Annotated in this window: 58 protein-coding genes (1 of these 58 only partly in view); 30 read left to right on the forward strand and 28 right to left on the reverse strand. The window is 35.9% G+C overall.

The genetic code is table 11. The features are described 5' to 3' along the window. The first annotated feature begins 219 nt into the window (after window positions 1-219). The 4 genes from ACFSQS_RS05115 (at window position 220) to ACFSQS_RS05130 (ending at window position 2237) form a co-directional block, all read left to right on the forward strand. Entirely contained in the window at window positions 220-453 is a 234-nt protein-coding gene (locus ACFSQS_RS05115; RefSeq protein WP_388015131.1) for a thioredoxin family protein, read from the forward strand. Window positions 454-595: 142 nt separating this feature from the next. Next, complete coding sequence (locus ACFSQS_RS05120; RefSeq protein WP_388015134.1) at window positions 596-1315, forward strand: hypothetical protein; 720 nt, start codon at window positions 596-598, stop codon at window positions 1313-1315. 2 nt (window positions 1316-1317) lie between these two features. Continuing rightward, window positions 1318-1581, forward strand: a complete 264-nt coding sequence (locus ACFSQS_RS05125; RefSeq protein WP_388015137.1) for a DUF2024 family protein — start codon at window positions 1318-1320, stop codon at window positions 1579-1581. 50 nt (window positions 1582-1631) lie between these two features. Next, a complete protein-coding gene (locus tag ACFSQS_RS05130; RefSeq protein ID WP_388015140.1) occupies window positions 1632-2237 on the forward strand; it encodes a MarR family winged helix-turn-helix transcriptional regulator in 606 nt (201 codons plus the stop codon). 257 nt (window positions 2238-2494) lie between these two features. Here the strand turns inward: ACFSQS_RS05130 and ACFSQS_RS05135 are convergent, their stop codons facing one another. Both ACFSQS_RS05135 and dnaE read right to left on the reverse strand, forming a co-directional pair. Further along, window positions 2495-2725 carry a GIY-YIG nuclease family protein gene (locus tag ACFSQS_RS05135; RefSeq protein WP_388015143.1) on the reverse strand — a complete coding sequence of 77 codons (231 nt, stop codon included), beginning with the start codon at window positions 2723-2725 and terminating at the stop codon, window positions 2495-2497. A 183-nt stretch (window positions 2726-2908) separates the two neighbouring features. Continuing rightward, window positions 2909-7297, reverse strand: coding sequence for a DNA polymerase III subunit alpha (gene dnaE, locus ACFSQS_RS05140; RefSeq protein ID WP_388015145.1), 4389 nt, complete (start codon window positions 7295-7297; stop codon window positions 2909-2911). 199 nt (window positions 7298-7496) lie between these two features. Between dnaE and ACFSQS_RS05145 the strand changes: the two genes are divergently transcribed. The 3 genes from ACFSQS_RS05145 (at window position 7497) to rimM (ending at window position 10027) form a co-directional block, all read left to right on the forward strand. After that, the gene (locus ACFSQS_RS05145) at window positions 7497-8558 is read left to right on the forward strand and encodes a lactonase family protein (protein WP_388015148.1); all 1062 of its coding nucleotides are present in this window, start codon (window positions 7497-7499) and stop codon (window positions 8556-8558) included. Window positions 8559-8774: 216 nt separating this feature from the next. After that, window positions 8775-9326: a 30S ribosomal protein S16 gene (locus tag ACFSQS_RS05150; RefSeq protein WP_388015151.1), complete on the forward strand. Its 552-nt coding sequence runs from the start codon at window positions 8775-8777 to the stop codon at window positions 9324-9326. 176 nt (window positions 9327-9502) lie between these two features. Further along, window positions 9503-10027, forward strand: a complete 525-nt coding sequence (gene rimM / locus ACFSQS_RS05155) for a ribosome maturation factor RimM (protein WP_388017192.1) — start codon at window positions 9503-9505, stop codon at window positions 10025-10027. Window positions 10028-10029: 2 nt separating this feature from the next. Here the strand turns inward: rimM and ACFSQS_RS05160 are convergent, their stop codons facing one another. Further along, the gene (locus ACFSQS_RS05160) at window positions 10030-10479 is read right to left on the reverse strand and encodes a DUF2383 domain-containing protein (RefSeq protein WP_388015154.1); all 450 of its coding nucleotides are present in this window, start codon (window positions 10477-10479) and stop codon (window positions 10030-10032) included. A 124-nt stretch (window positions 10480-10603) separates the two neighbouring features. On the opposite strand from ACFSQS_RS05160, the gene ACFSQS_RS05165 reads away from it, so the two are divergent. From ACFSQS_RS05165 to ACFSQS_RS05175, 3 genes are all read left to right on the forward strand, one after another. Continuing rightward, a complete protein-coding gene (locus tag ACFSQS_RS05165; RefSeq protein ID WP_388015157.1) occupies window positions 10604-11335 on the forward strand; it encodes a tRNA1(Val) (adenine(37)-N6)-methyltransferase in 732 nt (243 codons plus the stop codon). Window positions 11336-11451: 116 nt separating this feature from the next. Next, window positions 11452-12630 carry an acyl-CoA dehydrogenase family protein gene (locus ACFSQS_RS05170; protein ID WP_388015160.1) on the forward strand — a complete coding sequence of 393 codons (1179 nt, stop codon included), beginning with the start codon at window positions 11452-11454 and terminating at the stop codon, window positions 12628-12630. Between the two features lie 116 nt (window positions 12631-12746). Then, a complete protein-coding gene (locus ACFSQS_RS05175; RefSeq protein ID WP_388015163.1) occupies window positions 12747-13655 on the forward strand; it encodes a serine/threonine protein phosphatase in 909 nt (302 codons plus the stop codon). Between the two features lie 28 nt (window positions 13656-13683). On the opposite strand, the gene ACFSQS_RS05180 is transcribed toward ACFSQS_RS05175, so the two are convergent. From ACFSQS_RS05180 to ACFSQS_RS05190, 3 genes are all read right to left on the reverse strand, one after another. Next, window positions 13684-14016, reverse strand: coding sequence for a ferredoxin (locus ACFSQS_RS05180; RefSeq protein ID WP_388015166.1), 333 nt, complete (start codon window positions 14014-14016; stop codon window positions 13684-13686). Window positions 14017-14133: 117 nt separating this feature from the next. Beyond that, complete coding sequence (locus ACFSQS_RS05185) at window positions 14134-14379, reverse strand: NifU family protein (protein ID WP_388015169.1); 246 nt, start codon at window positions 14377-14379, stop codon at window positions 14134-14136. A 64-nt stretch (window positions 14380-14443) separates the two neighbouring features. Further along, window positions 14444-15583 carry an Mrp/NBP35 family ATP-binding protein gene (locus tag ACFSQS_RS05190; RefSeq protein WP_388015172.1) on the reverse strand — a complete coding sequence of 380 codons (1140 nt, stop codon included), beginning with the start codon at window positions 15581-15583 and terminating at the stop codon, window positions 14444-14446. 219 nt (window positions 15584-15802) lie between these two features. Between ACFSQS_RS05190 and ACFSQS_RS05195 the strand changes: the two genes are divergently transcribed. Then, complete coding sequence (locus tag ACFSQS_RS05195; RefSeq protein WP_388015175.1) at window positions 15803-17119, forward strand: Fic family protein; 1317 nt, start codon at window positions 15803-15805, stop codon at window positions 17117-17119. A 52-nt stretch (window positions 17120-17171) separates the two neighbouring features. On the opposite strand, the gene ACFSQS_RS05200 is transcribed toward ACFSQS_RS05195, so the two are convergent. Genes ACFSQS_RS05200 through trmB form a run of 3 tightly spaced genes read right to left on the reverse strand, consistent with a single transcriptional unit; the run spans window position 17172 to window position 18815 of the window. Beyond that, entirely contained in the window at window positions 17172-17501 is a 330-nt protein-coding gene (locus tag ACFSQS_RS05200) for an MGMT family protein (protein WP_388015178.1), read from the reverse strand. Window positions 17502-17503: 2 nt separating this feature from the next. Beyond that, window positions 17504-18133, reverse strand: a complete 630-nt coding sequence (locus ACFSQS_RS05205) for a LysE family transporter (RefSeq protein WP_388015182.1) — start codon at window positions 18131-18133, stop codon at window positions 17504-17506. A 7-nt stretch (window positions 18134-18140) separates the two neighbouring features. Continuing rightward, the gene (trmB, locus tag ACFSQS_RS05210; RefSeq protein ID WP_388015188.1) at window positions 18141-18815 is read right to left on the reverse strand and encodes a tRNA (guanosine(46)-N7)-methyltransferase TrmB; all 675 of its coding nucleotides are present in this window, start codon (window positions 18813-18815) and stop codon (window positions 18141-18143) included. 199 nt (window positions 18816-19014) lie between these two features. Here trmB and ACFSQS_RS05215 point away from each other — a divergent pair, with 199 nt between their 5' ends. Beyond that, complete coding sequence (locus tag ACFSQS_RS05215; protein WP_388015191.1) at window positions 19015-20070, forward strand: glycosyltransferase; 1056 nt, start codon at window positions 19015-19017, stop codon at window positions 20068-20070. On the opposite strand, the gene ACFSQS_RS05220 is transcribed toward ACFSQS_RS05215, so the two are convergent. Together ACFSQS_RS05220 and ACFSQS_RS05225 are read right to left on the reverse strand one after the other, a co-directional pair. Continuing rightward, a complete protein-coding gene (locus ACFSQS_RS05220) occupies window positions 20044-21081 on the reverse strand; it encodes a sensor histidine kinase (protein ID WP_388015194.1) in 1038 nt (345 codons plus the stop codon). The two genes, ACFSQS_RS05215 and ACFSQS_RS05220, sit on opposite strands and share 27 nt — an antisense overlap. An 80-nt stretch (window positions 21082-21161) precedes the next feature. Next, window positions 21162-21842, reverse strand: a complete 681-nt coding sequence (locus ACFSQS_RS05225) for a response regulator transcription factor (RefSeq protein WP_388015197.1) — start codon at window positions 21840-21842, stop codon at window positions 21162-21164. Window positions 21843-22049: 207 nt separating this feature from the next. Here ACFSQS_RS05225 and ACFSQS_RS05230 point away from each other — a divergent pair, with 207 nt between their 5' ends. The 6 genes from ACFSQS_RS05230 to ACFSQS_RS05255 all read left to right on the forward strand — a co-directional run bounded on the left by ACFSQS_RS05230 (window position 22050) and on the right by ACFSQS_RS05255 (window position 26679). Then, a complete protein-coding gene (locus ACFSQS_RS05230; protein ID WP_388015200.1) occupies window positions 22050-22391 on the forward strand; it encodes a T9SS type A sorting domain-containing protein in 342 nt (113 codons plus the stop codon). 110 nt (window positions 22392-22501) lie between these two features. Further along, window positions 22502-24226 (forward strand): T9SS type A sorting domain-containing protein, encoded by a 1725-nt coding sequence (locus ACFSQS_RS05235; RefSeq protein WP_388015203.1) that lies wholly within the window; start codon window positions 22502-22504, stop codon window positions 24224-24226. Between the two features lie 89 nt (window positions 24227-24315). Next, the gene (locus ACFSQS_RS05240) at window positions 24316-25296 is read left to right on the forward strand and encodes a LuxE/PaaK family acyltransferase (protein ID WP_388015206.1); all 981 of its coding nucleotides are present in this window, start codon (window positions 24316-24318) and stop codon (window positions 25294-25296) included. A 282-nt stretch (window positions 25297-25578) separates the two neighbouring features. After that, window positions 25579-26049: an Lrp/AsnC ligand binding domain-containing protein gene (locus ACFSQS_RS05245; RefSeq protein ID WP_388015209.1), complete on the forward strand. Its 471-nt coding sequence runs from the start codon at window positions 25579-25581 to the stop codon at window positions 26047-26049. A gap of 92 nt (window positions 26050-26141) precedes the next feature. After that, window positions 26142-26471: a hypothetical protein gene (locus tag ACFSQS_RS05250; protein ID WP_388015212.1), complete on the forward strand. Its 330-nt coding sequence runs from the start codon at window positions 26142-26144 to the stop codon at window positions 26469-26471. Continuing rightward, window positions 26455-26679, forward strand: coding sequence for a hypothetical protein (locus tag ACFSQS_RS05255; protein ID WP_388015215.1), 225 nt, complete (start codon window positions 26455-26457; stop codon window positions 26677-26679). Before ACFSQS_RS05250 ends, ACFSQS_RS05255 begins: the two co-directional genes overlap by 17 nt. Before the next feature lie 42 nt (window positions 26680-26721). Here ACFSQS_RS05255 and ACFSQS_RS05260 read toward each other — a convergent pair whose 3' ends face one another. The 3 genes from ACFSQS_RS05260 to ACFSQS_RS05270 form a co-directional block, all read right to left on the reverse strand. After that, a complete protein-coding gene (locus ACFSQS_RS05260; protein ID WP_388015218.1) occupies window positions 26722-28248 on the reverse strand; it encodes a CotH kinase family protein in 1527 nt (508 codons plus the stop codon). A gap of 93 nt (window positions 28249-28341) precedes the next feature. Further along, window positions 28342-29883 (reverse strand): glycine--tRNA ligase, encoded by a 1542-nt coding sequence (locus ACFSQS_RS05265; RefSeq protein WP_388015221.1) that lies wholly within the window; start codon window positions 29881-29883, stop codon window positions 28342-28344. Window positions 29884-30005: 122 nt separating this feature from the next. Beyond that, window positions 30006-31490 carry a tetratricopeptide repeat protein gene (locus ACFSQS_RS05270; protein WP_388015224.1) on the reverse strand — a complete coding sequence of 495 codons (1485 nt, stop codon included), beginning with the start codon at window positions 31488-31490 and terminating at the stop codon, window positions 30006-30008. Between the two features lie 131 nt (window positions 31491-31621). On the opposite strand from ACFSQS_RS05270, the gene ACFSQS_RS05275 reads away from it, so the two are divergent. Then, a complete protein-coding gene (locus tag ACFSQS_RS05275; protein WP_388015227.1) occupies window positions 31622-32299 on the forward strand; it encodes a ComF family protein in 678 nt (225 codons plus the stop codon). 129 nt (window positions 32300-32428) lie between these two features. Next, window positions 32429-34042 (forward strand): Ig-like domain-containing domain, encoded by a 1614-nt coding sequence (locus ACFSQS_RS05280; protein ID WP_388015230.1) that lies wholly within the window; start codon window positions 32429-32431, stop codon window positions 34040-34042. Here the strand turns inward: ACFSQS_RS05280 and ACFSQS_RS05285 are convergent. Further along, window positions 34029-34808 (reverse strand): amidohydrolase, encoded by a 780-nt coding sequence (locus ACFSQS_RS05285; RefSeq protein WP_388015233.1) that lies wholly within the window; start codon window positions 34806-34808, stop codon window positions 34029-34031. The genes ACFSQS_RS05280 and ACFSQS_RS05285 overlap by 14 nt on opposite strands. Window positions 34809-34895: 87 nt before the next feature. After that, window positions 34896-36038, reverse strand: coding sequence for a methionine aminotransferase (locus ACFSQS_RS05290; RefSeq protein ID WP_388015236.1), 1143 nt, complete (start codon window positions 36036-36038; stop codon window positions 34896-34898). 77 nt (window positions 36039-36115) lie between these two features. On the opposite strand from ACFSQS_RS05290, the gene ACFSQS_RS05295 reads away from it, so the two are divergent. After that, window positions 36116-38203: a S46 family peptidase gene (locus tag ACFSQS_RS05295; RefSeq protein WP_388015239.1), complete on the forward strand. Its 2088-nt coding sequence runs from the start codon at window positions 36116-36118 to the stop codon at window positions 38201-38203. A 115-nt stretch (window positions 38204-38318) separates the two neighbouring features. Here ACFSQS_RS05295 and ACFSQS_RS05300 read toward each other — a convergent pair whose 3' ends face one another. Continuing rightward, entirely contained in the window at window positions 38319-39014 is a 696-nt protein-coding gene (locus ACFSQS_RS05300) for a LytR/AlgR family response regulator transcription factor (RefSeq protein WP_388015242.1), read from the reverse strand. 44 nt (window positions 39015-39058) lie between these two features. Further along, a complete protein-coding gene (locus tag ACFSQS_RS05305) occupies window positions 39059-40030 on the reverse strand; it encodes a sensor histidine kinase (protein WP_388015245.1) in 972 nt (323 codons plus the stop codon). Between the two features lie 182 nt (window positions 40031-40212). Between ACFSQS_RS05305 and ACFSQS_RS05310 the strand changes: the two genes are divergently transcribed. Next, the gene (locus tag ACFSQS_RS05310) at window positions 40213-41106 is read left to right on the forward strand and encodes a thioredoxin domain-containing protein (protein WP_388015248.1); all 894 of its coding nucleotides are present in this window, start codon (window positions 40213-40215) and stop codon (window positions 41104-41106) included. Between the two features lie 73 nt (window positions 41107-41179). Here ACFSQS_RS05310 and ACFSQS_RS05315 read toward each other — a convergent pair whose 3' ends face one another. From ACFSQS_RS05315 to leuS, 4 genes are all read right to left on the reverse strand, one after another. Beyond that, a complete protein-coding gene (locus ACFSQS_RS05315; protein WP_388015251.1) occupies window positions 41180-42949 on the reverse strand; it encodes a MutS-related protein in 1770 nt (589 codons plus the stop codon). Between the two features lie 78 nt (window positions 42950-43027). Then, window positions 43028-43726, reverse strand: coding sequence for a zinc metallopeptidase (locus ACFSQS_RS05320; protein WP_388015254.1), 699 nt, complete (start codon window positions 43724-43726; stop codon window positions 43028-43030). An 88-nt stretch (window positions 43727-43814) separates the two neighbouring features. Next, entirely contained in the window at window positions 43815-44069 is a 255-nt protein-coding gene (locus ACFSQS_RS05325; RefSeq protein ID WP_388015257.1) for a SemiSWEET family sugar transporter, read from the reverse strand. Window positions 44070-44312: 243 nt separating this feature from the next. After that, window positions 44313-47228, reverse strand: a complete 2916-nt coding sequence (gene leuS / locus ACFSQS_RS05330) for a leucine--tRNA ligase (protein ID WP_388015260.1) — start codon at window positions 47226-47228, stop codon at window positions 44313-44315. Between the two features lie 125 nt (window positions 47229-47353). On the opposite strand from leuS, the gene ACFSQS_RS05335 reads away from it, so the two are divergent. From ACFSQS_RS05335 to ACFSQS_RS05365, 7 genes are all read left to right on the forward strand, one after another. Further along, window positions 47354-48268 (forward strand): DMT family transporter, encoded by a 915-nt coding sequence (locus tag ACFSQS_RS05335; RefSeq protein WP_388015263.1) that lies wholly within the window; start codon window positions 47354-47356, stop codon window positions 48266-48268. Window positions 48269-48352: 84 nt separating this feature from the next. Beyond that, complete coding sequence (locus ACFSQS_RS05340) at window positions 48353-49231, forward strand: cell division protein FtsX (RefSeq protein WP_388015266.1); 879 nt, start codon at window positions 48353-48355, stop codon at window positions 49229-49231. A gap of 74 nt (window positions 49232-49305) precedes the next feature. Further along, window positions 49306-49572 carry a DUF3098 domain-containing protein gene (locus tag ACFSQS_RS05345; RefSeq protein ID WP_388015269.1) on the forward strand — a complete coding sequence of 89 codons (267 nt, stop codon included), beginning with the start codon at window positions 49306-49308 and terminating at the stop codon, window positions 49570-49572. A gap of 58 nt (window positions 49573-49630) precedes the next feature. Beyond that, a complete protein-coding gene (locus tag ACFSQS_RS05350) occupies window positions 49631-50428 on the forward strand; it encodes an undecaprenyl-diphosphate phosphatase (RefSeq protein ID WP_388015272.1) in 798 nt (265 codons plus the stop codon). 1 nt (window position 50429) lies between these two features. Then, the gene (gene truB / locus ACFSQS_RS05355) at window positions 50430-51125 is read left to right on the forward strand and encodes a tRNA pseudouridine(55) synthase TruB (protein WP_388015275.1); all 696 of its coding nucleotides are present in this window, start codon (window positions 50430-50432) and stop codon (window positions 51123-51125) included. Window positions 51126-51162: 37 nt separating this feature from the next. Next, window positions 51163-51711 (forward strand): hypothetical protein, encoded by a 549-nt coding sequence (locus tag ACFSQS_RS05360; RefSeq protein ID WP_388015278.1) that lies wholly within the window; start codon window positions 51163-51165, stop codon window positions 51709-51711. Window positions 51712-51769: 58 nt separating this feature from the next. Next, window positions 51770-52486 carry an energy transducer TonB family protein gene (locus ACFSQS_RS05365; RefSeq protein WP_388015281.1) on the forward strand — a complete coding sequence of 239 codons (717 nt, stop codon included), beginning with the start codon at window positions 51770-51772 and terminating at the stop codon, window positions 52484-52486. Here the strand turns inward: ACFSQS_RS05365 and ACFSQS_RS05370 are convergent. Further along, complete coding sequence (locus ACFSQS_RS05370) at window positions 52470-53087, reverse strand: thioredoxin family protein (protein WP_388015284.1); 618 nt, start codon at window positions 53085-53087, stop codon at window positions 52470-52472. The genes ACFSQS_RS05365 and ACFSQS_RS05370 overlap by 17 nt on opposite strands. A 137-nt stretch (window positions 53088-53224) precedes the next feature. Between ACFSQS_RS05370 and ACFSQS_RS05375 the strand changes: the two genes are divergently transcribed. Continuing rightward, window positions 53225-53791, forward strand: coding sequence for a DNA-3-methyladenine glycosylase I (locus tag ACFSQS_RS05375; RefSeq protein ID WP_388015287.1), 567 nt, complete (start codon window positions 53225-53227; stop codon window positions 53789-53791). Here ACFSQS_RS05375 and ppk2 (ACFSQS_RS05380) read toward each other — a convergent pair. From ppk2 (ACFSQS_RS05380) to ACFSQS_RS05400, 5 genes are all read right to left on the reverse strand, one after another. After that, window positions 53788-54612 carry a polyphosphate kinase 2 gene (gene ppk2 / locus ACFSQS_RS05380; protein WP_388015290.1) on the reverse strand — a complete coding sequence of 275 codons (825 nt, stop codon included), beginning with the start codon at window positions 54610-54612 and terminating at the stop codon, window positions 53788-53790. The genes ACFSQS_RS05375 and ppk2 (ACFSQS_RS05380) overlap by 4 nt on opposite strands. Window positions 54613-54618: 6 nt before the next feature. Next, the gene (gene ppk2, locus ACFSQS_RS05385; RefSeq protein WP_388015293.1) at window positions 54619-55467 is read right to left on the reverse strand and encodes a polyphosphate kinase 2; all 849 of its coding nucleotides are present in this window, start codon (window positions 55465-55467) and stop codon (window positions 54619-54621) included. Between the two features lie 57 nt (window positions 55468-55524). Further along, window positions 55525-56151 (reverse strand): leucyl/phenylalanyl-tRNA--protein transferase, encoded by a 627-nt coding sequence (gene aat, locus ACFSQS_RS05390; RefSeq protein WP_388015296.1) that lies wholly within the window; start codon window positions 56149-56151, stop codon window positions 55525-55527. Window positions 56152-56251: 100 nt separating this feature from the next. Further along, complete coding sequence (locus ACFSQS_RS05395; RefSeq protein WP_388015299.1) at window positions 56252-56629, reverse strand: DUF3127 domain-containing protein; 378 nt, start codon at window positions 56627-56629, stop codon at window positions 56252-56254. A 48-nt stretch (window positions 56630-56677) separates the two neighbouring features. Then, window positions 56678-57384, reverse strand: partial view of a flavin reductase family protein gene (locus ACFSQS_RS05400; protein ID WP_388015302.1) — the 3' portion only. The gene runs 163 nt beyond the window's last position; 707 of the gene's 870 nt are visible here — the last part of the coding sequence; its start codon lies off the right edge, out of view; it ends in the stop codon at window positions 56678-56680.

The raw sequence follows: 57384 nt of genomic DNA on the forward strand, positions 1-57384 counted from the left end.
ATGCAATCGACAGCTCGCTTCATCTGTAAAATGAACTCCAAAACTAAATATATTCATAGATAACTCTTTTAATATCAATTAAATATACGAAATATATTTGACTTTAGGGCAGTTTACGGACATGCAATAAATTTTTTAATAAAATATTAAAAAATATTTTATTTAGTTAGTAATCCTAACTATATTTGTGGACTAATATTAATTTAAAACAACAACATTATGAGTAAATCCATTTTTTATCACGCAGGATGTCCAATTTGCGTAAGTGCAGAACACGACATTATTAATCTAATAGGTGCAGAAAATATAGACATCGTACATTTTGGCGAAGACAGTTCTAGAATTCCTGAAGCAGAAAAGGCTGGTGTAAAATCGGTCCCAGCTTTGGTAACGCCAAACGGCAATGTGCTCCATATTAACTTTGGTGCTTCAATGGAAGCGGTAAAAGGTTAATTTTTTTTAATTCAATTAGTTAGGAATCCTAATTTTTAAACCTATCAAATGTATAAAACATCCGTAACTAAAACTTGATAACCAAGGAAATGATTAAATGGATGTCGCATGTAACAGTTAAAAAAACAATAAAAATAAACACATGAAATCAATAGTATTATTTATTGCAGCACTTTTTCTATTTACAGTAAGCTGTAAAGGACAAAGTAGTCCTTATCAAAACAACAATTTCGCAATTACCTCTACGCAAGTTACCCACGATTCAGATTTAAACATTACCGTTTGGGAAATTGCAGTAAAAGGTAATGCTGGCGAAACAACACCTAAAAAAGCAGGTCAATTAGATGGCGCTCCCGTTTTAGGCTATGTATTCCCAACAAGTTTAAGGCCAACAGATGTAGGTTTTAACCAAACCGAAGGTATTGTTGCGCTTGCCCTTACCTCCCATCCAGATTTTGATGACACCCCGCTTTGGGATGAAAATTCAGATTCAAAATACGATAATGATGGCGTTATTTGGCATCCGCATTGGGTGGTTTTGGTTGAAGACAAACGTGTAAAAGGTGGTCTTTCGGTTAAGCAATTTAAAAAAGATGATGAATCTGTAGTTTTACCGCCCACAAACCCGGGCATGCCCATGTATATGGATTCTCCAGGTTATCCTGTTATTACAAAAGCAAACACCATTAAAGTGATTGTTCCAGATTATAGAATTAATAACAAAACCGATTTTTCCTTTGATGCCGTTACTGCTTTTATGAAAGTAAACACCAGTAAAGAAAACACCCCCATGCTTGGCGTTTATGAGGTGTTTAGTGTAGCAAGTGGCGATTTATCATTACCTTATAAAGTAAAAAAATAACCATGAAAGTTTCAGTTTGGGACACCTATGTAAAAAGAGACGACGGTAGGCTAATGCATTTTGATATTCTTGTGCCAAACAGCTTACAAGATGAGCAAACCATTTTAAATTACGGTACAAGTTATTTAAAAAGTAAAGCTTTTAAAACTGAAAGCATCTCGTCTAAAATCTGTAATTTTTGTCATATCGAACAGGCTACGGAAACCGTTATAAATGATATTAAAAATAAAGGATTTTCGATTATTGAAATGGAAAATTGCAACTAATTTAATTAGGATGACTAACTTTGTCCCGCTAATTAGCGGGACATTTTTTTATGAACGATAATATTTTTAATCCAACACACCAAGAAGCCAATCTTTCCAATAAGATTGTTGCTGGTTTAGAGCGTGTTTCTGAAGCCTTTAAAGTATTGCTTTGGGAAAAGGCAAAGCTTTTGGGTTTAAGCCCTATTCAAATTCAAATACTCATTTTTATAAATTATCACAAAATTGAGTTTTGTAATGTGAGCCATTTGGCCAAAGAATTCAACGTTACAAAACCCACAATTAGTGATGCTGTAAAGGTTTTGGTAAATAAAGGGTTGATTGAAAAAGTGTTCTCCACTTCCGATAGTAGAAGCTACGCGGTACAATTAACAGATTCTGGTAAAACCATAATTTTAGAAACCGAGAATTTTGCGCAACCTTTAAAAAATCAATTAAACGGTATTAGTGATACCGATTTAGAATCCACCTTCAACACGCTCAGCAAACTCATTTACAAATTAAATCGAATAGGTGTTTTAACGGTGCAACGCACTTGTTATGCTTGCAAGTTCTATCAAAAAAACAACAATCAACATTATTGCAATTTATTGGAAAAAGAATTGTTGAATTCTGAAATTCGGATTGATTGCGAGGAGTTTGAGATGAAAGCTTAATATAAACCGTCATTGTGAGGGAGGCACGACCGTAACATTTTTTTTTGATTGAACTCTTAAAATCAACAGGCACTACATTTAAACAGATTCTAACGCTTTTTTTCTAGTGAAAAAGCTCAGAATGACGTTAATATTAATCGTAGTGTCATTTTGAGGACGAAGAACGTAACAATCTGCCTATCGCTTAACTCAATCAAAATAAAACAACCAGCGATAAGACAAATCTTTCCACTCAGGATTCTCTCTGTTTATTAAAGCTAGTTTTTTAGCTCTTTTATATTTCTTGATTTGTTTTCCCTCCCGATAGCTTCATCAATAGAATTGTAAGCTTCAAAATACACCAACTTTTCACAATTATACTTTGCAGCAAATCCTTTGTAGGTTTTTGATTTATGTTGATACATACGTTTCACTAAATCACTTGTAACTCCAGTATATAAAACTGTATTGTTTTTGTTTGTGATAATGTAAATGTATGATTTGTTCATAGGATATTATAGAAATACAATATACAAACCCTTGCGTTGCACCGCGAATGAAGAAAACAATAATTGAATCGTCATTGTGAGGAGTGAGCGACGTAACAATCTTTTGAATTGAATCTAGAACTCTCAACAAACAGATTCTCACGTCGCGCCTTGGCGCTCCTCAGAATGACAGTTCCAACGATATCAATTCAATTTAAACCTAACATCTTGCGCCTCCAATTCACCCAAAAGTTCTTGGCACACTTTTACTTTTTGCTTTCTACTGGGCATGGTCAATTTAATTTTTTCTTTGGTATCGTACACCAAAAAATTTAGGGCTTGATTCCCCGGATGCATGTTTATCAATTCTTTTAAAGCCATAATTTTTTGTTCGCTCAGGTCTTTAATATCCACTTGAATAGACAGCTTCTTTGCATAATTTTCCATCACATCGTGCAATAACTGGAAACTATTAAACTGCAACCGTGGGTCGCTTTTCTTTCCGGTGTCTTTATTTGCCCAACCTTCGCGCACAAAAGTTTTTACAAACACAAAACTGTTTTTGAGTAAAAAATGTCTGTATTTTAAATACTCTTCCCCAAAAATCCTGAACTCAAAACTATCGGTATAATCTTCAATGGTAAATAGCGCCCATCCTTTACCCTGTTTGCTCACACGGTGCTGCACATCGGTTACTACGCCCCCGAACACCAATTCTCTGTTTATGTAAGGTTCTAAATTATTAAACATGCCAACGGTAGCGTTGCAAAAGGTTTTCATTTCGGTTTTAAAATCGTCCAAGGGATGCCCAGAAATATAAACACCAACAACTTCGCGCTCTTTACTCAGTTTTTCCATCGTGCCCCATTCTTCGCATGGTGGCACTTCGGGTTCGGCGATTTGTACTTCACTCGCCTCGCCAAACAAGCTTACCTGTGCAGAGTTTTCGTTTTCTTTGTGTTTTTGCGCATACTTTATAGCTTTCTCAAGAAACGTAATGCCATCGCCATCATCATGGAAATATTGGGCTCTATGGGTGTTGGCCAAACTATCAAAACCACCTGCTAATGCTAGATTTTCAAATGCTTTTTTGTTGGCTGCTCGTAAATCTATCCGCTTTGCGAAATCGAAAATTGATTTATAATGGCCGTCTTTTTTTCTGTTTTCAACAATGGTCATCACCGCACCGTGGCCAACTCCTTTAATGGCGCCCATGCCAAAACGCACCGCATTATCTTGATTTACCGAAAACTTATAATAACTTTCGTTTACATCGGGTCCGAGCACGTTTAGTTTCATACGTTTACACTCTTCCATAAAGAAGGTTACCTGCTTAATATCGTTCATGTTATTGGATAACACAGCAGCCATATATTCGGCAGGATAATGGGCTTTTAAGTAAGCCGTTTGATAAGCAATCCACGCATAACAAGTGGAGTGCGATTTGTTAAATGCGTAACTCGCAAAGGCTTCCCAGTCTTTCCAAACTTTTTCCAAAATTTTGGCATCGTGTCCGTTTGCGCTGGCCTGCTCGATAAATTTAGGCTTCATTTTATCGAGAACCGCAATTTGCTTTTTCCCCATGGCTTTACGCAATACATCGGCTTCACCTTTAGAGAAATTTGCCAGTTTTTGAGACAGTAGCATCACTTGCTCTTGATATACGGTGATTCCGTACGTTTCCTTGAGGTATTCTTCCATCGCCGGCAAGTCGTACTCAATGGCTTCGTCACCATGTTTTCTGCGAACGAAACTCGGAATATATTCCATGGGCCCGGGACGATACAGGGCATTCATAGCAATTAAATCTTCAAAAACCGTTGGCTTTAAATCTTTAAGATGTTTTTGCATACCGGGAGATTCGTATTGGAATACCCCAACGGTTTCCCCGCGTTGAAACAGGGCATAGGTTTTTTCATCATCTAAAGGAAAAGAGTCCGGATCGAGTTGAATATTGTGTTTTGCCTTTACAATTTTAACGGTGTCTTTAATTAAAGTGAGCGTTTTTAATCCCAAGAAATCCATTTTTAATAAACCGGCATCTTCAACCACCGAGTTATCAAATTGGGTAACATATAAATCGGAATCTTTTGCTGTTGCCACAGGCACGAATTTGGTAATATCGTCGGGAGTGATGATAACCCCACAGGCATGAATTCCGGTATTTCGCACCGAACCTTCAAGCGTTCGGGCAAGATTTACGGTTTCGGCTTCCAAATCCTCACCTTCAGAAATATTTAAAAGCTGGTTGACTTTTTCCAGATCTTCAGCCCTGAATTTTTTAGCCAATTCCTTTTCGTCCAACCCAAAAATCTTTCCGAGTTTAGACATGGTCGGGATAAGTTTCGCGATTCTATCGGCATCAAACAAAGGCAAATCGAGCACACGCGCCGTATCTCGAATAGACGATTTAGCAGCCATGGTACCGTAAGTAATAATTTGCGCTACTTGGTTGCTTCCGTACTTTTCAATCACGTAATCCATCACGCGGCTTCGGCCTTCATCATCAAAATCAATATCAATATCGGGCATACTAATACGGTCTGGATTTAAAAAACGCTCAAAAAGCAAATCGTATTTAAGCGGGTCGATATTGGTAATCCAAAGGCAGTATGCCACCACCGAACCCGCTGCCGAACCACGGCCCGGACCAACGGACACGTCCATATTTCGGGCTTCCCGAATAAAATCCTCTACAATTAAAAAATATCCGGGATACCCTGTGTTTTCAATAACGCTCAACTCAAAATCGAGTCGTTCTTTAATTTCTTCCGTTAAATCTTCACCATAGCGTTTTTTCGCGCCTTGGTAAGTTAAATGACGTAAATACGCGTTTTCACCACGTTTGCCGCCATCGTTTAAATCGTCTTCGTGCTTAAACTGCTCGGGAATATCGAAGGCTGGCAACAACACATCGCGCGCCAATTGATAAGCCTCCACTTTATCGACCACCTCTTGGATATTTGTAATCGCCTCGGGCACATCTTTAAAAGCATTTTTCATGGCTTCAGAAGACTTAAAATAGTACTCTTGATTTGGCAATCCGTAACGATATCCACGACCGCGACCAATGGGAGTGGCTTGCTTTTCGCCATCTTTTACACAGAGTAAAATATCATGCGCATTGGCATCTTCTTGCTTTCTGTAATAGGTGTTGTTGGAGGCCACCAACTTAACATCGTGCTTTTTTGCCAATTGAATTAAAACGGGGTTAACGCGATTTTCATCTTCTTGGTTGTGGCGCATTAGCTCGACATACAAATCATCTCCAAACTCATTTTTCCACCACAGCAAAGCTTCTTCGGCTTGATTTTCGCCAATATTTAAAACTTTACTTGGGACTTCGCCGTATAAATTCCCCGTTAATACAATTAAATCTTCTTTATATTCTTGAATGAGTTTTTTATCGATTCGAGGTAAATAATAAAAACCATTAACAAAAGCGTGCGACGATAATTTAGCCAAATTATGATAGCCGTTTTTGTTTTTGGCCAATAGTACGATTTGGTAGCCATTATCTTTTCTGGTTTTATCCAAATGGTTTTCGCAAACAAAAAACTCGCAACCTATAATGGGTTTTATTTCTTTGGCGGTAACCGTTTCGCCTGTTTCTTTGGCGGCTTTAATTTTAGCCTTAACACCACTATTATGTCTATTTACTGCATTCACAAAGTGAAAAGCGCCCATCATATTGGCGTGGTCCGTTAACGCCACAGCGGGCATGTTGTATTCGGCGGCGGCGGCAACAATATCGGACACGCTCATGGTGGATTGCAATACCGAAAATTGGGAATGATTGTGCAAATGCACAAAATCGATTTCCTTTAATTCGGATACGTTTTGTTTGATTTCCGCAGAAGAAATATCAGCGGTTTGTGCTTTTTGCAAACGCGCATTAATCTTAGCACTTTCCTTTTTAAGATTAATGTGCTTTAAACCAATAAGTTGAATGGTTTGCGGATTGGCTTCCGAGAATTTTTGAAAATAATCGGGCTGAACATCCAATTGTTCTTTGGTATATTCTCCCAATCGAATCAATTCGAAAAAACAACGTGTGGTCGCCTCAACATCGGCAGTAGCGTTGTGGGCTTCGGCAAAAGGTTTATTAAATAAAAATTCGTGAAGTTCGGTTAAGGTTGGTAATTTAAATTTACCATAACGCCCGCCGGGGATTTGGCACAATTGCGCGGTGTGCTCGGTACAAGTATCTAAAACCGGTAATTCTTGCAATGGGTTTGCCACATCGCCACGTACAAATTCGGCACCCATAATATTCAAATCGAACTTAACGTTTTGCCCAACCACAAATTTGGTTTTACCCAAAGCTTCATTAAATTTTTCTAAAACCTCGGCTAAAGGCACACCTTGTTCTTGTGCCAATTCGGTAGAAATACCATGGATTTTTTCGGCATCATAAGGGATGTTAAACCCATCTGGTTGCACCAAATAATCTTGACTTTCAATACAGTTACCCATAGCATCGTGCAACTGCCATGCAATTTGAATACACCTTGGCCAATTATCGGTATCTGTAATGGGCGCGTCCCAACGTTTTGGCAATCCTGTGGTTTCGGTATCGAAAATTAAGTACATTCCCTTCCTAACCTCCCCAAAGGGGAGGGATTTATTTTTATTTATTAGTAAATATGCGTTTTGTTTGGAACAAAAACGAGCCTATAAAAATACGTAGAAATTAAACTTGTTTAAAGTGAAGTTTTTAAGAGTTGTGAACAAAATTCTATCTTTTCTTTTCAGTAAAATTGAATTACTTTAGAGGATTGAAATTTGTTTTATGAAATTGAAATTACTACTACTAATATTTACGCTTATCCTTTTTAATTGTTCAATCCCGAACACACTTTTATTTGTTGGTACTTATACCAATGGCGACAGCGAAGGCATTTATCAATTTCAATTTAATTCTGAAACTGGAGCATTAACCGAAAAAAAATTGGCAACTACTTCTAAAAACCCTTCATTTATAACCTATTCGCCCGATAAAAATTATTTGTATGCCGTTAATGAAAATGAAAATGGTTCTGTTTCGGCTTTTAAAGTGGAAGACAATAAAACCCTAACATTCATAAATAAAGTGAGTACACAAGGGGCGCACCCTTGCCATGTTGCAATTAACGCACAAGGCGATAAAGCTGTTGTTTCAAATTATACGGGTGGAAATTTCTCGTTGCATAATATTAAAAATGATGGCGCATTGAATGAGGCATTTCAAGTTTTAGATCATAAAACCGATAGTATTGTTTCGCACGCACATTCAGCTCAATTTTTTAATGATGATTTATATGCTTCCGATTTAGGGCGTAATGCTGTTTTTAATTATCGCTTGGCTAATAATAAATATGAGTTGATTTCGCCATCAATTGTAAATTTAGAGAGTAATTCTGGCCCAAGACATTTTTCGCTGACTAAAGATGGTAATTTTATTTACATGATAAACGAACTTTCCAGCACGATTACGTCAGCTAAAAAAACAGAAAAGGGGTTTGAATTTATTGAAACGCTTTTAACTTTAGACGATGATTTTAAAGGAATAAGCTACTGTGCCGATATCCATTTATCCAAAGACGAGCAATTTTTATATGGCTCTAACCGTGGCGAAAACTCTATTGTTGTTTTTAGGCGAGACACCGTTTTCGGTAAACTAAATAAAATACAAAACATGAGTGTTCATGGCAATTGGCCTCGTAATTTCACTATCGATCCAACGGGTAAATTCTTGTTGGTAGCCAATCAAAAAAGCAACAATATTTCTGTTTTTAAGATTGATAAAATTAGCGGAACACTCAGCTTTTTACATGCTGTAGAATTGTCTTCTCCAGTATGTTTATTATTCTAAATAAAATACTGATAATTAAAAAAATATAGTATCTTTGCGCCCTCAATAAAGAATTTTTAAATGTGAAACATTTCTCATTAGAAATGAGATCAAAATTCTTTATTTAGATTCCCGATTTCTCGGGAATGACAATTTAAACGGAAATCTTGAAGCAAAACTTCAAGAATTTTTTTTCAATTAATAACCGAGGTCGAGAACCTCAAATAATTAATTATTATGCCAGTAAAAATTAGATTACAAAGACACGGTAAAAAAGGGAAGCCTTACTACTGGATCGTAGCAGCAGATTCACGATCAAAAAGAGATGGTAAATATCTAGAAAAATTAGGTGCTTACAATCCAAACACAAACCCAGCAACTGTTGAGTTAAACGTTGATAGTGCTGTTAAATGGTTGCAAAATGGTGCACAACCAACCGATACGGCAAAAAACCTTTTATCGTACAAAGGGGCTTTACTAAAAAACCACTTAGTAGGCGGTGTTAGAAAAGGCGCTTTAACCGAAGAGCAAGCTGAAGCTAAATTCACGGCTTGGTTAGAGGAGAAAGCAAACAAAATTCAAGCAAAAGCCGATGGTTTATCAGAAGCCGATGCGAAAGCTAAAGCAGAAGCACTAGCTGCCGAAAAAGCGGTTAACGAAGCAAGAATAGCTGCGGCTGCTCCTGTTGTTGATGAAGAAGTAGCTGAAGATGCTGCGCCTGTTGTTGAAGAAGCAAAAGAAGAAGCGGCTCCTGCTGCTGAAACTGAAGCTCCTAAAAAAGAAGAATAAAAACATTTATTTTTATACTTTTAAACTCCGATAGACTTTATCGGAGTTTTTTATTTAATCAAACTCTTAAAAAGTTTGTTTAAATAATTCCCATGAATATGGGAATCTTATTAACTTTGGATAAACTTGAAATAGATTTCCGCCATCGCGGGAATGAAAAAAAATATCAACTTTCAATGCAAAAAGAAGATTGTTTTTATTTAGGGAAAATTGTAAAAAAGTACAGCTTTAAAGGCGAGGTTTTGGCAAAGCTAGATACCGACGAGCCCGATATTTACGAAAATCTCGACGCTGTTTTTTTAGAACTGCGAAACAACCTTGTGCCTTTTTTTGTTGAAAGCTCGCAACTCCACAAATCTGAATTGTTGCGTATTAAATTTGAAGACGTAGATACCGAAGCCGATGCAGATGCCATTATGAAAAGCCATTTGTATTTACCGCTCGACCTATTGCCGAAACTAGAAGGCGACAAGTTTTATTTTCACGAAGTTATTGGGTTTACCGTTAAAGACAAAAACTTCGGGAAAGTTGGAACAATAAAAAACATTAACGATTCCACAGCGCAAGCGCTTTTTGAAATAGACCGTGATGGTGTTGAAATTTTAATACCAATGAATGATGAGTTTATTGAAAAAGTTGACAGGGGCAACAAAACCATTATTGTTGAAACCCCCGAAGGGTTAATAGATTTATACCTTTAAAACTAAGCAACAAAAGCATGTTCTCGTTTTAAAGTGCGCATAGTAGCTTGCACACTATCTCTTTGTTTCAATATGGTTTTACATAAATGTAGTGGCAGGTTCATTTGCATTAACAACTCATTGTATTTATTAATAGTTTCCTTTTTTAAATTAAAAACCTGTTCTAATAAATCGTCTTCATTTTGCAACAAAATTAAATTTCTAAAACGCATCCTGGTTTTATAAAAACCCTTGCTTAAACTACCCAATAATTTTGGCGTTTCGTTAAGGTTTTTTATTTCAAATCTCAGTGCTTCACCAAATTTACTTCTTTCAAAAGCCCTTTCTTTAAAAAAGATTTTCAAAGTTTTATCGTTTACGCTATTGTAAGCTTCAATATATATTTTCTCGACCTCGTGTGTGTAAATCAACAAACCGTTTAACTTAGCTAAAATCTTATTTGGATCCTTCATAATTATCTAGATTTTTAATCTTTTAAAGATTATATACGATTATATAACCCGTTTTAGAGTTAAAAATTATCAATTTTAACATACTTTAGCACATTTTAACTATTTCTTTAATAAAAAAAAACACATGTCCAGTACACCGTTTGTTTTTAAAAAATTTACCGTTAACCAGGACCAATGTGCCATGAAAATTGGTACGGACAGCGTTTTGCTTGGGGCTTGGGCTTCATTAAAAAAAAATCCGTTTTCAATTTTAGATATTGGCGCCGGCACCGGTGTTATCTCACTTATGCTGGCACAACGCAGCAACGCTGAATTGATTGATGCCATTGAAATTGACGATAACGCTTACGAACAATGTGTTGAAAATTTTGAAGCATCTCCGTGGGGAGACCGATTGTTTTGTTATCACGCCTCGCTGGAAGCTTTTACAGAAGAAATTGAAGATAAATACGATTTAATTATATCGAATCCGCCATTTTATTCTGAAGATTATAAAACAGAAAACAAACCCCGTGATTTAGCTCGATTTACCGATGCGATGCCTTTTGCGCATCTTATCGAATCTGTTTCGAAATTACTTTCAGAACAGGGCACTTTCTCTGTAATCATTCCTTTTAAAGAAGAGTTGAAATTTATCGATTTAGCCTCAAAAGCAAACCTGTTTCCAAATAACATTTTGCATGTAAAAGGCAATCCAACTTCAGAAATCAAGCGTAGTTTAATCGAATTTTCTTTCCGCGAAAGCGATAACCCTCCAGATTGTATAAAAACCGAAGTATTGATTATTGAAACCCAAAGGCATCAATACACCCAAGATTACATAAGGTTAACCCAAGATTTCTACTTAAAAATGTAACCCATTACGTGTAGATTGGTTAAATTTGAATACTTGATATTTAAAATTCTTATATAAAGCAGTGCATTTATTGTTATTATAATAATGATGTGTTTTAAACTTAAAACGAATCTATAATGAAACCAGATTTATTTGAAGCTCCAGACTATTACAATTTAGACGAACTTTTAACCGAAGAGCACAAGTTGGTGCGCGACGCTGCCAGAGCATGGGTAAAACGCGATGTGTCGCCAATAATTGAAGAATACGCCCAAAAAGCTGAGTTCCCAAAACAAATAGTAAGCGGATTGGCAGAGATTGGTGCTTTTGGCCCCTACATTCCCGAGGAATATGGTGGCGCTGGATTAGACCAAATTTCTTATGGATTGATTATGCAGGAAATTGAGCGCGGCGATTCTGGAGTGCGCAGTACGGCATCGGTACAATCGTCTTTGGTAATGTATCCTATTTGGAAATACGGTAACCAAGCGCAGCGTAAAAAATACTTACCAAAACTGGCTAGTGGCGAATGGATTGGCTGTTTTGGTTTAACCGAACCGGATCACGGTAGCAACCCTGGTGGAATGACCACTAATTTTAAGGATATGGGCGATCACTACCTTTTAAACGGTGCCAAAATGTGGATAAGCAATGCTCCTTTTGCAGAAATTGCCGTGGTTTGGGCAAAAAATGAAGAAGGCCGCATTTACGGATTGATTGTTGAGCGTGGTATGGAAGGTTTTTCAACCCCTGAAACCCATAACAAATGGTCGCTTCGTGCGAGCGCAACCGGCGAACTTATTTTTGATAATGTTAAAGTGCCAAAAGAAAATTTATTACCCAACAAATCTGGTTTAGGAGCGCCGCTTGGTTGTTTGGATTCGGCTCGTTACGGTATTGCCTGGGGCGCTATTGGCGCTGCCATGGACTGCTATGATACGGCTTTGCGGTATAGTAAAGAACGCATCCAGTTTGGGAAACCCATTGGGCAATTTCAGCTGCAACAAAAAAAATTAGCTGAAATGATTACCGAAATTACCAAAGCCCAACTTTTAACATGGAGACTTGGAGTGCTGCGAAATGAAGGGAAAGCCACATCGGCACAAATATCGATGGCGAAACGCAACAATGTGGATATGGCTATTAATATTGCCCGCGAAGCCAGACAAATGTTAGGCGGCATGGGCATTACTGGCGAATATTCCATTATGCGACATTCCATGAATTTAGAAAGTGTGATTACTTATGAAGGCACGCACGATATTCATTTATTAATTACCGGACTAGATATTACAGGGCTTAACGCTTTTAAATAGAGGCTAAGCCACATTTGGCAACTCACCCTTGTAAATAATTTATTTAAATAAGAGTAATAGATGCTTCTTATTAATTGGGAAGCATTTTTTATTGAAATTTGTTTAAATTTACCTTTATGTTCTCCTCAAAAAAAAGATTGGATAAGGCTTATGCAACCGCTAAAATCATTGATTTTGATGATGCTAGCAAGTTTATCATTTTTAGTGATTGCCACCGTGGCGACAATAGTTTTGCTGATGATTTTGCCAATAACCGAAATATCTATTTCCATGCCTTAAAGCATTATTACGCCGAGGGTTTTCAGTATTGCGAACTGGGTGATGGCGACGAATTATGGGAAAACCTATCATTTAACGCCATATTAAATGCCCATAAAAATGTGTATATGCTTATGAGGCTGTTTCATAAAGCCAACAGATTACACATGATTTGGGGAAACCACGATATGGTATACAGAAATCCGGCATACGTAAAAAAGCATTTGTCAACTTATTTTGACCCAAAAATTGGAGAAGATGTAGAGCTTTTTGGAGATATAACGTACCACGAAGGCATTGTTTTAAAACATTGCAAAACGGGTCAAGAATTATTTTTAACCCACGGTCATCAAGCCGATTGGTGGAATTATTTATTTTGGAAATGGAGTCGATTTATGGTCCGGGTGCTGTGGAAGCCCTTAAATGTTATGGGAATTGCCGACCCCACAAGTCCCGCAAAAAACTATACCGAACTTATTAAAGTAGAGCGCAGAACAAAAAAATGGATAGCAGAAAACAATAATCTATTAACTATTGCAGGGCATACCCATCGTCCACGATTTCCCAAGCCTGGAGATATTGCCTTTTTTAACGATGGCAGTTGCGTGCATCCGCGAAGCATTACGGGCATTGAAATTGAACATGGTAAAATATCATTAATAAAATGGCAAATTGCCACTAAAGAAGACGGCACGCTGCAAATTGTAAGGGTATTGCTAGAAGGCCCTAAAAGATTGCAGGATTACAAAACAGAAACCATACTTTAAGGCAATTTAAAAAGTATAAAATAAAAGATTAACTCTCGGGAGCCAGTTCCACTTCCAGCCCCTCCATATCTGGAGTTATTTGTATTTGGCAGCCCAAGCGACTGTTTTCCTTAACATCAAAAGCTTCAGAAAGCATGGCCTCTTCATCGTCCGTCATTACCGGAAGCTCATGTTTAGAAACAACATAACATTGGCATGAGGCGCACATGGCCATTCCGCCGCAAACACCAATAGTTCCTTCTGGTGCAAGCTCGTAAGAACGTACTACTTCCATAAGGTTCATGGCCATATCTGTTGGGGCAACAATCTCGTGCGTTACTCCGTCTCTGTCTGTGATTTTTATATTTACGTCTTGTTCCATTTATCAATTTAACTTAAGCCAAATAAAGCTATAAAAAAGGTTTGGCAAAAATAAGCGTTTTGAATTATTTGAGAGTAAGTTTCCCTGATATTTTAAAAGGAATTATAGAGAGAAGAATTAAGCTTCAATATTGACAACCTGCTTAATTTGGGGGGCGTGCTTTTTAATCGTCATTTCAACACCAGATTTAAGTGTCATTTGGTTAACGCTGCAGCCCACACATGCGCCTTGCAATTGGACCTTTACCAAGGTGTCGTCTTCCTCAATGGAGAGTAGGGAAATATCGCCACCATCGCTTTGCAAAAACGGGCGGATTTCGTCGAGTGCTTTTTCTACGTTTAATTTAAGTTCTTCTGATGTCATAATCTATGTTTTCATCATTTTTAGCTTACCCAATAGCTACGTTAAGGATAAGGCCAAAAATGGCTTATTGTTTTTTTACAGCTGCACATCCGGCCATGGTTGTAATTTTAATAGCTTCGGTTGGTGGTAAGTCGTCATTTCTCCTAACCAATTCTTCCACTACATTTTGGGTTAGTTTTTCAAAAGCCTGCTCTAACGGTGTTGCAGTTTGTAACGCTGCCGGACGACCAACATCGCCTGCCTCACGAATACTTTGCACCAATGGTAAATCGCCTAAAAAGGGTACTTTTAAATCTTCTGATAGATTTTTTGCGCCCTCTTTTCCGAAGATGAAATATTTATTATCTGGTAATTCGGCAGGTGTAAAGTAAGCCATATTTTCAATAATTCCCAAAACAGGTACATTTATACTGTCTTGCTGAAACATGGCTACGCCTTTTTTGGCATCGGCCAAGGCTACATTTTGTGGTGTGCTAACCACAACTGCGCCGGTAATAGGTAAGGCTTGCATGATGCTTAAATGTATATCGCCGGTTCCGGGAGGTAAATCTATTAACATAAAATCGAGTTTGCCCCAATGGGCATCGAAAATCATTTGGTTTAAGGCTTTTGCCGCCATGGGGCCACGCCAAACAACCGCTTGATCGGGTTTAGTAAAAAAGCCAATGGAGAGTACTTTTACGCCGTAATTCTCTACCGGTTTCATTTTAGATTTTCCATTAATGTTTACTGCCAAAGGGCGTTCGGCCTCAACATCGAACATAATGGGTATGGATGGTCCGTAAATATCTGCATCCAAAACCCCGACTTTGAAGCCCATTTTTGATAAGGTTACCGCTAAATTTGCCGTTACCGTAGATTTACCAACGCCTCCTTTTCCAGAAGCTACGGCAATTATGTTTTTAATTCCCGGAATAGGTTGCCCTTTAATTACATTGGCTTTTGGTTTTGCGGGCGCATCTACTTTTACGTTTACGGTAATTTTTGCTTTTTCGTAAACTTGCTCGTGTATGGTTTTTAAAATATCGACCTCAACCCGTTTTTTGGCTTGCAAACTCGGGTTTGCAATGGTAATATCTACAATAACCTCATCACCAAAGGTGATAACGTTTTTTACGGCTTTGCTCTCTACCATATTCATGCCTTCTCCAGGAACGGTAATGGATTCGAGTGCTTTTAATATATCTTGTTTATTTAATTTCACTGTAAATAATTTAGATTTATTCTAAAGTACAAATATAAATAATAAAGCTGAAATTTTGTAAGCCGAAGCTGGAAGTTTTTTATAATGCTATTGTTGAATTTTATGGCATGGAAATTTATCATTATTTGTAAATTTTTGAAGAATTAGGAAATAATTATATATTTTGTATATTTGATGATATTTGTGAATTTTACATAAATTAGGAAATATTAGTTGATTATGATTGAGAAAGCACCTGAAATAAAAATAGAAGCTGAATCTGGCCTATGGTTTGCTACAGTTTTAAATAGACTTACTAAAGGTTTAAAAATTGATGTTTTAAACAAAATTGAAGAAGAATATTTGTATTGGGATAAAATAAAGTATTTAAGTTCAAATAATACACCAAAACAATTATGGGAATTAGTTAAATCAAAAAGATTATTAAATGATAACCTAATAAGATTTAATAAAAAAAACTCAATTGAACTCAAGTACAACATAAACCAGTTTTTAAATCAGAAACTACACTATTTAGACACGAATTTCGGTGCAGGTTTACAAAAAGAAAAACTACTTTCAGATTTATACAAACAAAGCTATCTCAACAATGCCTTAATGGAAGAATCTATTTTCTCTTCAATGATTGAAGGCGCAACGACTACGCGTATTAAAGCTAAAGACATGCTACGTAAAAATAAAAAGCCTAAAAACAAAAGCGAGCAAATGATATTGAATAATTACAAAACCATTCAATATATAAGCGAGCATCAAGACGATGATGTTTCTGTTGAAAGATTATATGAACTACATCGCTTAGTTAGCCAAAACACTTTAGAGGATGAAAACGTGGGTGCTTTTAGAAACACCAACGAAGTACATGTTATGCATGAAATAACTGGAGAGATTGTACACACACCACCAAAATTTGAAGAACTCGATGCTTTAATGCAATCGTTTTGTGAGTTTTTCAATAACAACCCAAAAGAAGATTTTATCCATCCTATTGTAAAAGCTAGTATTCTACATTTTTTAATGGGCTACATTCATCCGTTTGTTGATGGAAATGGAAGAACTGCTCGTGCCATCTTTTACTGGTATTTATTAAAAAATGGATATTGGTTAACGGAATATTTATCAATCTCACGAGTGATTATGAAAACCAAAGTACAATACGAAAAAGCCTATTTATATACTGAAATTGATGATATGGATGTTACTTATTTCATTCATTATCAAGTCAAAGTACTCATGCGCGCTTTTGAAGAGCTAAAAACTTACGTCGCCAAGAAAAAGAAAGAACAATCTAAGCTTTCAAAATATTTAAAACTTGATGGTATGAACGAGCGACAAGCCATTATTCTTCAAAAAATTGAAGATGACAACAATCGTTTTTTTACTGTAAAAGAAATTGAAAATACCTTTAACATTACCAATCAAACTGCCAGAACCGATATTGAAGAATTGGTTGAACGTGAGTTTTTAAAGAAAATAGCGATTAACAAAAAGACCTTTAATTATTGGAAAGGTGATAAATTTGATACAGCATTTTTATGATGAGATTCCGAAATATTGAAACAAGTTAAGCACAAGAAAGTTTGGAATAAAGTTAAAGCTCTTTTGAAGGGTCCCAAAACACAGATTCAAAATTTTGAATTTGGTTTTCAATTACCTCAATACCTTCGCTTTCTAAAAGTTGTTGCATTAAATTTGTGCCATCAAAATGATGCTTGCCCGTTAGCAAGCCTTTACGGTTTACAACACGGTGCGCAGGTACATCTTTACCGTGCGAACTATTCATGGCATACCCAACCATTCGCGCACTTTTTGCCGCGCCCAAATAGTTTGCAATGGCACCGTAACTGGTTGCTTTTCCGTAAGGAATTAACCTAGCAACCTTGTAAACTCTATCGAAAAAACTTAGGGTTTCGGGTTTCATGGCTACAATTCTTTAATAATATTTATTAGCGTTACAATAGAAATAATACCCGTAATGCCACCAATAATAAGGTTCATGCTTTTTTGGGAGGTAAACGATTTTTCTTTTATTTTATCGAAAAAGAAAATATACATATACAACATTACAAAGGTGCCTGTGGTGGCGCCAGCAACGTACGAAATGATGCTTATTTGGTCGAAATTCAACCAACCAACCGATGCCAAAGTAATGGTCATATAAGCTTGGTAGGGTATAGGAAACACATTAATTGCCGATAAAAATATGCCATGAAAAAAGCGACTGTGCTTGCTTCGTATTTTGGGCGATGCTTGTTTTTTTGGTTGCTTTTTAGCAATAAACAGAAAATACACAGTGATTAAGACAAAAATAACAAAAGCGACGCGTTGCAACACATCGATAACTTCGGGGTGGTTGCTTAAATATCTTGCAAAAATAGCGGCGATGTATGTTTGGGCCATAACAACAACACAAACCCCAATGGAAAACACGATGCCTCTGGAATGCCCTTCTTTTAAGCTTATTTTAGCGGCAGTCATGTTTAGCAACCCTGGCGGAATTACACCAACTAAAGCTATAATTAATCCTAAAAAAAAGATAAAAGTAATATCCACTTAGACTCTATTTAATTTTAAACCTAATATACGTAATTGGTTTGTTTTGCTCTAAATATTGCGATTCGTAAAAGGTTTGGATACTGGTTACCTCTTCGGGACTGCCTTCTTGTTTGTACACATTGTGGTTGGCATATAGCACCTCGTGCCCTTGGCCATGTAAGAGCCCAAGGGTGTAACCGTGCATAAACTCGCTATCGGTTTTTAGGTTTACAATGCCTTCTGGTTTTAAAATTTGCTTGTAGCGTTTTAAAAACTTGGCATTCGTCATGCGGTGTTTGGTGCGTTTGTATTTTATTTGAGGGTCGGGGAAGGTTATCCATATTTCGTCCACTTCGTTTTTGGCAAAGGCATAATCTATAAGTTCTATTTGGGTGCGCAAAAAAGCAACGTTTGGTATTTTTTCTTCAATAGCCGTTTTTGCACCTCGCCAAAAGCGCGCGCCTTTTATGTCGATGCCTATAAAGTTTTTATTGGGGTATTTTTTGGCCAAAGCTATGCTGTACTCTCCTTTTCCGCAGCCTAATTCTAAAACCAACGGATTGTTGTTTTTAAAAAACGTGGTTCTCCAATTGCCTTTTAAATTGAAGTTTGAATTGACCAGCTCGTTTCTTTTTGGTTGAAACACATTGGCAAAGGTTTCGTTTTCTTTAAATCGTTTAAGTTTGTTTTTGCTTCCCACGGTTAATTAAATATTGCTCATTACTATTGTTTATTGGACAAAATTACGCAAATATACGCTAGCTTTATATGCTTATCTTTGACTTTAGCAAAAAAGCGCGTTAGGGATTGAACGGCATGTTTGAGCTCGCCGATCCCGACGCTTCGGGAGAGGAAGCGAGTAGTGAAAGCCCGACCCTTGCGGTAACGCCCAAATAAAAATGAAAAAACGAATTTTAGTTGCGCCTTTAAATTGGGGGCTTGGGCATGCCGCCCGATGCATACCCATAATAAAGGCCTTGAAAGATTATGGTTTCCAGCCCGTTATTGCTAGCGATGGCAATGCGCTTTTGCTTTTGCAAAAGGAGTTTCCTGAGTTGGTTTTTTTTGAGTTGCCTTCGTACAATGTAAATTACGCGAAGCAAAGCAGGTATTTTAAGTTGAAGCTGTTAAGCCATGCGGCCAAGTTTTTTAAAGCTATTAAGGCCGAACAAAAAATGGTATGCGAGATGGTTGGCCAAAATATGATTGACGGCATAGTTTCTGATAACCGTTTTGGGGTTTACAGTGCCAAAATACCATCTGTTTACGTAACGCATCAATTGCATGTTTTAAGTGGCAACACGACTTGGTTAAGTACTAAAATGCACCAGAAATGCATTAAAAATTTTGATGAGTGCTGGATTCCGGATACGGCAGGAAAAAATAATTTAAGCGGCAAGTTGGGGCATGCTGGCGCCTTAAAAATGCCATTAAAGCACATAGGGCCATTAAGTAGATTTGAAAAGCAAAACCTAAAAGTTGTAAATGCTGTTTTGGTGCTGCTCTCGGGTCCCGAGCCGCAACGTACTTTGCTTGAAGAAAGGCTTTTGTGTGAGTTGAAAAATTACCACGGAAAGATTGTTTTTGTAAAAGGCGTTGTTGAAAAAGAGCAGACTGCTAAGGTTATAGAAAATATGACTGTTTATAATTTTATGACATCTGAATTGCTTGAAAAAACCATAAACGAAAGTGATTTAATTATTGCAAGATCGGGTTATACCACTATTATGGATTTGGCCAAACTTAATAAAAAGGCGTTTTTTATACCAACGCCGGGGCAATTTGAACAGCAATATTTAGCGAGACGATTAACCGATTTGAATTTAGTACCAAGTTGTAATCAAGGTGAATTTAATTTGGATAAACTTGAAGATATTGATGGTTTTGAAGGTTTAAAAACTTTTGGTTTAGAAGTTGATTTTAAGGGTTTATTTAGCCTTTTCGAGGGTGAATGAAAATTCGCTGCCCACGCCATATTCGCTTTCTACGTATAGTTTTTCGTCGTGCGCTTCAATAATATGCTTTACAATAGATAAGCCCAAACCGGAACCGCCCACTTTTCGGTTTCCTGTTTTATCGACTCTAAAAAAACGCTCGAATAAACGCGATACGTGTTTTTTTTGGATGCCTTCGCCATTATCGGTAACCCGAACAATAACTTTGTTTTTAATTAAATTTTCTATACTAACCTCTGTTGTTCCTTTTTCTTTTCCGTATTTAATGGAGTTTACAAAAAGGTTTGCCAACACTTGCTGTATGCGTTCTTTATCGGCGTGCACTAAAATGGGTTTTGTATAATCTGTATCGAAAGTTAACGTGATGTTTTTTTTATGTGCGCGCATTTCGAACATTTCAAACACATTGTTTACTAATTCTACAATATCGAACACTTCAAGGTTTAGGCTTAGATCGCCAATTTCCAGTTTGGTTATCATGTCCAGGTCTTTAACTATATAGCTTAGTCTTTCTACGCCTTTATTGGCCCTTTCCAGGTATTTTTTTCTTAGGTTCTTATCGTCTATGGCACCATCTAAAAGCGTTAATATGTAGCCTTGAATTGTAAATAATGGGGTTTTTAATTCGTGCGATATGTTGCCCAAAAATTCTTTCCGATATTTTTCTCGTACTTTAAGGGTTTCAATTTCCAGTTTTTTATCGCGTGCAAACTTATCTATTTCTTTGGTAAGCGTGCCCATGTCTGTTGTAATGGAGCCTCGGGTTAGGCTTGCCGATTCTAAAAGCGTTAAGTCGTCGTATATTTTTTTAACGCGTTTGTAAATGAATTTTTCAACCCTTGCTTGGATTACGAAAAACGAAAACAGGTAGCAAGTACTTGCAAAAGCTAAAATTAGCAGCCAATTAATGGAGTAAAACACATACAAAAAAGCATTTAGTAAGAGCGTTGTAAAAAGTGCAATATAGAACGCTGTTTTATATGCAAAACGGTATGTTCTTTTTAATTTCATGCGTTAAAATATTATGTTTTGCAAGATGATAATGGTTTTATGGAGTAACCCCGATGTTTTCTCGGCATGTTGTTTTTTGGTTATTCTTCAAACTTATAGCCAACGCCTTTAACGGTTTTAAAGCAATTGTTGCCAATCTTTTCGCGGAGTTTTCGAATGTGAACATCTATGGTCCTGCCTCCAACTACAACTTCGTTTCCCCAGACTTTGTCTAGTATTTCCTCGCGCTTAAAAACTTTTCCGGGTTTAGAGGTTAACAACGATAGCAGTTCGAATTCTTTGCGCGGTAAAACAATTTCTTTTCCTTTTAAAATAATTTTATAGGCATCTCGGTCTATTACCAAATGCCCGATTTTAACCTTATTGCTTTTTTGGTCTTCTTTAAATCTGCGCAAAAGCGCTTTTACTTTGCTAGTTAAAACTTTTGGTTTTATGGGTTTAGTAATAAAATCGTCGGCACCGGCATCAAAACCCGCAACTTGCGAGTAGTCTTCGCCTCTTGCCGTTAAAAATGTTATAATGGTGTTTTTTAGATCTGGGTTTTTCCTAATGGTTTCGCAGGCTTCAATGCCGTCCATTTCTGGCATCATAACATCCATAATAATTAAATGCGGCAGTTCTTTTTTGGCTTTTTTAACGGCTTGCAAGCCGTTATGGGCAGTAATGATCTGGTAGCCTTCATTTGATAAATTGTAGCCTACGATCTCTAATATATCGGGCTCGTCATCAACTAAAAGTATTTTAATGTTTTGTTTGTTCATGCTCGGTTATAACAATCAGGTTCTATCTATAAATAGGAGTAAAGATAAAATTATTAATAACTTTAATGGCAATGCAAGCCCAAATAAAATAAGATTATTTTGTGTTTACAGTTATTTAACCTTTCGATAAATGGCCTAAATCTTTAACATTTTTTTGGTACAGAATTTGGTGTAATTTGCTTAAATTTATGAGATTGAAAGTTTAGTATGAATAAAAACTACTTTTTTACATTGCTTTTTGCCTTTATGTTTTTTGCAGCCCAACAGGGTTTGGCGCAAGCATATGTTACTGTTGCGCCTAACCAACAACGTATAGAAGGGCTTTCTATTTACCCCAACCCGGTTAATAACGGAAAACAATACATTTATATTACATCCAAAAACAGTTTAACCAAGAAAATAGAGGTATTCAATGCTTTGGGAAAGCGAGCTTTATCGGTTGTGTTAATTGGCAAAGAACTTAATATATCTAAATTAAGTACCGGGGTTTACATTTTAAAAATTACTGAAAACAGCGTAAGCGAAACACGAAAATTAGTGATTAAATAAATTATACGTTGTTTCGCAGAAAAAAATTAACTAAAGTGGTTGGTTTTTTAGTTTATATGCAAAAGTATTTTTATTTTTAAAGACTATTAAACTAATTAATATTTTTTATCATGAGAAAACTTTACACTTTACTTTTTGCACTTTTAATTTCGGGGTTTTGCTTTGGGCAAGAATTACTATTAAATGGAGATTTTGAAGCTTGGACTGATGCATCAACTCCAACTGATTGGACTAAAATTGAAAGTACAGCTCAAGAATCTACCGAAATACACGGTGGTACTTTTTCTGCTAAACACACAGGAGGAACCAGTGATTTAGGCCAAACCATAACTGGCATAACACCTGGCACGTCTTACACTATTTCCTTATGGTATAAAGTTGATGCTGGGTTTGGAGATGGAACCGATGCTAGAATATGGAGCTATTGGAAAAATGGAGCTTCCAATATAAGTGATAATGCCAGCGAGCTAAGAGGACCAAACAATGCTTATTTTGACAATAATGGAAATGTATGGACACAATATTCTGTTACATTAACCGCTCCCGCAACTGCAGATTCTTTTTATTTTGAAGTTAGAACTTACGGCACTGCTGTTGTATATTGGGATGATTTTTCTTTTTTCCAAGAAGCAGTTTCTTCTCCTGCATTGGGAATCACTTCTCCTTCTGATGGGGAAAATGTCCCTGGACCAGATGTTGACATAGAGTTAAGTGTACAGAATTTCGATGTAGCTAATGGTACCGGAGACGGCCATATACATTATACTGTTGACGGAGGAAGCACAGTAATGAAATACGACACCACACCAATTAACCTAACAGGTTTATCTACAGGATCCCATACTGTTAACATTGAATTAGTTGACAACAGTCATGCCCCATTATCAACACCTGTAACAGCTTCGGTAACTTTTACCGTAGTGGAAACGCAAACGCTCCCTTTAACAGAATCCTTTGACTATACTGCAACCGAAGCTTTAGCGGCTCAAGACGCTTGGACTAATTATTTTTCTGGAGACGATGTGCTGGTCGTGGCCGATAACCTATCGTATTCAACACTAAACGGAAACGGTAACGCCATCTCATTTAACGGTAGTGGCGCAGACCCCGTTATTGATTACACGCCAACAAGCTCGGGAACTATTTACGCATCGTTTATGTTAAAAGTAACCTCTTTTGATGCCGCTGCAGTAGATGGATATTTTGCCGTGTTGAGAACAGATGGCGGAAGCTACGAATCTAGGCTTTGGATATCTCCAACAAGTGCAACAACTTATAGAATTGGCATTAGCAATGGAGGCACATTAACTCAAGTTAATTCGCCAACTACCGATTATGCCATCGATGATGTCATTTTTATTGTTTTTAATTATGATATTGATAACGATACCGTTAATGCTTGGGTAAACCCAACTTTAGGGGCATCTGAACCAAGTGCAGAAATTAGTGAACCTTCAGGATCATCAGGAAATACGTTTACGCAATTTATGATCAGGCAAGATTCTGCAACAGAAACCCCTGGAATAGTTATGGATGAGTTAAGAATTGGTACTACTTGGAGTTCAGTTACTCCTGCTACACTTTCTTCAGGTGAGACATTGTTAACTAATGAGTTTAAAATATACCCCAACCCAACAAACAAGGGCTATGTAAATATTTCAAGCAGAAGTAATTCTAGAATGGAAGTATCGGTTTATGATATTTTAGGAAAACAAGTCGTTAACGAAAAAGCAGTTGACAAAACATTGGATGTTTCTAACTTAAATGCTGGTGTTTATATAATTAAAGTGTCGCAGGACGAAGCTTTAATTACCAAAAAATTAGTAATCCAATAAACTATAAAAATCTAGATTTAAAAAGCGTTGCACCTAGCAGCGCTTTTTTATTTTACATACTTTTGTTTTTGTTTTCGACGCCATTTAAAATGATAGATAGTAACGCCATTTTTAATATTAAAACACAAACGGAGTTTGAAGATTTAGCACTGCAAATCTTTAACCACCAATTTAAAAACAATCGGGTTTACAGGTCGTTTTGCGATTTACTTTACAAGCACCCAAGCGATGTTGTGTCTATGCAAGACATCCCGTTTTTGCCCATTCAGTTTTTTAAATCGCACAACATAGTTAGTGCTAATGATGATATTAAAACCACCTTTACAAGCTCCGGAATAACAGGAAGCTTAACAAGCAAACACCATGTAACTAACTTAAAAATTTATGAACAAAGTTTTACTAAAGGGTTTCAGCAGTTTTATGGCAATGTTGAAGACTACGTGGTTTTGGCTTTGTTGCCTTCATATTTAGAGCGTGAAGGCTCATCGCTAATTTACATGGTGAACAGCATGATTTCGCAATCAAAACATCCCGAAAGCGGTTTTTATCTTAATAATATTTCTGAATTAAAAGACACTTTGGTTAGGCTGGATTCCAAAGGAAAAAAAGTATTGTTAATTGGGGTGTCTTTTGCATTGTTGGATTTGGTTGAGACCTATCAATTCAATCTTAAAAACACCATTGTTATGGAAACTGGCGGCATGAAAGGCAGACGAAAAGAATTGATAAGAGCCGATTTGCACAACAGGCTTAAAGCTGGTTTTGGCGTTAAAACCATACATAGCGAATATGGTATGACCGAACTTTTAAGTCAGGCCTACTCCAAAGGCAACGGAATTTTTACTAGCCCAGGTTGGATGCGGGTATTAACGCGCGATACAGAAGATGCTTTAACCATTCAAGAATCAGGAAAAACAGGTGGCATAAATGTAATTGATTTAGCAAATATTAATTCTTGCGCATTTATTGCTACTCAAGATTTAGGAAAAACCTATAATAACACTAACTTCGAGGTTATTGGTCGTTTTGATAATTCTGATATTCGAGGCTGTAACTTAATGGTGTTATAACTTTGTTAAAATTACAAATGTACTGTAAGTAGCCGGTATCAGTTTCGACTAAAACAAAGCTAAGAAAAAGAAAGATTGATTTTTTAGTTAGTTGGTTTAAGAAAGCCTGGGTTGTAAACCCAGGCTTTTGTTATTTTGTTCCAAAGTTGTATTGCCATTTTCAGAAATACATAGGTTTTACTCAAATTGATTGTATCATCTTTATAAATATTGCAGTTCAGCTAACTTTCAATTTAAAATCTATTGTTTATTTTTATGTTTTATAAATAAATAAAAAACAAAATGAAAGTTATAAATCAAAACATCCGTATAGACGGTATCGATAAAAAAATACTTCGCGCTTTAATGCAAGATGCCCGAACCCCAATTCTGGAAATAGCAAGAAATGTTGGTATTTCTGGAGCTGCCATCCACCAGCGTTTACGAAAACTAGAAAAATCTGGCCTCATCTCTGGATCAAAATTCGTTATCAACCCCAAAGTATTGGGTTATACCACTATGGCTTTTATAGGTATTTATCTAGATAGGGCCATAAGCAACCCCGAAGCTGTAAAGCAATTAAAAAAAATACCCGAAGTTATAGAATGCCACTATACTACAGGTAATTGGAGTGTTTTTATAAAAATTTTGTGTAAAGACAACGAACATTTAATGCACTTGCTTAACAAAGAAATCCAATCGATCTCCGGTGTGTCGCGTACCGAAACCTTTATTTCTTTAGATCAGCAAATTGATAGGCAGATAACTATATAAAAACCTGTGGTAAAAACTTAAATTCATGTAAGGTGTTTTTTATTATTGGTGTAATTTTTGATATTATTGTAGAGCAATTATAAATCTTACCCATGAAAAAAACACTATTATCTTCGCTAGTGGCATTTTTGTTTTGTTCTGTTTCTTTTTCGCAAAGCGAAACAGGGCCAAGTACTGCCCCGCAAAATTTTAACGAAATTAAACTTAACGGACTCTACCTTGTTCTTGGCGCTTTTGATGTAACCTACGAACGCACAATTAATGAAGAATCTGCTTTTGGCTTAAATGTATTCCTCACTTTGGATGACGAATTAAATGACGATATAAATTATTATATTTCGCCTTATTACCGTTTTTATTTTGGCAACAAATACGCTGCTGGTTTTTTTTGTAGAAGGTTTTGGTATGTTAAACTCTGTTAACGAAACTGTTTTTAATAATAACGGTGGCATTGAAACAAAAAACGTAGCCGACTTTGCTTTGGGTATAGGTTTGGGCGGAAAATGGATTACCAAAAGTGGTTTTATTGGCGAATTAAATTTAGGCTTTGCAAGAAATCTTTTTAATAACGATAGGTACGACTACGATATTATTGCAAAAGCTGGTATTACTTTGGGTTACAGATTTTAAAATGCTTCTTTAAAAAAACATCCATATTCAGAACAACTTGTTTTAAAAGTTATTTATATAGTTGTTTATATACAAAACCCTATTCTGAAGCCATTGTTTCATTATCAACTCATCGGTTACTAGGCCATTATTCCACATATTAAGGTTTCTTGCTTTAGCACCTTTAATAATAAAAGCATGTTCATCTATATAATCCATTAAATCATCAAGGTGATTGCTTGTAAAATCTAACCAGTGCTCCTTGATTAAAACTTTAATTTTAGGGTCTGTTAGCATTAGTTTTTTAAAAAAAGTGGTGCCAGCTTTAGCATCTGTCCAGAATAAATCTTTATTTGGATTACTAAAATGCCGACTGGAGCCCTCAAACCCATAAGCCCAATCAAAATCCCAAAGCGGTCCCATCGTATATTTCCCTGTAGCCGTTTTGTGTAAATAAGTGCTTTTTGGGTGGTTAATTTCTTGATTGGAGGTTAGCATATTTACAATAAAGTATTTGGCAATAGATTCGCCATCAATAAAATCAAGATAATTATTATTTGGGAAATCGTTGCTAGCTACCAAGGCTTCAAAGGTATTCCATTCACTTTTTATGGCATCGAGTTCAGCCTGCGTATCTAAATCTGGATCTTTTACCATTACAGGTAAGTTATAGTTGGCCGATCTAAATTGCCAATCCTCATCATAATATTGATCTAATTCTAACAACAAGCCATCTTTACCTACATTTACTCTATTGGTTTTAATCTCTAACTGTTCTGTTAAGCCATATACGCCAAGGTAATTGCCATTTAAGGTTAATTCTACAGGTATAATGGTATTGGTAAATGGCATGTCTAACATGCGCCCGATTGTAAAGGCTACATTGTTTAATAAATGTACACCGTCTTGATAATCGGCTAAGAGTACCCAATCTTTTTCAGGTAATAACCGGGAAAGAGCATCTTTGTGCGATACTAGCGTTTCTTTGCTATCCAGTTTTATTTTAAAAGGCTTTTTTGGCCATGCCCAAGTAGAATTGCCCCTGCCTTTTATTCTGGCGTTTTCACTAAATTCAAAAACCCGATCTTCATATTTAGATTGTCCATCAATGGTCAATTTTGCATTCAAATAGTCATCTTTAGAAACAATGGGTGCAGCTCCTTCTGTTTCAATATAAATATGGGCTAAAGCATCATCCCACGAAATGTTGACGGTGTATGTTTTAGTGGCGCCTGATTCAGATTTTAAGCTATAAGTAATTGGCGTTCTAAAATCAACCGTACTACTTGCGCTAACTTGCTCTAAATTATCAATTTTTACAGATTGAGCATTTGTAGTAAACGTAGGAATAGAGTTGAAAAAATATGTTTTAAGCGTTCCGCTAATACTGCCATTATCAATATTAAAAACAACGTCTTCTTTTAAATAGGGGTTGTTTTTCTTTTCAAGAATAAAGCTTTCAAAAACTAGATCTGTTTCTTCTACTTCTTGTTTGGCTATAACTTCATTTTTGCTACAGCTTGCAAGACTTATAAAGCTAACAGTTAAAAAGAGATAAATTATTTTAGACTGTTTTATTAAATTACCCATTAATTTTTTTATTAAAACTTAAAGGCAAATTTAATTATTCTAAAAACATTCTATTCTTGGTTTTTAATCAATATATGGTTGCTTTTTTGTCAATTACATCTTCATCAACCAAGAGCGCACATCTACTTCTTGTTTTATAATATGGCGCAAGTCTTCAATTTTAACACGTTGCTGCTCCATAGTATCGCGATGGCGAATGGTAACGGTGTTGTCTTTTAAAGTATCATGATCTACGGTAACACAAAACGGGGTTCCGTTAGCATCTTGCCTTCTGTAGCGTCTTCCTACTGCGTCTTTTTCATCGTAATCTACATTAAAGTCCCACTTTAAATCTTCAACAATTTGTTTTGCAATTTCTGGCAGGCCATCTTTTTTAACCAATGGTAAAATTGCAGCTTTAACCGGAGCTAAAACACTTGGTAATTTTAATACGGTTCGTGTGGTTCCGTTTTCAAGCTCTTCTTCTTGTAACGAATTTGAGAATACTGCCAAAAACATACGGTCTAAGCCTATGGAGGTTTCTAAAACATACGGTGTATAGCTAGCATTTTGTTCATGATCGAAATATTGCAATTTTTTCCCTGAATATTCTTCGTGTGCTTTTAAATCGAAATCGGTTCGCGAGTGAATACCTTCTAATTCTTTAAATCCAAATGGGAATTTAAACTCTATATCGGTAGCGGCATCGGCATAGTGTGCTAGTTTTTCGTGGTCGTGGTAGCGGTAATTTTCTTCGCCCATTCCTAAAGATAAGTGCCATTTTAATCGGGCTTCTTTCCAGTGCTCGTACCATTCTTTTTGGGTGCCAGGTTTAATAAAAAACTGCATTTCCATTTGTTCGAACTCGCGCATTCTAAAAATAAATTGTCTTGCCACAATCTCGTTTCTAAAGGCTTTTCCGGTTTGTGCAATACCAAACGGAATTTTCATGCGCCCTGTTTTTTGTACGTTTAAAAAATTAACAAAAATACCTTGGGCGGTTTCTGGTCGCAGGTACAAATCCATTGCCGAATCTGCAGATGCGCCTAATTTAGTGCCAAACATTAGGTTAAACTGTTTTACATCGGTCCAGTTTTTACTGCCCGTTAATGGGCAGGCAATTTCCAGTTCTTCAATAAGTAATTTAACATCGGTTAAATCTTCATTTTCTAAAGATTTTGCCATCCGCGAAAGCGTTGTATTTATTTTTTCTTGATAGCCTAAAACGCGTTTGTTGGTTGAAACAAATTCAGCTTTGTTAAAAGCATCGCCAAAACGTTTTGCAGCTTTTTTAACTTCTTTATCGATTTTAGCTTCTAATTTGGCACAGTAATCTTCAATTAAAACATCGGCGCGATAGCGTTTTTTCGAGTCTTTATTATCAATTAATGGGTCGTTAAACGCATCAACGTGCCCCGAAGCTTTCCAAATAGTTGGATGCATAAATATAGCTGAGTCTATGCCCACAATATTATCGTTCATTTGCACTATGGCTTTCCACCAGTAGTCGCGTATGTTTTTCTTTAATTCTGCACCGTTTTGTGCATAGTCGTAAACGGCACTTAAACCGTCGTAGATTTCGCTGCTCTGAAATATGTACCCATACTCTTTAGCATGCGATATTACCTTTTTAAATGTATCGTCTTGATTTGCCATAACTGCAAAAATATAAAACCGCTTTAAATTAACATCTTGTTTGTTGAAAAATAAATAAAGCAATTTTTTTAATGAAATACATGAGTGATAATTTTGTTTTAAGAATATTTTAAAGATTCAAACTAAATGCATTTAGAAATTATATCATTAGCTTCGTTTACCCATTTCTGTAAATTAGGATTGTGTTTCAAATTGAGGGTATATAAATCAATAGCTTTTTGAGCATTATTTAGCGCCTTTTTCTTGTTTTTGAAAATGTAGCAATAAAGTTTCGACAATTCTAAATACGAATGTGAAAGGCTTGTACTATGCCTCCCATTTACTTTTACTAAATCTGGAAAGTATTGTTCTATTAATTGTATTGATTTCTTATAATCGCTTTTGGCACTATTGTGATCTTTTAGATTAGTATTGATAATGCCTCGGCCATAATAAAAACGAGATAAATCAAGAGGGTTAAAGTTAGAGCCAGAGTTGATAATGTCTAAGTAAGTGCTTATCGCTTTGCTTTGATATTCTTTAGAAGTTTCAATCAAATCTATGTCGGTCATGTTTGTTTTGTAAAATTTTTGTGTGTAAAGATTAGATATATTATTGTATAGATTCGACTTAAGTTGATTGGTTCTTATATTTGAAATTCTTTTTTTATCACAATTATTAATTATTTCGAGTGCTTGTTCTGAAAATGCTAAAGCTTGATCAAATTCTTTCTTTTTGGTATTAAGATTTATATAAGATATAATTGAGCTTAATAAAAGGTTTGCATCTTCAATATTTTGAATATTGGACTTTGATTTATATTTAATTGCTTCTACTAGGAAGGGTTCTGCTAGCATTAAATCATCTCTATCAGCATACAAGGTGTAAATATTTTGATTAATTTTACCTAGCATGAAATCATATTTGTTCAGATAAATCATGTTTAGATCCTCGAAAATCTTTAAAGCCTTCTCAAAGTTTCTTTTTGATTTTTTAAATTTGCCCATTCTTTTAAAATAGAATCCTAAATCCGAAAAAAGGTCTCCTTTATTAGATAAAAACAGTTCATCTTCCCTTTTAAGTTGATTAATTTTTTTTTCTGCAGTAATTAAGTGAAAATATGCTTTGTCAAAATTTGGCTCCGTATCAAATAAATAAATATTGCCCATGTATGAATTTATCACAGCAGTGTCAAAGGTGTTATTGTTTAGAGGTAATAAGATTTTAAATACAGATAGAGATTTTCTCATTTCACCTGAAATATAAAATGATATGGCTTTTTGAATATTAGGTTGCTCTAGATTTTTTAATTTGATAATGTTATCGTTAAAATCATATCCTTTTAAAATAGGGTCCTCATTTATAATAGATTTGGCAAAAATTAACTTCGCAGAATATGTTCCTTCAAAGAAAGATACACTAAAAAGGAGCTGATTGATTTTTTCTTCCCTCAAATCCTTTAGTACTGTAATTTGTGAGACCACTTTTTCTTTTTTGTTTGACACAAAATGATTGAGAATAATTCCTCCAAATACAATTAAACCAACAATCAATGGTCTATATTTTATTATTGCTTTATAAAAACCAGCTTGTTGTTCTAAATTTTCTAATTGAGTAAAGTAATCCAATTTTTTAATTTTTGTTAAATATAGTAATTGTAAATAGGATGTGTAAGTATTTTTTCTAAGAGATAACTTTTGTTAAATTTGAATTATTATAGTCGTTTATATTTTTAGCTTAATAGACCACATTTACACAAATGTTTAAATCAATTATCAATCTTTTCTTCCCAAAAGTATGCTACGCGTGTCTTAATTTATTAAACGACAACGCCGATACCATTTGTATTGATTGCCGCCACGATTTGCCCGTTACCAATTTTCATTTTGATGATAACGATGCGGTAAAAAAGGTGCTTTACGGCAGAGCGAAAATTGAAAACGGCACCGCGCTTTTTAGGTTCGAAAAAAAAGGATTGGTGCAACAGCTTATTCATGGGTTAAAATACAAGGGTTACGAAAGTATTGGGCTTTTCTTGGGTAATTGGCTTGGTGGCGAATTAAAAGCCGTTGCACAATACAGCAGCATTGATGTTGTAATTCCTGTACCGCTTCATAAAAACAAATTAAAAAAAAGAGGCTTTAACCAAGTGGCTAAGTTTGGGCAGCAAATTGCAAATGCTCTAAATATAAACTACAAAGACGATGTGCTTGTAAAAGTAACCAATACAAAATCGCAGGTCAATAAAAAACGCTTTGCACGGTGGAATAACAATGAAGAGTTATTTACTTTACAAAATGCATCAACTATTAAAAACAAACACATTCTTTTGGTTGACGATATTATTACAACCGGGGCAACACTCGAAGCTTGTATTGCTGTTTTAAACCAAGCCGAAAACATAAAAATAAGTATCGCCACCATGGCAATAGCTTAATGTGTTATGCGTTATGTTTCTAAAATTATTTAGTATTAATTTTGTTTGTATATAAATTTCTTTATTCTGTTTTTTGCGAATTTCAGAACAAAAAATTCATGTACTTTTGCTAAAATTTATAATGAGTCGATGAGCAAGACCCTTTCTAACTTTATTTTTATAGCATTTATATGTTTGGTTTTTATTAATTGCGCCAACAGAGGCACACCAGGTGGCGGGCCAAAAGACGAAACGCCACCAAGCATTGAAAAATCTACTCCAGAAAACTTTTCAACAAATTTTAAAGGTAATGAAATTAGGATTGTTTTTGATGAATACATTAAAATTAAAGACATAAAAAAACAACTTATAATATCGCCTCCAATGACATGGCAACCAGACATAACACCGCTTGGTAACGCCAGTAAAGAAATTAAGATTAGAATTAACGATACGCTACCGCCCAATACAACCTATGCCTTTAATTTTGGAAATAGTATTACCGATAATAACGAAGGCAACCCCTTTCCGTATTATCGCTATGTGTTTTCAACTGGCGATTACATTGATTCGTTAACCGTAAAAGGGCAAATTGTAGATGCCTTAAAACGCCAGCCCGAAACCTTTGTAACGGTAGGTTTGTACGAGGTAGATTCTACTTTTAACGACTCCATTGTATATAAACAAACACCAAAGTATATTACCAATACTCTAGATAGCCTTACCACCTTTTCCATTGAAAACATTAAAGCCGGAAAATATATGCTCATGGCTTTAAAAGATGGTAATGGCGATAATAAATTTCAACAAAAAACAGATCAGATTGCGTTTCATAAAAACTTTATTGAGGTGCCCAACGACTCGCTTTATACCTTAAAACTATTTTCTGAAGCCCCAGATTTTAAAGCCGTAAGACCCCGTTTGGTGTCTGGCGAGAAAATAGCTTTTGGTTACGAAGGCGATTTTAAAGACATGAAAATTAAGATAACTTCTGAAACACCAGAAGATTTTGCGCACAGGATTACCAAAGACGAAAAAGCAGATACGCTTTACTATTGGTACAAGCCCAGATTGAAAGAAGTAGATTCGTTGCTGTTTAAGGTATCGCACCCTACTTTTGAAAAAGATTACACGGTACGCATTAGCGAGCAAAAACGAGACTCGTTAATAATTAAAGCCCAACCCTCTGGCACCATTGATTACGAAGCGCCTTTTAAGATTTTTGCCAACATTCCTTTTGCAGATTTTAATGCTTCAAAAATTAGTGTTATCGATAAAGACTCTTTAAATGTTGAATTTAAGACTGAATACGATTCCATTACAAATGCCTATAATTTCAACTTTAAGAAAACCGAAGACAACACCTATAATATTCAAGTATTGCCCGAGGCTTTTACAGATTTTTTCGATAATAAAAATGATTCTTTAAATTATTCTGTAAAAACTAAAAAAGAGTCTGATTTTGGATCGGTTAGATTTACGCTTGTTAACGTAAAATACCCCATTATTTTTCAATTAACCAATGCCAATGGAGAAGTTAAATACCAACAATATGCCACTAAACCCGAACCCTTGGATTTTTTAACTTTAGATTCTGGCAAGTATTTTATTAGAGTTGTTTTTGATGCCAATGGTAACGGCAAATACGATTCTGGTAATTATTTAAAAAAGATCCAGCCCGAGCGTGTAAGCCATTTTGAAATGGATAACGAGATTAGATCGGATTGGAGTTTTGTACAGACCTTAAATTTTAATGAAGAGTAAATGCATCTTTATCATTTAAAAACTTAAATTTATTTCGGTATTTAGAAATGTGTTTTTTTTCTAAAACAACAATTTCAATCTGTGCTTTATGGGGTTTAAAGGCTGTTATTGCATTTCCTAAAACATCGTAAACTGCCGAGTGCCCCGAATATTCATTGTTTGCACCATCAAACCCCACGCGGTTTACGCCAATGCAATAGCTCATATTTTCAATAGCACGCGCTTTTAACAAGGCATCCCAAGCCGAAATTCTTGGTTTTGGCCAATTGGCAACGTATATTAAAACATCGTAATCCTCGGTATTTCTCGCCCAAACGGGAAAGCGCAAATCGTAACAAATTAGCGGGCATATTTTCCAGCCTTTGTAATCAATAATTACTTTTTCAGATCCAGCGGTAAACACTTTGTCTTCTCCAACTAAAGTAAAGCTGTGCCGTTTGTTGTAAATGCTCATTTTTCCCGAAGGCTCAACAAATAACAAGCGATTGTAATATTTGTTTTCTTCTGAAATAATCAGGCTTCCAACCATAGCGGTATTGTTTTTTGAAGCTGTATTTTTCATCCACTCTACTGTTTTGCCTCGCATGGTTTCGGCAACTTGTTTGGCATTCATGGTAAAGCCTGTGGTGAACATTTCCGGTAAAATAACCACATCGACCGCGCTGGGAATACTTTCGATTTTTTTAGAAAAATTCTTCCGGTTTTGCTCTGGATTTTCCCAAACTAAATCCAATTGAATTAATGCTATTTTAAGTCGTTCTTCCATATTCTAAAATAAAATTATTGTTAAATTAAGACCTGTTTGGTTTTTAACCCCGAAACGTCGGGGACTGTACAGGTATAAACCTAGTATTTATAGGTTATTTAAAATATCTGCAGCGCGTTTTAAAGTCTCATCTTTTTTTGCAAAACAAAACCTGAGCACTTTACTGTCCACATTATTTTCATAAAAAACCGAGATGGGTATCGATGCTAATTTGTTTTCAACAGTCAACCGTTTTGCAAAATCAACATCATTTTCATCGGTAATTTCAGAGTAGTCCAAAACCTGAAAATACGTGCCTTTTGATGGTGAAAATGTAAACTGCGAGTCTGTTATCAAACTTAAAAACAAATCTCTTTTTTGTTGGTAAAAAGCCGATAATTCCAAATAATGGTTTTCGTTTTCTAAATAGTCTGCTAAGGCCTTTTGCATAGGGTGGTTAACACAAAATACGTTAAATTGATGCACTTTTCTAAACTCGCTCATTAATGGTTTTGGTGCGCAACAATAGCCAATACGCCAACCGGTGTTATGGAATGTTTTCCCAAAAGAAGCCACTACAAAACTTCTAGATTTCAAGTCTGGGAACAAACACGCGCTTTGGTGTGTTTCGCCATCAAAAACAATATGTTCGTAAACCTCGTCGCTTAATATTATAATGTTGGTGTTTTTAGTTAATTCTTGCAATTTAAGCATGTCGGTTTCAGAAAAAACGGTGCCAATCGGGTTTTGTGGCGAGTTGATAATCATCATTTTGGTACGCCTGTTTATTTTCGATTTTACTTCATCCCAATCCACTTTAAAATTAGGCGATTTCTGTTCAATCGAAATTGTTTTTCCGCCGTTTAAAGCAATGGCAGGTTCGTAACAATCGTACGCTGGCCTAAAAACAATAACCTCGTCTTTTGGTTTTACAAATGCCGAAATAATGCTAAAAATAGCTTCGGTAGCACCTGTGGTGATTGTAATTTCGCTTTCAGGGTGATAGCTTGTTTTGTATAATAAATTAAACTTTTTAGCAATCGCTTTACGCAAATTAATGCTTCCCTGCATGGGCGCATATTGGTTATGTCCGTTTTGCATGGCTTTGGTAACCAAATCGATAAGTTTTGCGTCCATTTTAAAATCGGGGAAACCTTGCGATAAGTTTATAGCTTGGTGTGTTTTGGCCAAAGCGCCCATAACCGTAAAAATGGTGGTTCCCACATGCGGTAGTTTAGAAATATGCTGCATTTTTTAATATTGTTAGCAGTAAATTTACACAATAAATCACTTCTTTATATATTTGATGCAATTCTAAAATTTACACCATGAGATTCATTAAATTTTTATTGCTTTTTGTATCATTAAACGCCTTTGCACAACAAGGTGGTATGTGGATTCCTTCGCTTTTAGAGGGCATGAATGAAGACGAAATGACCAGCTTGGGCAGTAAACTAACGGCCAAAGATATTTACGATGTTAACAACTCCAGCTTAAAAGATGCCATTGGGCATTTTAACGGCGGTTGTACCAGCGAAGTAATTTCGCCCAAAGGTTTAATTTTAACGAATCACCATTGCGGGTTTGGACAAATACAATCGCATTCTTCGCTTGAAAACGATTATTTAAAACATGGTTTTTGGGCCATGAATTATGAAGAGGAACTGCCTAACAACGCCTTGTTTATTGAGTTTATTGTAAGTATCCACGATGTTACCAACACTGTTTTAAAGGCCATAAATGATGATATGACCGAAAAAGAAAAACAATCGGTAATAGATAAAACCAGCAACAGTATATTAAAAACATGGCCTAAAGAAACTTGGCAAGACGCTAAGATTAAATCCTTTTACAAAGGCAATCAATACTTTTTATTTGTTACCGAACGATTTGAAGATATTCGTTTAGTTGGTGCACCTCCTAGCAGTATTGGCAAGTTTGGTAGCGATACCGATAATTGGGTGTTCCCAAGGCATACCGGCGATTTTGCATTGTTTAGAATTTACGCCGATGCCAATAACCGGCCTGCAAAATACAGCGAAAACAACAAACCCTACACGCCAAAGCATTATTTGCCCATATCGCTTGATGGTGTTGAAGAAGGCGATTTTACCATGGTATTTGGTTTTCCCGGTCGTACCAACGAGTATTTACCTGCCGTTGCAATAAAGCATATTACACAAGAATACAACCCAACAAATATTGCCATTCGTGAAGCGGCTTTAAAAGTGATTGATGAAAAAATGAAAGCCGATGACGAGGTGCGCATCAAATACGCTTCTAAACAAGCACGAATTGCCAATGCTTGGAAAAAATGGATAGGTGAGAATCTGGGGATTGAAAAAAGCAAGGCCGTTGAAAAAAGACGTGCTTTTGAAACCTCTTTTTCCAAAGCTTTAAAAGAAAAGGGGTTAGAGGAAAAATATGGTAATATCCTACCGGAATTCGATCGTTTGTACAAAGATTTTGCACCCGTAAATATTAAGCGCCGAAATTTTATTGAGGTGTTTTTGGTTACCAACGAGTTGATGCAAATGACTTTTAGAACCTATCAAGTGGAGCAGGCCATAAGCAACAATCTCAGTGTTTTTGAACCTGCCAAAGAAAGCTTAATTGGAAGGTTAAAAAGTATTCATAAAAATTATAATGCAGATTTGGATAAAGGCGTCTTTAAAAACGTGATGCCTTTGTACACCGATAATGTGGATGCTTCAATTTATGATAAAACAGCATTTACAAATTTAGATTCGGCTTTAAAATTATTGGAAGGTACGCCAGAAGAAGTCTTAAAAAACATTAATAACGATGCCGCATACCAATACGCCAAACCACTTATTGATGAATTTTATAATGTTATCGATAAAGAATTTCAACAAAAAAACGAACCAATAACCGCACTGCAAACCCAATACATGACGGCTTTAATGGAGGCTTTACCCAATGCGCGTTATTTCCCTGATGCCAACGGGACACTTCGCGTTACTTACGGTCAGGTTCGTGGGTATTCGCCCAGAGACGCCGTGTATTATAACCATGTGAGTTATTTAGATGGTGTTATTGAAAAATATATCCCTGGCGATTACGAGTTTGATGTGCCACAGAAACTCCGCGAATTATACGCTGCCAAAGATTTTGGCCAATATGCCGATACCAACGGTAAAATACCGGTTTGTTTTTTAGGCACCAACCACACTACGGGCGGAAATTCTGGAAGTCCAGCTATTGATGCCCACGGCAATTTAGTGGGCTTAAACTTCGATAGGGTTTGGGAAGGCACGATGAGCGACATGAATTACGACCCAGAAATTTGCAGAAATATTATGGTGGATGTGCGTTACATTCTTTTTATAATCGATAAATATGCGGGTGCCAAACACTTAATTGATGAAATGGAATTGGTGCATCCTAAAAAATAGTTTTTATTATGCTTATCCTAAAAGGTCTCTTTTTGACCTTGTAGGTATTTTGATAAAGATTTCTTTATTAAACTAAAAAGACCTACAAGGTTTTTAAAACCTTGCAGATCGAAAATTATATAATCTTCAACTGTTTTAACAAATCCTGTTTGTAAGTTCTGCCAATGGGAATTTTATGGTCTTTTATAAAAAGTGTATTTCCTGAAATTTTATCAACAAATTTTCGGTTGATTATAAAGGATTTATGTACTTGAAAAAACTGATTTTCAGGTAACTTGGAGTGCCAGTTTTTTAAGGCATCAATATACGATAGCTTTTGGGTTTCTGTAACCACGGTAATATAATTTCTGTCCGATTCAATATAAAGTATCGTGTTTAAAGTGAGTTTATGCAGTGTTTTATCGACATTTATAAAAATGGTTTCTTCGGCTTTTTCTTTGGTATTGCTTTTGGGCGTTTCAATTCTGTCTTTTGCTTTATTGATGGCTTTTAAAAACCTATCGAACGAAAAGGGTTTTACCAAATAATCAACAATGGTATCCAACTCAAAACTAGATACCGCGTAATCTGGGTACGCCGTCGTCATAATAATTGCTGGTGGGTTTTTAATGGTTTTAATAAAATCGAGTCCGGAAATATCGGGTAAATTGATGTCCAAAAAAATCACATCAACCGTATTAGAGTTTAAAAATGAATTGGCTTCAATGGCCGCTTTAAACGTATCGATTAAATTAAGATTTGGCACTTTATCTGTAAAATGCCTTAGAATGTTTTGGGCAGGAATTTCGTCTTCAATGATGATGCAATTCATAGCTTTATATTTTCTGGTTTCCTGCCTTTGCAGGAATGACAAACTTATTCAAGATTCAATTTTAAATACACTTTAAACCTTTCGGCTTTATCAATTTTAAAATCATATTTATCTTTATAAATAAGTTTCAATCGTTTTTCTAAGTTTAGCAAGCCAATTTTAAAATCGTTTTCGCTTACTTTTCCTTTATTAAAATCGTTTTCGCAAATACATTCTAAAATGCTGTTTTCAACATTTATGGCAATCGAAATATTGCTGTTTAAAGTACTGTGTTTAAAAGCGTTTTCAATAATCGTTATTAAAAGTAACGGTGCAATTTTATGATGAAACGCATCGATATTTTTTGAATACTGAATCTGTTTTGTGCCTTCGGTTCGTAGCTTTTGGAATTTCATGTAATTATCAATAAACTGAATCTCTTTTTCCAAAGAAATCGTTTCGGCATTGCTTTCGTAAAGCACGTGTTTCAAGTTGTCGGACAGCATTAAAATTAGGTTGGCGGCCTCGTTTGGTTTTTCTAAAGTATAGGAATAAATAGTATTCAAATTATTAAAAAGAACGTGCGGATTTATTTGCGATTTTAAAAATTTCAGCTCCATTTCGGTGTGTTCTTTTTTAATTTGCTCAACTTCGGCTTGTTCATCTAAAAAGCGATACAACATCCAAATAAATGAGAAAAAAATAAGCGGCACCAGCGTTTGCCATAAGTAGTCGCTCAAACATTTCATTATAGAGCATCCGCATTGCGCAAAAACGTTGCAATACAGTTGGGTTGCCAAAAACGAGATAGCAGCAAATACAAAAACATATAAAATATAAAGCCGGTTTTTAACAAAAAACGGAAGCAGAATAAAATGGTTGGCATAAACTAAAATAACCAGAATGGAAAGGTATTGCAAAAACGGATTGTCGTGCCAATAATAGTCTGAAAACAAAAAAAGCGACACAAAAATAAACAGCATCCAAAACAGGATGTGCAGCAAAATTTGCGAAGTATGTTTGTGTAAAGTTGGCATTAATTCTTGCTTAAAGTAATTAGAAAAGCATAAGCATCAAAAAATTATGTACAAAAAACGGTTATAGTATTGCAAACTGCACAAATGTTACCGTTTGTAAATTTAAGTATGCTGTTTGTAAACTTTATTGGTGTGGCTTGCAAAACTGTTTTAGGTTTGATAATCATCAAAAAAAAAGAATAATGAAACGAACCGTTATCTTATCTATCCTTTTTCTTAATTTATTTTTTTCATTTTCTCAAACGGCTAACAAGCTTACAACCGACAAAAATGGGAATGAACTTTTATTGGGAGAAATATCGAAATCCGATTTAACTAAAAACACTTTCAACACTTGGTTTTCTAAAAATTACGACGATTATTTAGTTAATAAAGGTGTTGTTAAACAAATAAAAGATTCTTTAAACGCCTATGAAATTAAAGCTTTTTTAGGCACTTGGTGTGGCGATAGCAAATTTGAAGTGCCTAGGTTTTACAAGGTTTTGGAAGCCGCGAAATTTCCTGAAAAACAACTACAAGTTATTGGGGTTGATAGAACTAAAGAGGCTTACAAGCAAAGTCCGAATGGCGAGGAAAAAGGGTTGAACATTCATCGGGTTCCCACTTTTATATTCTATAAAAACGGTAAGGAAATCAATAGAATTGTAGAGCATCCCAAAGAAACTTTTGAGCGCGATATGTTGGCCATTGTAACCAAAAACAAATATACATCAAATTATGTTGCAGCAAATTATATGCACCATTTACTCAACTCGAAAACCTTGGACAGTTTAAAATTAGAAGAACCCGTTTTGGTTTCAAGATTAGCAGAATTTGTTAAAGGCAGCCGCGAATTAAATACTTTTGGATATGCGCTTTTACGCTCTAATCAAACGGAAAAAGCCTTGTATGTTTTCGATTTGAACACCAAAATATTTCCTTATAAACACAATGTTTACGCTAGTTTGGGTGAAGCTTATTTTGAAACGAAAAACTATACCGAAGCTTTAAAAAACTATTACAAAGTGCTGAGTTTAAAACCAAATGAAGAGAATGCCAGAGAAATGGTTGAAAAGATTAAAATAGAAATGGAATAGCTTCTCGACAATTTAATGGATTCCTGCCTTACTGAAACAAGCTTAGAACAGGTTGCAGTAATGACAAAACGACTTAAACAATCTCCATCTTCTTCAATAAAAAAGAGGCATTCATATTTTGGCAAATACCTTGCTTTAACGTGTAATCAAAATGCAATTCGTCGTTTATAATTTTGGCATCAAAATAATAGTTTTTTACATCGTCGAGTTCCTTTTCAATGTCGCATAAACTTAAATCGTGTGTGGCAATAATACCCGTGGCGTTCGATGCGACCAGTTTTTCGACAAATTTTTTGGAACCAATCGCTTTATCGGTACTGTTTGTGCCTTTTAAAATTTCATCTAAAACAATAAAATAGGGTTCGTTTTTAATGGCATCAACAATATATTTTAAGCGTGTTAATTCTGAAAAGAAATACGAACTGTCATCGGTTAACGAATCCGAAGTACGCATGCTCGTTATCAATTTTACCGGCGAATAACGGCTAGATTTTGCACAAACGGGCAAGCCCACATTAGCCATTACAATATGCAAAGACACGGTGCGTAAAAAGGTGCTTTTCCCAGCCATATTTGCACCGGTAACAATAAAAAACTGTTCGTTTTCAATAGTTAAATTGCTATCAACTCGTTTGTTTTTGTTGAGTAGCGGATGCCCTAAACCTTCTGCTTTTATAACCGTTTGCGACCTGTTTATTTCTGGAAAAACAAATTCTGGATGATTGTATGCAAACCCCCCTAGTGAGTTGTAGGCATCAAAAAACGAAACCACTTCAAACCAATCGGAAACCTTATCGCCGTGGTTTTTAATCCATTGCTCGATATGATAACTGTTTTTTAAATCTGTTAAAAATAAGCCGTTTCCAAAAATGGCTGAAATCAAATTATTCCTATTGTCCAAAGCATCCAACGATTTTGAAAGTTCGTTAAAAATAGACGATGCTTTTTTGGTGTCCGATTGAATTTTCCGTTGTTTTTCCTGTAATAATTCCGATGAGAAATTTTCGTTTTCAATACGCTTTAAAAGCAATGCATATTGACGAAAAGTATCTTTTACCCTATCGGAATTTAATGAAAGTATATTTGTTTTTTTTAGGTAAATACCAGTGATTCCCAAGCCAATAAGCAACCAGTAGCCCATAAAAACCATATCGATAAGCTTGAAAAAAGTCAATGCAAACAACGCCATGGAAAGCAAAGTAAACACCAACGGAAACCAGCGCATTATTTTTGGCAAAAACGGTTTGTAATGCTGCAACCAATTAATAATATCTTTTGCGGGAGTTTCAACCTCAACCAAACTCGAGGTTGCCCAATACTGTTGGCGCCACTTGGGTTTACTGCTCAATTCTTTAATGGCATCTTGTCTTAAAACTATGTTGTTGGTAGCATTTACCAACAACGCATCAGCTAATTTTTGAGTGCCTTCATTAATAGTGGTTCGGTTTATAAATTGAAAAAACGAGCCGCGACCAAACAAATCGATATCCAAACTATAAAAGTGATTTGGGCTTTGAAATTGCAAGCCTTCATTTCTATCAAAAAAATCGCCCGAAGCTATTTTTATTTCCTCTTCATTAATTTTTACCAAGGCATTATTAAAGTTGCGTTGCGCTTTAACATCGGTATATTTTGACAGCAAAAACACAAAAAGACCAATGCCCAATAATAAAATTAAAACCGCTATTTGCCAAAAACCAAAGCTTAAATACACGCCAAAACCTGTTGTTAAAAACACGATAACCCTAAGCAGACTTAAAGTTGTTATGCGTTTGTAAAGCTGTTTAGATTTAGCTTTATAGGTTTCTAAATGTTTTTTATAATATGTTAAAGGATTATCCATTTAAAATTATTAGTTGAACCGCAAATAAACAAAAAAGCCCTGAAATTTTTCAGAGCTTTTTGCAAACTGTTATTTTATTTAATCTCGGTTGCCTCCAAACACCTGAAGTGCCCAATACAGTAAAGATGCCAAAGCACCAATGGCTGCAACTAAATACGTTCTTGCCGCCCATTTAAGAGCATCTTCAGAACCTACATATTCTTCTTGAGATACCATGTTCTTGTTTTTCAACCAAGCCAAAGCACGATTGCTCGCATCGTACTCTACCGGTAAGGTAATAAAGCTAAATAAGGTAGCAAAACCCATCATCGCCAAACCAGCAAGAGCCACCCAATAGCCAATGCCTAAACCAGCCGCCGCACCTAGCATTAAGCCCCCAATAACAACCCATTGCGACATGCCAGAAGTTACACTTACTACGGGCACCAAAGCAGAACGCATTTTAAGCCACTCGTAAGCCTGCGCATGTTGCACGGCATGACCGCACTCGTGTGCCGCTACCGCCGCCGCCGCCGCATTACGCTGATTGTAAACAGATTCGCTTAAGTTTACCGTTTTGTTTTTCGGGTTGTAATGATCGGTTAATTGTCCTGGAGTTGATATAACCTCTACGTCGCTTATACCATGGTCTGCCAGCATTTTTTCGGCAATTTCTGCACCACTCATCCCATTTCGCAATTGTATTTTCGAGTACTTCTCAAACTTCTTTTTTAAAGTTCTGCTTACTAACCAACTTACCAAAGCAATCGCTCCAATTAGTATATAATATCCAAACATGTTTTTTTCGTTTTTAAATTAATTTTAAATATAGCAAAAATAACGCCAATGTTATCGTCTGAAGTTTTGTCAGTCTGTTAAAATATTGCTAATTATAAGAGAGCTTAAAATAGATTAACAAAAACGCCGACCCAAGGGTTATAGCATTGGCGGCTATCATAGACGGGCTATCAATAAACAAGGCATAAACCAACCACAGTGCAACACCCACAAAAAACATAACAAGCATGGGCAACGACAGCCCCGAAACGTCTTTGGTTTTCCAGGTTTTAAACACTTGTGGCAAAAAAGCAGCAGTAGTTAAAATGGCAGCTGCAAAACCAATATATTCAAAAGCATCCATAGTATAAATAATTATTTGGGCGTTACCCCAACCCTTCGACCCCGCTCAGGGCGAGCGGGGTCGGGCTATACGTTACAAGTCCTCGCTCGTGCCTCGCTGTGGGCTTTTCACTGCTATCCCTAACGCAGAACAAACCGTAATACGTTAACCTTTTGTTATTTCGACAACAGGAGAAATCACATCATCAACCGGCATATATTATGTGATGTCTCAATCGTACCTCATTTCGACATGACAAAAAAACTACCCAACAATATTCACAATTTTCCCAAGTACCACAATTACTTTTTTAGGCTCACGACCCTGTAATTGGTCTTTGGTTTTCTCGTGTGCCAAAACTGCTTTTTCAATGTCTTCTTTACTCATATCCAAAGGCAATTCCATGGTAAAACGCATTTTACCGTTAAACGAAATTGGGTAATTCTTGCTGCTTTCAACCAAATGTTTTTCCTCGAATTTCGGGAATGGCGCGGTTGAAATCGATGGTTTATTACCCATCTTTTCCCAAAGCTCCTCAGCAATATGCGGCGCATACGGCGATATTAAAACCAAAAGCGGTTCTAAAATGTCTTTACTTGTGCATTTTTGAGCCGTTAACTCGTTAACCGCAATCATAAAGGTTGAAACCGAAGTATTAAACGAAAAGCTCTCAATATCTTCCTGTACCTTTTTAATGGTTTTGTGCAGTGTTTTTAAACTGTCCTTTGTTGGTTCAGCATCATTTACATGCAATTCGTTTTCGCCAACATACAATTTCCAAAGTTTTTTTAGGAAAGAATGTACACCGGTAATACCAGCGGTATTCCAAGGTTTGTATTGCTCCAATGGCCCTAAAAACATTTCGTATAAACGCAAAGAATCCGCGCCGTAATCTGCAACAATATCGTCTGGATTTACGACGTTGTATTTGGATTTCGACATTTTTTCGACGTCGCGTTTTACTTTAAATGTGCCGTCTTCTAAAACAAATTCGGCATCCTCATAATCTTCTCCAAACTCCGCATCAGCCTTTAAGCCTTTAATATCTAATTCATCAGATGCATTAACATATTTCACTTTAACATGAAGCGGTTGTACTTTTTTGCCTTCTATTAATCCTAAGGATAAGTATTTATTAGTTCCTTCTTCTCTATAAACAAAAGCACTAGTCCCCAAAATCATGCCTTGGTTAATTAGTTTTTTAGCATATTCATCAACGGGTACCAAACCTTTATCAAACAAGAATTTTTGCCAAAAACGCGAGTATAGTAAATGCCCTGTGGCATGCTCGCTACCACCAATGTACAAATCGACATCCTTCCAATAATTTAGTGCTTCTTGGCTTGCAAATTCGTTTTCGTTTCTGGCATCCATATAGCGGTTAAAGTACCAAGAGCTTCCTGCCCACCCGGGCATAGTATTTAATTCGAGAGGATAAACCCCGTTATGAGATTCCTTGTCGCTCGTACCTCGCTTTGTCGGAATGACAAGATCGTTTGGTACAACTTTATTATTTACTGTATCCCAAGCCCAAACGGTGGCATTGCCCAATGGTGGCTCGCCGGTTTCGGTTGGTAAATATTTTTCAACTTCGGGTAGTTTAATGGGCAAATGTGCGGCATCAATCATTTGCGGCATACCATTTACATAATACACCGGAAAGGGTTCGCCCCAATAGCGCTGGCGACTAAACACGGCATCGCGTAAACGGTAATTGGTTTTTCCTTCGCCTTGACCAATTTTTTCCAATTCGTAAATAACGCGTTTGGTGGCTTTTTTATAGTTTAATCCGTTAAGAAAATCGCTATTCCCAATTAGGGTTTTTTCTTTGTCGGTAAAGGCTTCTTTACTTATATCAACACCATCAAAAATGTTTGGAATGGGAATTTTAAAATGTTTTGCAAAATCGTAATCGCGCTGATCGCCGCAAGGTACCGACATTACCGCACCTGTGCCGTAGCCTGCCAACACGTAATCGCCAATCCAAATAGGGATAGGCTCTTTTGTAAACGGATGTTCGGCGTAAGCGCCAGTAAAGGCACCCGAAATGGTTTTTACATCGGCCATTCTATCGCGCTCGCTACGTTTTGCGGTGGCTTTAATATAAGCCTCAACTTCTGCTTTTTGTTCTGGCGTTGTGATTTTTTTTACGAGTTCGTGTTCGGGTGCAAGTGTCATAAAACTAACGCCAAAAATGGTGTCGGGGCGTGTGGTAAAAACGTCTATTTTATGAGACCCTTCGACTGCGCTCAGGGTGACATTTTCGTTTTCATTATTGGTAGATTGCTTCGTTTCACTCGCAATGACGTTAAACGACACAGATGCTCCAACCGATTTTCCAATCCAATTGCGCTGGCTTTCCTTTAAAGCGTCGGTCCAATCTATCTTATCCAAACCTTTTAGCAAACGCTCTGCATAAGCCGAGATGCGCATGCTCCATTGGGTCATTTTTTTACGGATTACGGGGTGGCCGCCACGTTCTGAAACGCCATTAACAATCTCATCGTTGGCTAAAACGGTTCCTAAAGCGGGACACCAATTCACCTCGGTTTCGGCTAAATAGGTTAAGCGGTATTGCAGTAATATTTGTTGTTGTTTTTTAGATGAAAACGATTTCCAATCTTTAGCAGAAAACGGTTCGATATTATCATCGCAAACAGCATTAACTGTTGTGTTTCCTTCCGTAGAAAAAATCGTTTCTAACGTAGAAATATCTTCAGCTTTATCAGTATCTTTATTATACCAAGAATTGAACAATTGGATAAAAATCCATTGTGTCCATTTGTAGTAACTTGGGTCTGATGTACGCACTTCTCGCGACCAATCGAACGAGAACCCGATTTGGTCCAATTGACGGCGATAGGTTTTAATGTTTTCGGCTGTGGTTATAGCTGGATGTTGCCCCGTTTGAATGGCATATTGTTCGGCAGGTAAGCCAAAACTATCGTACCCTTGCGGATGCAAAACATTAAACCCTTGGTGGCGTTTGTAGCGCGCATAAATATCGGAAGCGATATAACCCAATGGATGCCCAACGTGTAAACCTGCGCCACTTGGGTAGGGAAACATATCTAAAACATAATATTTAGGTTTATCACTACCGTTTACAGCTTTAAAGGTTTGGTTTTCTGCCCAATATTTCTGCCATTTGGCTTCTATTTCGTTGAAATTGTATGTCATCGTCGGTCTTTTTTCAATCTGCAAATTTACGTTTTATAAATCAACTTAAAAATCTTTTAATAGTTTATACAAACACTGTTTATTAATAATATCCTTTTTACTTTTGAAACTTAAAAACCAAAGTATTGAACTCGAATATTTACAAAGCACATTTCGCACTGCTTGGTGCTAATGTTATTTTTGGTGCAAATTATATTATAGCTAAAGGTATAATGCCAGATAAGGTAGGTCCAACTGCTTTTGTTTTTATACGTCTAGTGTGCTGTGTAGTTCTATTTTGGGGGTTTAAATTTTTATTTGTAAAAGAAAAAGTTAAAAGCAAAGATTTTTTAAGATTAATATTATGTGGTTTGTTTGGTGCCGCAGGGAATATGCTGTTTTTCTTTCATGGCATTAATTTAACATCGCCAGTGGATGCTTCTATAATTATGACCGTAACACCTGTAATTGTTTTGGTTTTTAGTTTTTTTATTTTAAAAGAGCGCATAACCAAAAACAAATTAATAGGTATAGCTATTGCCGGAACAGGTGCCGTATTTCTTATTGTTTACGGAAATAAAGCCGCCGGGACCAGTTCGTTTTTAGGGAATTTATTTGTGTTTTTAAATGCCACTTGTTACGGGCTTTATTTGGTTATTGCTAAAGTTTTAATGAAAAAATACCACGCCATAACGGTAATTAGTTGGGTGTTTTTATTTGGGCTGATGTTTGTATTGCCCTTTTCGATACAGCCTATTTTAGATGTTGATTTTAAGATGTTTACTACTAGCACATATTTGGCAATTGGATATGTTGTTTTGTTTACAACCTTTTTTGCTTATTTATTTAACATATATGCACTAAATTATTTGTCGCCGTCAATAAGCAGTAGCTATATTTATTTGCAACCTGTTGTTAGTTTTGTAATGGTTAGTATTTATGCTTATGTTTTATTGCAAAATGAATATGCCCAAGACATTAATCTTATAAAATTAATAAGTTGCATTGTGGTAATTATTGGTGTTTATATTATTAGTAAACCACCAAAGACATTAGCTTAATTACAACAATATTGATATGTTTAAGTTAATATAAATAAAGATTGCATAGACTTTACTATTTTTACGGCATTAATCCATGATTTTATGAGTTCATCTTTCGAAAAACATCAAAAACGCAAACTTATTTCTTCATATTTTTCTGTTGTGCTAAGTATTGCTTTAGTTTTGTTTTTATTAGGTTTATTGGGTATGCTTATACTTAACGCCAAAAAAGTGTCCGATCATTTTAAAGAACAAGTGGTTGTTACCATTTATTTAAAAGATAATGCCAAAGCGGTCGAGGTAAAACAACTTGAAAAGAGCTTAGCGATGGCAGATTACGTAAAATCGACCGAATATGTTTCTAAAGAGCAAGCTGCCGAATTTATGAAAGCCGAAACGGGCGAGGATTTTATGGATTTTGTGGGCTACAACCCGCTGCAAAACTCTATCGATGTACATTTAAAAGCAGATTTTGTAACCTCGGAGCATCTTGAGAAAATTTCCGCGGAAGCGTTAAATAAAAACTTTGTTGACGAAGTAACTTACGATAACGATCTTGTAAATTTAATGAACGATAACGTAAAAAAAATTAGTTTTTGGGTATTGGTAATAAGCGGTATTTTTACTTTAATAGCAGTGCTGTTAATTAATAGCTCGATTCGATTGGCAGTATATTCCAAACGATTTACCATAAAAACCATGCAAATGGTGGGCGCTACAAAACAATTTATTCGCCGGCCCTTTGTTTGGAAAAGCGTGCGTTTGGGCATTATTGGTGCGATATTGGCTTTAATTGGTATGGCAATTGTTTTGTTTTATCTTAATAAAACATTTACAGAATTGGAGCTGTTAAGCAACCCTGTTTTAGTAGGGGCGCTTTTTGTTTTTATTTTTGCTTTGGGCATTGTTATAACCTGGATTAGCACACATTTTGCAACCCAACGTTTCTTAAATTTAAAAACCGACGATTTATATTACTAGATAATTTACAAAGCTGTTAACATAGCTTTGTAAATAAATCCGTTAATTTGCAGATCTTTAATTTATTAAGCATCATGGGAGAGAACAAACGAAAAGAAAGCACCAAACCGGTTTTTGTCTTTGGAAAGAAAAACTACAAATTCATGTTTATTGGATTGGCGTGCATTGCGGTAGGTTTTATTTTAATGGCCGGGGGTGGCAGCGAAGACCCTAATGTTTTTAACCCCGATATTTTTAGTTGGAGACGCATTAGGTTAGCCCCAACTTTAATTTTGGTTGGTTTTGGTATTCAGGTGTATGCTATTTTATTGAATCCCGATAAATCTAATTCTAAAAAATAAATTCCAATTTCCAATTTATTTTCAAACTTTACTGTTTCAATTTTAATATTTTTGCTGCATGGATATAATAGACTCAATTATTCTTGGTATTCTCCAGGGGCTTACCGAATTTTTACCAGTATCTTCAAGCGGGCATTTAGAACTAGGTAAAGCCATTCTTGGCGATAACTCTGTGCCTAAAGAAAGTTTACTGTTCTCGGTGGTGCTGCATTTTGCAACCGCATTAAGTACCATGGTTGTATTTAGGAAAGATATTTTTAGCCTAATTAGAGGCGCTTTAAAGTTTGAATGGAACGAAGATTTACAGTTTATTTCTAAAATTGCCTTCTCAATGGTTCCGGCGGTGCTTGTTGGTCTGTTTTTTGAAAAAGAATTAGAAGCACTCTTTGGTAACAATATTTTATTAGTTGGTTTTATGCTAATTGTTACAGCGCTTTTGCTTTTTTTGGCAGATAAAGCCAAAGACACCAACAAAAAAGTATCTTTTAAAAATGCTTTTATTATTGGTATTTCTCAAGCTATAGCCTTATTACCAGGAATATCGCGTTCTGGAGCTACAATTTCTACTTCGGTATTATTGGGCAACGATAAAACCAAAGCCGCACGTTTTTCGTTTTTAATGGTAGTGCCATTAATTTTTGGAAAAATTGCCAAAGACGCATTTAGTGGCGATATTACTATGGAAAGCCAAAATATAACAGCACTATCATTGGGCTTTATTGCTGCATTTGTATCGGGGCTTTTTGCCTGTACTTGGATGATTGCACTGGTAAAAAAGAGCAAGCTGTCTTACTTTGCTTACTATTGTGTGGTTATTGGCATTATTGCTATTGTGTTTTCTTTACTAAACCCATAGCATGATCTCTAAAGAAGCCTACCTTTCCGGGCAAGTTTTACTTATCGATAAACCTTTAAACTGGACCTCGTTTCAGGTGGTTAATAAACTGCGTTGGGAAATCCGTCAGGCTTTCAATATTAAAAAAATAAAGGTTGGGCATGCCGGTACTTTAGATCCCTTGGCTACGGGCCTATTAGTGATTTGTACGGGTAAAATGACCAAGGAAATTGACAGCTTTCAGGGGCAAATAAAAGAATACACTGGCACATTTGCTTTAGGAAGCACAACACCTTCTTTTGATTTGGAAACAGAAATACATGAAACATTTCCAACAAATCATATCTCAGAAGATTTAATTCATAAAACCACCAAACAATTTATTGGTAATATTGAGCAGTTTCCACCTGTTTTTTCAGCATTAAAAAAAGACGGAAAGCGTTTGTACGAATACGCAAGAGCAGGCGAAACCGTAGAGATTAAACCAAGAACAGTAGCTATTCAAGAATTTGAAATTACAAATATAAACGGTTTAAACATTAACTTTAGAGTAGTTTGTAGCAAAGGCACATACATACGCGCTTTAGCTAACGATTTTGGTAAAGCACTTAAATCTGGCGCGCATTTATCTGCTCTGAGAAGAACAAAAATTGGCGCGTTTAATGTTGCCGATGCTACTTCAATTGATACTTTTATTAAAAATCTTGCTTCGGAATAATTATTGATAGCATATTGCTTCAATTAAACCCTTACTCATGAAGCAAACATACCTGTTTATATACGTATTTTTATTTGCTATTCTTACCTCTTTTTCTCAAAACAACTCTGAAAAAACAAATGGTCTTTTTTATAAGGTTTCGCTAGCTTCGACACTTACTGTAAATAAAGACTATGCCATTTTTAACAATGACGAGGAGCCATTTTTTAATTTTAGTGCACTTTTTTTAAACAATACTATTGGTTATCAATTTGATAAGCGTACTTCTATAGGGTTAAATGCTGAATATAATTGGCATTCGCAACAAGGGCTTCATTTTTTTCCTACCTATTTAAGTTTTCAATACAACATTATTGTAGATGATAGCGATTTGTTTATACGAGGTGGTTATGGAAGCTTGATAAGCCTAAGTAACGATTTTGAAAAAGGCAATATGTATAAAGTAGGATTAGGTATTCGAGGTTATGATGATGGTTATTTAAACTCCTTTTTATTGGGCTTGGATTTTACCAGGAAACGCTTTGGCTATAAAACTTTACAAGGACTATCGAGTGTTTCTGTTTTTATGGAATTTATGTTTTTTTAAACCATTTAAACTATTTTACCGTATATTCAGTATATATTTGCCATAAACAAACCCAGATTTGAACTTAACAAATCAACATAAAGCCCTACTTATCACCTTGTTCTTAACGGGTACTGTTGTGCTTTCTGTTTTTAATTTAAGCCTTAAAAAGCATAGCGAATTCATTACAGAAAGCTATTATGAACTAGAACCCGAAAAGCCACTAACCGAAGAAGAAATTAAAGTGTTGGAAGCTTTGGAAAACTTAAAAGGGAGCAAAGCAGAAACCAACAAAGCCTTTAACGAAACCAGTAATAACAAACAATTTGCCCAAGCCTATAAACCCATTGCGCCACCAGAAGATTATGTGCCAAAACCCAGTGGGTTAAGCCACCAAACCGACGCTTTTAAAAAGGTTTATAAAGCTCCCCCAGACTCTAAGCTAAATACCGAAGAGCTATCTTCGTTCAGTAAAGTAAACGATTTACTTAAAAAACAGCAAGACGAAGCCGCAAACTCTAAAAGCACCATTAGTTTTTCGTTGGTAAATAGAAAAAAAGTATATATACCCATACCTGTTTATTTATGCGAAATAGGTGGTAAAATGGTAATTAACATTACCGTAAACGCTAAGGGCGAAGTTACAGATGCCTATGTAAACACCTCATCTTCCACATCAAACGCATGCTTAATAGAGCACGCCTTAGAGTATGCAAAAAACGCTCGGTTTAGTGCCGATGCCTCAAAAAAAAGCCAAATAGGTTCTATTAGTTTTTACTTTATTGGCAAGCAGTAGGCTGTAATTCGCATAACATTTCGGTAAGATCGCTTATTACGTTTTGGCCTTTGTCTTTATTGTACCAGTGTTGCAGGTCTTCTTTAAATTCTGGGGTTAATGTGCCGTATTTGGCTTTAAACCTGCTTACAAAGTTTGTTGCTTCGCTTGGTCTTGGGCCATAAGTGTTTAAAACGTTTCCGGTAGCGTTTTCAATTATTATTAACTTAGGGATAGATCGGCCGCCGTTAGTTAAAAAAGCATCCATTAATTCTGGGTTTTCATCGCGCAACACAAGCCTTAGGGTTATATTGTCGTTTAGTTCTGCTACTTTGTTTATGGCAGGCACAACGTGTGCAGCATCGCCACACCAACTCTCGGTAATAAGTAACCAAGTTATTTTATCCTCAAAAGCTTCTATTCTGTTTTTAGAGTCTTCAGATATTTTTATGGTTTTATCCCAGCGTTTCATGCGTTTTTCGTTAAGCTTGGTAAAGTTTACCAAATCTTCGGTTTTATCTGGTCCGGTTGTCGAGTTGTTTTCAACCATTTGTTTTACCAAATTTACATACGCACTGTAAGTTATGCTTTTCTCTAAACTGTTTTTTATGATAGAATCCATGATTTATTTTTTTTTTGACAAAATACGATGGCACAAAATTAGTACCTTAGGATTTTAAATAAGATGATATTTGTCATGTTTTTAATTTAAAACTTACAGCACATCATCTTTACTTAATTATTAACATTTAATGATTTATGGATACAAAACATAAATGCGGGTGGTGTGTTGGCGATGCTTTGTACGAAGCGTATCATGATAAAGAATGGGGCGTTCCTGTTTTTGATGATGCCACAATATTTGAGTTTTTAATTTTAGAAACCTTTCAAGCGGGTTTAAGTTGGATTACCGTTTTGCGCAAGCGCGAAAATTTTAGAAAAGCTTTTGATGGTTTTGATTATAAAAAAATAGCAAATTACACCCCAAGTAAAATAGACACCTTATTGCAAGATGCTGGTATTATTAGAAACAAGCTGAAGGTAAAAGCAACCATTACCAACGCGCAGGCTTTTATTAAAATTCAAGAAGAATTTGGGTCGTTCTCAAGATACATTTGGGCTTTTGTTGATGGTAAACCCATTAAAAATAAGTATAAGAACTATAAAGATGCCCCTGCAAATACTGCTATTAGCGATGTTTTAAGTAAAGATTTAAAAAAGCGCGGTTTTAAATTTGTGGGCTCCACAGTGGTTTATGCGCACATGCAAGCCACGGGTATGGTAAACGACCACGAGATTGGGTGCTTTAGGTACAACCAGGTTTAATCGATCTCTTTTTCCTCAACGGCGATATGTTCTATTACCGATTCGTCTTTTGGTTTATATGGTAATGTGTTTAAAAGGTGTTCTATGGTTTCGACTCTTGCCTTGGTTTTTTTGTTGGCTTTAATAATTACCCAAGGCGCGGTTTTGGTATTTGTTTTTTTAAACATTTTCTTTTTGTAATCTGTATAGTTATCCCACAGTTCTATGGCTTTTTGATCTACAGGACTGTATTTCCATTTTTTTAACGGGCTGGTTTTTATGTCTTCAAAACGTCTTTCTTGCTCATCTTTCGAAATTGAAAAATAAAACTTTATCAATCTAATTCCAGATTCGGTTAGCATGTTTTCAAACTGGTTAACCTGGTTCATAAAAATACGGTACTCTTCTTTGGTGCAAAACTCGTTAACAGGTTCTACAATGGCTCTGTTGTACCAGCTTCTATCAAAAAAAACAATTTCTCCCTCTCTTGGCAGTTTTGCAATGTAGCGCTGAAAATACCACTGTCCTTTTTCTTGGGCGGTGGGTTTGGGTAGGGCAACAACCTTAAATTCCCTGGGGTTTAAATGCTCTGTAATCCTTCTTATGGCACCTCCTTTTCCTGCGGCATCCCGACCTTCAAAAATAATCACTATTTTTTCTTTGTTTTCTTCTGCCCAATGCTGTAGTTTTATCAACTCTTCTTGTAAAGATTTTAAGCGCGATTCGTAATTTAAATTTCTTAAAACTTTTGAAACCGTAATGTTTTCATCCAATAAAAATTGAACGATTCCTTTTTTCGAGTTTAATTTTTTTAAATCTTTTGGTGTTATGGTATTGCTCATATCGGTTTAATCTATTTGCTTAACAAGTCTGTAGTAGCGTTGTACAATATTGGGGTCTGGAAACAGTGTGGTTCCGGAATTTCCTTTGTTAGCGTATTTGAATTTAGACAGCACGTACCTAATACTCTCTAAACGGGCTTCTTTTTTGTTATTTGTTTTTATAATAATCCATGGGCTAAATGTAGTGTGGGTTTTGCTGAACATTTGCTCTTTATATAGGGTGTATTGGTCCCAGCGTCTTTGCCCTTCTTGATCTACGGGACTAAATTTCCAGCGTTTTAACGGGCTTTGCAGTCTGGAGTTAAAACGTCTAATTTGCTCGTCTTTAGATATTGAAAACCAAAACTTTATTAATATAATGCCATCTTCATATAGCATGTGCTCGAATGCGGGGACTTGTACCATAAACTCATCGTATTGCTTTTCGTTGCAAAAACCCATTACAGGTTCTACCACAGCACGATTGTACCAACTACGATCGAAAAAAACAATCTCCCCTGGGTTTGGCATTTCTTTTATGTAGCGTCTAAAATACCATTGTCCTTTTTCTACATCGGTAGGTTTGGTTAGCGCAACAACTCGCATAGAGCGTGGGTTGAGGTGTTCTATAAAACGGCGTATGGTACTGCCTTTGCCTGCGGCATCTCGTCCTTCAAAAACAATGCAAACACGTTTTTTATGTTTTGCAACCCATTGCTGTAGGTCCACTAATTCGGCTTGTAGTTTTTTTAATTCTTTTTCGTAGGCAACCGTACTTAATATGTCTTTTAGCTGATTTTCTTCTTTTTTTTCTTTAAGAATTTTAAGAAACTCGGTTTTTTCTTTAAACTTTTTAAAATCTTCCAATGTTAGCATAATGGTTTATTTACGTACTAATATCCTTAATTTTATACATAAAAAACATGATTTTTATCAGTATAGGTGTTTTAAAAATTCGTTTCTGGAAATTTCTTCGGCACCTAAGCTTTCAAGATGTTTGGTATAGACTTGGCAGTCTATAAGTTTGTAATTATTGTTTTGTACAAAGGTTATAAAGCCTGCTTTACTGGCATTGCTTTCTTTGGTAAACATGCTTTCGCCACAAAAGACATTGTTGCCCAAATCTACACCATATAATCCTGCTACTAATTTGTTGTCTCGCCAAACCTCGACGGATTTGGCATAGCCTAACTTATTTAAATTCAAGTAGGCTTCAATCATATTGTTGGTTATCCATGTGCTTGATTGTCCTGTGCGTTTTATCATAGAACATTCGGTAATTACTTCGTTAAAAGCTTTGTTTACGGTAACGGTATAGGTACAATTACGCAATACTTGTTTCATGCTTTTTGATACCTTAAGCTTTTCTGGATAGAGCACAAATCTGGGGTTAGGCGACCACCATAAAATGGGTTCGTCTATTTCAAACCAAGGAAATATACCTTTTTTGTAAGCGTGCAATAGGCGCTTGACTGATAAATCGCCACCAATGGCCAGCAAACCATCTTTTGTGGCTTGGTTTACGTTGGGGAACCATATGTCTTCGGTTAATAGTTGCATTAAAACAGTTTGTATAAAAATAACAAACCCCAATGTTTAAATAAACATTGAGGTTGGTAAATTAAGATTTCCGCCTATGCGGGAATAACAAAATTATTGATTAAAAAGGCAAATCGTCGTGTTCGTCTTCTTTTAAATCGCCTGCAGGCTCGAAAGCATCCATTGGTGGTACCGGTGGTAGGTTTTCGCTGGTTGCTTCAGTTTGCAAAGCTTCTATTCTCCAACCTTGTATAGTATTAAAGTACTTAGTTTCACCTTGCGGACTTACCCATTCGCGACCTCTTAAATTAATACTTATTTTAACATCTTGACCTACTTTATAGTTGTTCAATAAATCTGTTTTATCTTGAACAAATTGAATTAAAATTTGTTGCGGATACTGCTCTTCAGTAGTAACAACTATATCTCTTTTTCTAAAACCATTGTTACCAACTGTTTCTGTTTCTCCAATTAACTTTACTTTACCTTGTACTTCCATTGTGATTATATAATTATTAAATATTCGTCTAAATTTATTATTGTATTGTTATGATAAAAGTATTTTCCATGCACTTTCAACATCTCCAAAACTTAAATAGTTTTGTGCCAATTTATGTTTTTTTCTATGTGTTGCGGTTTTTATGTTAGGGTAACGTTCGCTTAGATCTGCTATAAAATCTTTAACGCTTTTATCTGTTGGTAATCTTTCAACATTGCCCAACATGCCTAAATCGTTTCCTGTTAAAACCATGCTGTTTTTTACATAATCAGGAAAATTATCTACGCCAATTCCTAAAGTTGATAAGGGTTTCGGGATTTCAAAAAAACCTTTTTTAGCACGCGAATAGTAACTGCCTCCAGATCGGGCGACCAAATCTAATTTTTGTTGATTTATTACGCCTTCTTCATTTAAAACCTCATCGTCAATATGTAGTTTTACAACTTCGCAAATAATTAAATTGCCTGCGCCACCTTGGGTTCCCAATTTTACAATCTGGTTAACCTTACATTCAAATTGTACGGGCGATTCGGCCACACGAAACGGTTTAACAATATCAGATTTTAACATGCTTAACCCCGCTTTTTCAAACTCGTTAACGCCTTCTGGATATTCGGTACTACTTAGCGATGCCTGATGTACCATATCGAAATTTACCACGTTAATAACCACTTCTTTTAGGGTCTCTGCATTTTCTAGGCTGTGTTTGGTGGTGTTGTCTTTAACCCGACGCGCCGGCGAAAAAATTAAAATGG

It is taken from the genome of Gelatiniphilus marinus, from assembly GCF_042684345.1.
GTDB lineage: Bacteria > Bacteroidota > Bacteroidia > Flavobacteriales > Flavobacteriaceae > Gelatiniphilus > Gelatiniphilus marinus.

What these genes read in the sequence shown, in the direction of transcription:
- ACFSQS_RS05115 (WP_388015131.1), top strand. Translation starts at nt 220, where the DNA reads ATGAGTAAATCCATTTTTTATCACGCAGGATGTCCAATTTGCGTAAGT.
- ACFSQS_RS05120 (WP_388015134.1), top strand. Translation starts at nt 596, where the DNA reads ATGAAATCAATAGTATTATTTATTGCAGCACTTTTTCTATTTACAGTA.
- ACFSQS_RS05125 (WP_388015137.1), top strand. Translation starts at nt 1,318, where the DNA reads ATGAAAGTTTCAGTTTGGGACACCTATGTAAAAAGAGACGACGGTAGG.
- ACFSQS_RS05130 (WP_388015140.1), top strand. Translation starts at nt 1,632, where the DNA reads ATGAACGATAATATTTTTAATCCAACACACCAAGAAGCCAATCTTTCC.
- ACFSQS_RS05135 (WP_388015143.1), bottom strand. Translation starts at nt 2,725, where the DNA reads ATGAACAAATCATACATTTACATTATCACAAACAAAAACAATACAGTT.
- dnaE (WP_388015145.1), bottom strand. Translation starts at nt 7,297, where the DNA reads ATGTACTTAATTTTCGATACCGAAACCACAGGATTGCCAAAACGTTGG.
- ACFSQS_RS05145 (WP_388015148.1), top strand. Translation starts at nt 7,497, where the DNA reads ATGAAATTGAAATTACTACTACTAATATTTACGCTTATCCTTTTTAAT.
- ACFSQS_RS05150 (WP_388015151.1), top strand. Translation starts at nt 8,775, where the DNA reads ATGCCAGTAAAAATTAGATTACAAAGACACGGTAAAAAAGGGAAGCCT.
- rimM (WP_388017192.1), top strand. Translation starts at nt 9,503, where the DNA reads ATGCAAAAAGAAGATTGTTTTTATTTAGGGAAAATTGTAAAAAAGTAC.
- ACFSQS_RS05160 (WP_388015154.1), bottom strand. Translation starts at nt 10,479, where the DNA reads ATGAAGGATCCAAATAAGATTTTAGCTAAGTTAAACGGTTTGTTGATT.
- ACFSQS_RS05165 (WP_388015157.1), top strand. Translation starts at nt 10,604, where the DNA reads ATGTCCAGTACACCGTTTGTTTTTAAAAAATTTACCGTTAACCAGGAC.
- ACFSQS_RS05170 (WP_388015160.1), top strand. Translation starts at nt 11,452, where the DNA reads ATGAAACCAGATTTATTTGAAGCTCCAGACTATTACAATTTAGACGAA.
- ACFSQS_RS05175 (WP_388015163.1), top strand. Translation starts at nt 12,747, where the DNA reads ATGTTCTCCTCAAAAAAAAGATTGGATAAGGCTTATGCAACCGCTAAA.
- ACFSQS_RS05180 (WP_388015166.1), bottom strand. Translation starts at nt 14,016, where the DNA reads ATGGAACAAGACGTAAATATAAAAATCACAGACAGAGACGGAGTAACG.
- ACFSQS_RS05185 (WP_388015169.1), bottom strand. Translation starts at nt 14,379, where the DNA reads ATGACATCAGAAGAACTTAAATTAAACGTAGAAAAAGCACTCGACGAA.
- ACFSQS_RS05195 (WP_388015175.1), top strand. Translation starts at nt 15,803, where the DNA reads ATGATTGAGAAAGCACCTGAAATAAAAATAGAAGCTGAATCTGGCCTA.
- ACFSQS_RS05200 (WP_388015178.1), bottom strand. Translation starts at nt 17,501, where the DNA reads ATGAAACCCGAAACCCTAAGTTTTTTCGATAGAGTTTACAAGGTTGCT.
- ACFSQS_RS05215 (WP_388015191.1), top strand. Translation starts at nt 19,015, where the DNA reads ATGAAAAAACGAATTTTAGTTGCGCCTTTAAATTGGGGGCTTGGGCAT.
- ACFSQS_RS05220 (WP_388015194.1), bottom strand. Translation starts at nt 21,081, where the DNA reads ATGAAATTAAAAAGAACATACCGTTTTGCATATAAAACAGCGTTCTAT.
- ACFSQS_RS05225 (WP_388015197.1), bottom strand. Translation starts at nt 21,842, where the DNA reads ATGAACAAACAAAACATTAAAATACTTTTAGTTGATGACGAGCCCGAT.
- ACFSQS_RS05230 (WP_388015200.1), top strand. Translation starts at nt 22,050, where the DNA reads ATGAATAAAAACTACTTTTTTACATTGCTTTTTGCCTTTATGTTTTTT.
- ACFSQS_RS05235 (WP_388015203.1), top strand. Translation starts at nt 22,502, where the DNA reads ATGAGAAAACTTTACACTTTACTTTTTGCACTTTTAATTTCGGGGTTT.
- ACFSQS_RS05240 (WP_388015206.1), top strand. Translation starts at nt 24,316, where the DNA reads ATGATAGATAGTAACGCCATTTTTAATATTAAAACACAAACGGAGTTT.
- ACFSQS_RS05245 (WP_388015209.1), top strand. Translation starts at nt 25,579, where the DNA reads ATGAAAGTTATAAATCAAAACATCCGTATAGACGGTATCGATAAAAAA.
- ACFSQS_RS05250 (WP_388015212.1), top strand. Translation starts at nt 26,142, where the DNA reads ATGAAAAAAACACTATTATCTTCGCTAGTGGCATTTTTGTTTTGTTCT.
- ACFSQS_RS05255 (WP_388015215.1), top strand. Translation starts at nt 26,455, where the DNA reads ATGTTAAACTCTGTTAACGAAACTGTTTTTAATAATAACGGTGGCATT.
- ACFSQS_RS05260 (WP_388015218.1), bottom strand. Translation starts at nt 28,248, where the DNA reads ATGGGTAATTTAATAAAACAGTCTAAAATAATTTATCTCTTTTTAACT.
- ACFSQS_RS05265 (WP_388015221.1), bottom strand. Translation starts at nt 29,883, where the DNA reads ATGGCAAATCAAGACGATACATTTAAAAAGGTAATATCGCATGCTAAA.
- ACFSQS_RS05275 (WP_388015227.1), top strand. Translation starts at nt 31,622, where the DNA reads ATGTTTAAATCAATTATCAATCTTTTCTTCCCAAAAGTATGCTACGCG.
- ACFSQS_RS05280 (WP_388015230.1), top strand. Translation starts at nt 32,429, where the DNA reads ATGAGCAAGACCCTTTCTAACTTTATTTTTATAGCATTTATATGTTTG.
- ACFSQS_RS05285 (WP_388015233.1), bottom strand. Translation starts at nt 34,808, where the DNA reads ATGGAAGAACGACTTAAAATAGCATTAATTCAATTGGATTTAGTTTGG.
- ACFSQS_RS05290 (WP_388015236.1), bottom strand. Translation starts at nt 36,038, where the DNA reads ATGCAGCATATTTCTAAACTACCGCATGTGGGAACCACCATTTTTACG.
- ACFSQS_RS05295 (WP_388015239.1), top strand. Translation starts at nt 36,116, where the DNA reads ATGAGATTCATTAAATTTTTATTGCTTTTTGTATCATTAAACGCCTTT.
- ACFSQS_RS05300 (WP_388015242.1), bottom strand. Translation starts at nt 39,014, where the DNA reads ATGAATTGCATCATCATTGAAGACGAAATTCCTGCCCAAAACATTCTA.
- ACFSQS_RS05305 (WP_388015245.1), bottom strand. Translation starts at nt 40,030, where the DNA reads ATGCCAACTTTACACAAACATACTTCGCAAATTTTGCTGCACATCCTG.
- ACFSQS_RS05310 (WP_388015248.1), top strand. Translation starts at nt 40,213, where the DNA reads ATGAAACGAACCGTTATCTTATCTATCCTTTTTCTTAATTTATTTTTT.
- ACFSQS_RS05315 (WP_388015251.1), bottom strand. Translation starts at nt 42,949, where the DNA reads ATGGATAATCCTTTAACATATTATAAAAAACATTTAGAAACCTATAAA.
- ACFSQS_RS05320 (WP_388015254.1), bottom strand. Translation starts at nt 43,726, where the DNA reads ATGTTTGGATATTATATACTAATTGGAGCGATTGCTTTGGTAAGTTGG.
- ACFSQS_RS05325 (WP_388015257.1), bottom strand. Translation starts at nt 44,069, where the DNA reads ATGGATGCTTTTGAATATATTGGTTTTGCAGCTGCCATTTTAACTACT.
- leuS (WP_388015260.1), bottom strand. Translation starts at nt 47,228, where the DNA reads ATGACATACAATTTCAACGAAATAGAAGCCAAATGGCAGAAATATTGG.
- ACFSQS_RS05340 (WP_388015266.1), top strand. Translation starts at nt 48,353, where the DNA reads ATGAGTTCATCTTTCGAAAAACATCAAAAACGCAAACTTATTTCTTCA.
- ACFSQS_RS05345 (WP_388015269.1), top strand. Translation starts at nt 49,306, where the DNA reads ATGGGAGAGAACAAACGAAAAGAAAGCACCAAACCGGTTTTTGTCTTT.
- ACFSQS_RS05350 (WP_388015272.1), top strand. Translation starts at nt 49,631, where the DNA reads ATGGATATAATAGACTCAATTATTCTTGGTATTCTCCAGGGGCTTACC.
- truB (WP_388015275.1), top strand. Translation starts at nt 50,430, where the DNA reads ATGATCTCTAAAGAAGCCTACCTTTCCGGGCAAGTTTTACTTATCGAT.
- ACFSQS_RS05360 (WP_388015278.1), top strand. Translation starts at nt 51,163, where the DNA reads ATGAAGCAAACATACCTGTTTATATACGTATTTTTATTTGCTATTCTT.
- ACFSQS_RS05370 (WP_388015284.1), bottom strand. Translation starts at nt 53,087, where the DNA reads ATGGATTCTATCATAAAAAACAGTTTAGAGAAAAGCATAACTTACAGT.
- ACFSQS_RS05375 (WP_388015287.1), top strand. Translation starts at nt 53,225, where the DNA reads ATGGATACAAAACATAAATGCGGGTGGTGTGTTGGCGATGCTTTGTAC.
- ppk2 (WP_388015290.1), bottom strand. Translation starts at nt 54,612, where the DNA reads ATGAGCAATACCATAACACCAAAAGATTTAAAAAAATTAAACTCGAAA.
- ppk2 (WP_388015293.1), bottom strand. Translation starts at nt 55,467, where the DNA reads ATGCTAACATTGGAAGATTTTAAAAAGTTTAAAGAAAAAACCGAGTTT.
- aat (WP_388015296.1), bottom strand. Translation starts at nt 56,151, where the DNA reads ATGCAACTATTAACCGAAGACATATGGTTCCCCAACGTAAACCAAGCC.
- ACFSQS_RS05395 (WP_388015299.1), bottom strand. Translation starts at nt 56,629, where the DNA reads ATGGAAGTACAAGGTAAAGTAAAGTTAATTGGAGAAACAGAAACAGTT.